Annotated in this window: 57 protein-coding genes (2 of these 57 cut by a window edge); 41 read left to right on the top strand and 16 right to left on the bottom strand. The window is 68.4% G+C overall.

Going from position 1 to position 56,359, the window contains the following annotated elements:
* The 3 genes in view from ncot_RS09515 to ncot_RS19815 are tightly spaced (each overlapping or abutting the next) and all read left to right on the top strand, a layout consistent with a single transcriptional unit that may run on beyond the window.
* Positions 1–140 carry the 3' portion of a Rieske 2Fe-2S domain-containing protein gene (locus tag ncot_RS09515; protein WP_168617393.1) on the top strand. The gene continues 1,027 nt to the left of window position 1, outside the view, so 140 of the gene's 1,167 nt are visible here — the last part of the coding sequence; the start codon falls outside the window, past its left edge; its stop codon occupies positions 138–140.
* Positions 140–439, top strand: coding sequence for a hypothetical protein (locus tag ncot_RS09510; protein WP_168617392.1), 300 nt, complete (start codon positions 140–142; stop codon positions 437–439). The genes ncot_RS09515 and ncot_RS09510 overlap by 1 nt, the downstream gene beginning before the upstream one ends.
* Positions 429–1,520, top strand: a complete 1,092-nt coding sequence (locus tag ncot_RS19815) for a ferredoxin--NADP reductase (RefSeq protein ID WP_168617391.1) — start codon at positions 429–431, stop codon at positions 1,518–1,520. Before ncot_RS09510 ends, ncot_RS19815 begins: the two co-directional genes overlap by 11 nt.
* 39 nt (positions 1,521–1,559) lie before the next feature.
* Here the strand turns inward: ncot_RS19815 and ncot_RS09500 are convergent, their stop codons facing one another.
* Positions 1,560–2,234 carry an MBL fold metallo-hydrolase gene (locus ncot_RS09500; protein ID WP_346766639.1) on the bottom strand — a complete coding sequence of 225 codons (675 nt, stop codon included), beginning with the start codon at positions 2,232–2,234 and terminating at the stop codon, positions 1,560–1,562.
* Entirely contained in the window at positions 2,225–2,905 is a 681-nt protein-coding gene (locus ncot_RS09495) for a maleylpyruvate isomerase family mycothiol-dependent enzyme (protein WP_168617390.1), read from the bottom strand. The genes ncot_RS09500 and ncot_RS09495 overlap by 10 nt, the downstream gene beginning before the upstream one ends.
* Before the next feature lie 71 nt (positions 2,906–2,976).
* Here ncot_RS09495 and uvrA point away from each other — a divergent pair, with 71 nt between their 5' ends.
* The 14 genes from uvrA (at position 2,977) to ncot_RS09420 (ending at position 18,439) form a co-directional block, all read left to right on the top strand.
* Complete coding sequence (uvrA, locus tag ncot_RS09490) at positions 2,977–5,997, top strand: excinuclease ABC subunit UvrA (RefSeq protein ID WP_168617389.1); 3,021 nt, start codon at positions 2,977–2,979, stop codon at positions 5,995–5,997.
* An 84-nt stretch (positions 5,998–6,081) separates the two neighbouring features.
* Complete coding sequence (locus ncot_RS09485; protein WP_168617388.1) at positions 6,082–6,552, top strand: Rieske (2Fe-2S) protein; 471 nt, start codon at positions 6,082–6,084, stop codon at positions 6,550–6,552.
* The gene (locus ncot_RS19810; protein WP_168617387.1) at positions 6,549–6,962 is read left to right on the top strand and encodes a Rieske (2Fe-2S) protein; all 414 of its coding nucleotides are present in this window, start codon (positions 6,549–6,551) and stop codon (positions 6,960–6,962) included. Before ncot_RS09485 ends, ncot_RS19810 begins: the two co-directional genes overlap by 4 nt.
* A 60-nt stretch (positions 6,963–7,022) precedes the next feature.
* Positions 7,023–9,002: an excinuclease ABC subunit UvrC gene (gene uvrC, locus ncot_RS09475; RefSeq protein ID WP_168617386.1), complete on the top strand. Its 1,980-nt coding sequence runs from the start codon at positions 7,023–7,025 to the stop codon at positions 9,000–9,002.
* A 2-nt stretch (positions 9,003–9,004) separates the two neighbouring features.
* Entirely contained in the window at positions 9,005–9,889 is an 885-nt protein-coding gene (rapZ, locus tag ncot_RS09470; RefSeq protein ID WP_240938153.1) for an RNase adapter RapZ, read from the top strand.
* On the top strand, positions 9,886–10,857 hold the full coding sequence (gene yvcK, locus ncot_RS09465) for a uridine diphosphate-N-acetylglucosamine-binding protein YvcK (RefSeq protein WP_206065264.1): 972 nt from the start codon (positions 9,886–9,888) through the stop codon (positions 10,855–10,857). The genes rapZ and yvcK overlap by 4 nt, the downstream gene beginning before the upstream one ends.
* A 10-nt stretch (positions 10,858–10,867) precedes the next feature.
* Entirely contained in the window at positions 10,868–11,854 is a 987-nt protein-coding gene (gene whiA / locus ncot_RS09460) for a DNA-binding protein WhiA (protein ID WP_168617385.1), read from the top strand.
* A 93-nt stretch (positions 11,855–11,947) separates the two neighbouring features.
* On the top strand, positions 11,948–12,955 hold the full coding sequence (gap, locus tag ncot_RS09455) for a type I glyceraldehyde-3-phosphate dehydrogenase (protein ID WP_168617384.1): 1,008 nt from the start codon (positions 11,948–11,950) through the stop codon (positions 12,953–12,955).
* A gap of 68 nt (positions 12,956–13,023) precedes the next feature.
* The gene (locus ncot_RS09450) at positions 13,024–14,235 is read left to right on the top strand and encodes a phosphoglycerate kinase (protein ID WP_168617383.1); all 1,212 of its coding nucleotides are present in this window, start codon (positions 13,024–13,026) and stop codon (positions 14,233–14,235) included.
* Positions 14,236–14,276: 41 nt separating this feature from the next.
* Entirely contained in the window at positions 14,277–15,080 is an 804-nt protein-coding gene (gene tpiA, locus ncot_RS09445) for a triose-phosphate isomerase (RefSeq protein ID WP_168617382.1), read from the top strand.
* A gap of 30 nt (positions 15,081–15,110) precedes the next feature.
* The gene (secG, locus tag ncot_RS09440; RefSeq protein WP_168617381.1) at positions 15,111–15,350 is read left to right on the top strand and encodes a preprotein translocase subunit SecG; all 240 of its coding nucleotides are present in this window, start codon (positions 15,111–15,113) and stop codon (positions 15,348–15,350) included.
* Positions 15,351–15,369: 19 nt separating this feature from the next.
* On the top strand, positions 15,370–15,732 hold the full coding sequence (locus ncot_RS09435; RefSeq protein WP_168617380.1) for an RNA polymerase-binding protein RbpA: 363 nt from the start codon (positions 15,370–15,372) through the stop codon (positions 15,730–15,732).
* 537 nt (positions 15,733–16,269) lie between these two features.
* Complete coding sequence (locus ncot_RS09425; RefSeq protein ID WP_206065262.1) at positions 16,270–16,776, top strand: DinB family protein; 507 nt, start codon at positions 16,270–16,272, stop codon at positions 16,774–16,776.
* A gap of 211 nt (positions 16,777–16,987) precedes the next feature.
* Positions 16,988–18,439, top strand: a complete 1,452-nt coding sequence (locus ncot_RS09420) for an HNH endonuclease signature motif containing protein (protein WP_168617379.1) — start codon at positions 16,988–16,990, stop codon at positions 18,437–18,439.
* Positions 18,440–18,650: 211 nt separating this feature from the next.
* Here ncot_RS09420 and ncot_RS09415 read toward each other — a convergent pair whose 3' ends face one another.
* The 5 genes from ncot_RS09415 to tkt are packed head-to-tail and all read right to left on the bottom strand — an operon-like array spanning position 18,651 to position 24,984.
* Positions 18,651–19,421 carry a tyrosine-protein phosphatase gene (locus tag ncot_RS09415; RefSeq protein WP_206065260.1) on the bottom strand — a complete coding sequence of 257 codons (771 nt, stop codon included), beginning with the start codon at positions 19,419–19,421 and terminating at the stop codon, positions 18,651–18,653.
* Entirely contained in the window at positions 19,418–20,146 is a 729-nt protein-coding gene (pgl, locus tag ncot_RS09410; RefSeq protein WP_168617378.1) for a 6-phosphogluconolactonase, read from the bottom strand. The genes ncot_RS09415 and pgl overlap by 4 nt, the downstream gene beginning before the upstream one ends.
* Complete coding sequence (locus tag ncot_RS09405) at positions 20,143–21,783, bottom strand: glucose-6-phosphate isomerase (protein WP_168617377.1); 1,641 nt, start codon at positions 21,781–21,783, stop codon at positions 20,143–20,145. The genes pgl and ncot_RS09405 overlap by 4 nt, the downstream gene beginning before the upstream one ends.
* On the bottom strand, positions 21,780–22,880 hold the full coding sequence (gene tal / locus ncot_RS09400) for a transaldolase (protein WP_168617376.1): 1,101 nt from the start codon (positions 22,878–22,880) through the stop codon (positions 21,780–21,782). The genes ncot_RS09405 and tal overlap by 4 nt, the downstream gene beginning before the upstream one ends.
* 58 nt (positions 22,881–22,938) lie before the next feature.
* Complete coding sequence (gene tkt, locus ncot_RS09395; protein WP_240938180.1) at positions 22,939–24,984, bottom strand: transketolase; 2,046 nt, start codon at positions 24,982–24,984, stop codon at positions 22,939–22,941.
* Between the two features lie 185 nt (positions 24,985–25,169).
* Here tkt and ncot_RS09390 point away from each other — a divergent pair, with 185 nt between their 5' ends.
* Positions 25,170–26,141: a heme o synthase gene (locus ncot_RS09390; protein WP_240938152.1), complete on the top strand. Its 972-nt coding sequence runs from the start codon at positions 25,170–25,172 to the stop codon at positions 26,139–26,141.
* A 273-nt stretch (positions 26,142–26,414) separates the two neighbouring features.
* Here ncot_RS09390 and ncot_RS09385 read toward each other — a convergent pair whose 3' ends face one another.
* The 3 genes from ncot_RS09385 to ncot_RS09375 are packed head-to-tail and all read right to left on the bottom strand — an operon-like array spanning position 26,415 to position 29,064.
* Positions 26,415–27,341, bottom strand: coding sequence for a COX15/CtaA family protein (locus ncot_RS09385; RefSeq protein ID WP_168617374.1), 927 nt, complete (start codon positions 27,339–27,341; stop codon positions 26,415–26,417).
* Positions 27,332–28,111 (bottom strand): ABC transporter permease, encoded by a 780-nt coding sequence (locus ncot_RS09380; protein ID WP_168617373.1) that lies wholly within the window; start codon positions 28,109–28,111, stop codon positions 27,332–27,334. Before ncot_RS09380 ends, ncot_RS09385 begins: the two co-directional genes overlap by 10 nt.
* A complete protein-coding gene (locus tag ncot_RS09375) occupies positions 28,108–29,064 on the bottom strand; it encodes an ABC transporter ATP-binding protein (protein WP_240938151.1) in 957 nt (318 codons plus the stop codon). Before ncot_RS09375 ends, ncot_RS09380 begins: the two co-directional genes overlap by 4 nt.
* A gap of 144 nt (positions 29,065–29,208) precedes the next feature.
* Here ncot_RS09375 and ncot_RS09370 point away from each other — a divergent pair, with 144 nt between their 5' ends.
* The 14 genes from ncot_RS09370 to ncot_RS09305 all read left to right on the top strand — a co-directional run bounded on the left by ncot_RS09370 (position 29,209) and on the right by ncot_RS09305 (position 41,251).
* Positions 29,209–30,189: an ATP-binding cassette domain-containing protein gene (locus tag ncot_RS09370; RefSeq protein ID WP_168617372.1), complete on the top strand. Its 981-nt coding sequence runs from the start codon at positions 29,209–29,211 to the stop codon at positions 30,187–30,189.
* Complete coding sequence (locus ncot_RS09365) at positions 30,186–31,022, top strand: ABC transporter permease (RefSeq protein ID WP_168617371.1); 837 nt, start codon at positions 30,186–30,188, stop codon at positions 31,020–31,022. The genes ncot_RS09370 and ncot_RS09365 overlap by 4 nt, the downstream gene beginning before the upstream one ends.
* 6 nt (positions 31,023–31,028) lie before the next feature.
* On the top strand, positions 31,029–31,892 hold the full coding sequence (locus tag ncot_RS09360) for a DUF1707 domain-containing protein (protein WP_277345801.1): 864 nt from the start codon (positions 31,029–31,031) through the stop codon (positions 31,890–31,892).
* Positions 31,892–32,776 (top strand): DUF1707 domain-containing protein, encoded by an 885-nt coding sequence (locus tag ncot_RS09355; protein ID WP_240938150.1) that lies wholly within the window; start codon positions 31,892–31,894, stop codon positions 32,774–32,776. Before ncot_RS09360 ends, ncot_RS09355 begins: the two co-directional genes overlap by 1 nt.
* 86 nt (positions 32,777–32,862) lie before the next feature.
* Positions 32,863–33,564 carry a helix-turn-helix domain-containing protein gene (locus ncot_RS09350; protein ID WP_168617368.1) on the top strand — a complete coding sequence of 234 codons (702 nt, stop codon included), beginning with the start codon at positions 32,863–32,865 and terminating at the stop codon, positions 33,562–33,564.
* Complete coding sequence (sufB, locus tag ncot_RS09345) at positions 33,561–34,988, top strand: Fe-S cluster assembly protein SufB (RefSeq protein ID WP_168617367.1); 1,428 nt, start codon at positions 33,561–33,563, stop codon at positions 34,986–34,988. The genes ncot_RS09350 and sufB overlap by 4 nt, the downstream gene beginning before the upstream one ends.
* A 70-nt stretch (positions 34,989–35,058) precedes the next feature.
* Positions 35,059–36,258 (top strand): Fe-S cluster assembly protein SufD, encoded by a 1,200-nt coding sequence (gene sufD / locus ncot_RS09340; RefSeq protein WP_240938149.1) that lies wholly within the window; start codon positions 35,059–35,061, stop codon positions 36,256–36,258.
* Positions 36,258–36,593, top strand: a complete 336-nt coding sequence (locus tag ncot_RS09335; RefSeq protein WP_168617366.1) for a non-heme iron oxygenase ferredoxin subunit — start codon at positions 36,258–36,260, stop codon at positions 36,591–36,593. The genes sufD and ncot_RS09335 overlap by 1 nt, the downstream gene beginning before the upstream one ends.
* A gap of 35 nt (positions 36,594–36,628) precedes the next feature.
* Positions 36,629–37,387 (top strand): Fe-S cluster assembly ATPase SufC, encoded by a 759-nt coding sequence (sufC, locus tag ncot_RS09330; RefSeq protein ID WP_168617365.1) that lies wholly within the window; start codon positions 36,629–36,631, stop codon positions 37,385–37,387.
* A gap of 5 nt (positions 37,388–37,392) precedes the next feature.
* Positions 37,393–38,658 (top strand): cysteine desulfurase, encoded by a 1,266-nt coding sequence (locus ncot_RS09325; protein WP_168617364.1) that lies wholly within the window; start codon positions 37,393–37,395, stop codon positions 38,656–38,658.
* Positions 38,659–38,663: 5 nt separating this feature from the next.
* A complete protein-coding gene (gene sufU / locus ncot_RS09320) occupies positions 38,664–39,146 on the top strand; it encodes a Fe-S cluster assembly sulfur transfer protein SufU (RefSeq protein ID WP_168617363.1) in 483 nt (160 codons plus the stop codon).
* Positions 39,139–39,492 (top strand): metal-sulfur cluster assembly factor, encoded by a 354-nt coding sequence (locus ncot_RS09315; RefSeq protein WP_057323757.1) that lies wholly within the window; start codon positions 39,139–39,141, stop codon positions 39,490–39,492. The genes sufU and ncot_RS09315 overlap by 8 nt, the downstream gene beginning before the upstream one ends.
* 140 nt (positions 39,493–39,632) lie before the next feature.
* On the top strand, positions 39,633–40,340 hold the full coding sequence (locus ncot_RS09310) for an acVLRF1 family peptidyl-tRNA hydrolase (RefSeq protein ID WP_168617361.1): 708 nt from the start codon (positions 39,633–39,635) through the stop codon (positions 40,338–40,340).
* Positions 40,341–40,360: 20 nt separating this feature from the next.
* On the top strand, positions 40,361–41,251 hold the full coding sequence (locus ncot_RS09305) for a phosphotransferase (protein WP_168617360.1): 891 nt from the start codon (positions 40,361–40,363) through the stop codon (positions 41,249–41,251).
* Positions 41,252–41,261: 10 nt separating this feature from the next.
* Here ncot_RS09305 and ncot_RS09300 read toward each other — a convergent pair whose 3' ends face one another.
* Positions 41,262–42,242, bottom strand: coding sequence for a neutral zinc metallopeptidase (locus tag ncot_RS09300; protein ID WP_168617359.1), 981 nt, complete (start codon positions 42,240–42,242; stop codon positions 41,262–41,264).
* A gap of 70 nt (positions 42,243–42,312) precedes the next feature.
* Between ncot_RS09300 and ncot_RS09295 the strand changes: the two genes are divergently transcribed.
* The 3 genes from ncot_RS09295 to ncot_RS09285 are packed head-to-tail and all read left to right on the top strand — an operon-like array spanning position 42,313 to position 46,602.
* Entirely contained in the window at positions 42,313–43,911 is a 1,599-nt protein-coding gene (locus ncot_RS09295) for an ABC-F family ATP-binding cassette domain-containing protein (protein ID WP_168617358.1), read from the top strand.
* A 19-nt stretch (positions 43,912–43,930) separates the two neighbouring features.
* Positions 43,931–45,799 carry an ABC transporter ATP-binding protein gene (locus ncot_RS09290; RefSeq protein ID WP_240938179.1) on the top strand — a complete coding sequence of 623 codons (1,869 nt, stop codon included), beginning with the start codon at positions 43,931–43,933 and terminating at the stop codon, positions 45,797–45,799.
* Positions 45,800–45,846: 47 nt separating this feature from the next.
* Positions 45,847–46,602 (top strand): SDR family oxidoreductase, encoded by a 756-nt coding sequence (locus tag ncot_RS09285; RefSeq protein ID WP_168617357.1) that lies wholly within the window; start codon positions 45,847–45,849, stop codon positions 46,600–46,602.
* Here the strand turns inward: ncot_RS09285 and ncot_RS09280 are convergent.
* Positions 46,534–47,328 (bottom strand): SURF1 family protein, encoded by a 795-nt coding sequence (locus ncot_RS09280; RefSeq protein ID WP_168617356.1) that lies wholly within the window; start codon positions 47,326–47,328, stop codon positions 46,534–46,536. The two genes, ncot_RS09285 and ncot_RS09280, sit on opposite strands and share 69 nt — an antisense overlap.
* 64 nt (positions 47,329–47,392) lie before the next feature.
* Between ncot_RS09280 and moaA the strand changes: the two genes are divergently transcribed.
* A complete protein-coding gene (moaA, locus tag ncot_RS09275) occupies positions 47,393–48,385 on the top strand; it encodes a GTP 3',8-cyclase MoaA (protein ID WP_168617355.1) in 993 nt (330 codons plus the stop codon).
* A gap of 28 nt (positions 48,386–48,413) precedes the next feature.
* Here moaA and ncot_RS09270 read toward each other — a convergent pair whose 3' ends face one another.
* Together ncot_RS09270 and ncot_RS09265 are read right to left on the bottom strand one after the other, a co-directional pair.
* On the bottom strand, positions 48,414–48,596 hold the full coding sequence (locus ncot_RS09270; protein WP_168619266.1) for a hypothetical protein: 183 nt from the start codon (positions 48,594–48,596) through the stop codon (positions 48,414–48,416).
* 22 nt (positions 48,597–48,618) lie between these two features.
* Positions 48,619–48,918 carry a DUF3099 domain-containing protein gene (locus ncot_RS09265; RefSeq protein ID WP_168617354.1) on the bottom strand — a complete coding sequence of 100 codons (300 nt, stop codon included), beginning with the start codon at positions 48,916–48,918 and terminating at the stop codon, positions 48,619–48,621.
* 75 nt (positions 48,919–48,993) lie between these two features.
* On the opposite strand from ncot_RS09265, the gene ncot_RS09260 reads away from it, so the two are divergent.
* From ncot_RS09260 to ncot_RS09240, 5 genes are all read left to right on the top strand, one after another.
* On the top strand, positions 48,994–49,206 hold the full coding sequence (locus ncot_RS09260) for a dodecin (RefSeq protein WP_168619265.1): 213 nt from the start codon (positions 48,994–48,996) through the stop codon (positions 49,204–49,206).
* Positions 49,207–49,269: 63 nt separating this feature from the next.
* A complete protein-coding gene (locus tag ncot_RS09255) occupies positions 49,270–49,974 on the top strand; it encodes a beta-ketoacyl-ACP reductase (protein WP_168617353.1) in 705 nt (234 codons plus the stop codon).
* Between the two features lie 34 nt (positions 49,975–50,008).
* Positions 50,009–50,779 carry an enoyl-ACP reductase FabI gene (gene fabI / locus ncot_RS09250; RefSeq protein ID WP_168617352.1) on the top strand — a complete coding sequence of 257 codons (771 nt, stop codon included), beginning with the start codon at positions 50,009–50,011 and terminating at the stop codon, positions 50,777–50,779.
* A 76-nt stretch (positions 50,780–50,855) separates the two neighbouring features.
* On the top strand, positions 50,856–52,538 hold the full coding sequence (locus ncot_RS09245; protein WP_240938148.1) for a Mur ligase family protein: 1,683 nt from the start codon (positions 50,856–50,858) through the stop codon (positions 52,536–52,538).
* A 311-nt stretch (positions 52,539–52,849) separates the two neighbouring features.
* Positions 52,850–53,812, top strand: coding sequence for a hypothetical protein (locus ncot_RS09240; protein WP_168617350.1), 963 nt, complete (start codon positions 52,850–52,852; stop codon positions 53,810–53,812).
* Between the two features lie 670 nt (positions 53,813–54,482).
* Here ncot_RS09240 and ncot_RS09235 read toward each other — a convergent pair.
* Positions 54,483–54,803 carry a cupin domain-containing protein gene (locus ncot_RS09235; RefSeq protein ID WP_168617349.1) on the bottom strand — a complete coding sequence of 107 codons (321 nt, stop codon included), beginning with the start codon at positions 54,801–54,803 and terminating at the stop codon, positions 54,483–54,485.
* 40 nt (positions 54,804–54,843) lie between these two features.
* On the bottom strand, positions 54,844–56,359 hold the 3' portion of the coding sequence (cphA, locus tag ncot_RS09230) for a cyanophycin synthetase (protein ID WP_168617348.1). It continues 1,268 nt past the right edge of the window; the window shows 1,516 of its 2,784 coding nt (coding positions 1,269–2,784); its start codon lies beyond the right edge, outside the window; its stop codon occupies positions 54,844–54,846.

Genomic DNA, 56,359 nt, shown 5'->3' with positions numbered 1-56,359 from the left:
ACCGGTTCGAGTTCGAGGTCGACACCACCAAGGCCAACGAGTTCTGGCGCCAGGAGGTGCAGGAGAACCTTGCCCGCAAGGCCGCCGAGGACGACACCGCTGCAGCCGAGCAGGCTCAAGAGCCCGCCGAGACCAGCTGATGGCCTCCTTCGTCCCCAGCAGCGCGGAGACGCTGGAGGACCAGCGGCGCTACACCCAGGCGCGGTTGGTCGAGGTCGCCTGCCTGGACTGCCTGGCACGTGTGCGCGTGAAGAAGAACAGCGAGCACCACACCTCCATTCAGTGGGACGACTCCCACGGCCAGTGCCAGGAGTTCGCAAGAATGGGCTCGGCGCCCGGTGGGCGCCAGATCCACGTGTCATGTCCCCGCCTGACCGCCAGCATCGAAGCTGCGGTCCGCGACGGGGCCGTCCCCATCGGAGCAGAAGATGGATACTGAATCGTTTCTCCTGGAGGTCCTCGGCGTCGTCGAGGAGACCCCTGATGCCTGCTCGGTTCAGTTCGTGGTCCCGACCGAGGCCGAGGACCACTTCACCTACCGCCCGGGGCAGTTCCTCACCCTCGCGGTGCCGAGCGACACGACGGGGCTCGCAGCCAGGTGCTACTCCCTGAGCAGCTCGCCGGTCGACGGCGGACCCCTGACCGTCACCGTGAAGCGCACGGTCGACGGTTATGCCTCCAACTGGATCTGCGACAACCTCAAGGCGGGCGACTCCATCCGGGTGCTGCCACCCAGCGGCATCTTCTCACCGGCCGACCTCGACGAGGACCTGCTGCTCTTCGCCGGCGGCAGCGGTGTCACCCCCATCATCTCCATCGCACGCACCGCCCTGGCCCGAGGCACGGGAAAGATCGTCGTCTTCTACGCCAACCGGGACGAGACCTCCGTGATCTTCGCGAAGGAGTGGGCCAGGCTCTCGGCCGAGCACCCCGACCGGCTCGTGGTCGTGCACTGGCTGGAGTCCGTCCAGGGCCTGCCCACCCAGGAGCAGCTGAAGTCGTTCGCGTCCCACTTCGCGACGTACGACGCGTTCTGCTGTGGGCCGGCGCCGTTCATGAAGAGCGTCTCCCTTGCACTGCGAGAGCTCGAGTTCCCTCGTGCCCGCCGTCACCAGGAGAAGTTCGTCTCGCTCGGAGGCAACCCGTTCGGCGACGTCGAAGAGCTCCGCAAGGCCGAGGAGACGCTGGCCGACGCGGACGACCACGAGGACGGCGACGGGGCGGAGAACCCACTGACCGGACCGGTCCGCATCGAGGTCGAGCTGGACGGCGAGAACTACGAGTTCGACGACTATGCGGGCGACAAGCCGATCCTCGACTTCCTGGAGTCCAAGGGCGTCGACGCTCCGTTCTCCTGCCGCGAGGGCAACTGCAGTGCCTGTGCCTGCATGGTGCTCGAGGGCGAGGTCAAGATGTTGCACAACGAGGTGCTCGACGAGACCGATCTCGCCGACGGCATCCGACTGACCTGTCAGGCGCTGCCACTCAGCGAGAAGCTGCGGATCACCTACAACGGCTGAACGACGGTTCCGGCCGGCCCGGGAAGAGCGACACGTCGACTACCAGCCGCGCTCGCGCCACTCTGCGAGGTGCGGTCGCTCGTTACCGAGCTGCCCGTCCTTGCCGTGACCGGGGTAGAACCAGGTCTCGTCGGGCAGGGTGCCGAAGACCTTCGTCTCCACCTCGTCGATCAGGGTGGCGAAGGCCTGGGCGTCGCCGAAGGTGTTTCCCACTCCGCCCGGGAAGAGGCTGTCACCCGTGAAGAGATGGGGGTGGCCCTCGGGGTCGTCGTACCTCAGGGCAACCGACCCGGGGGTGTGGCCTGCGAGGGCGATCACGCGAAGGGAGCAACGGCCCACCGGCACCACGTCACCGTGCTGCAGCCGGGTGCCGACCTCGACACCGGTCTGCTCGGTGATGGCGTCCGCGTCGGGCGCGCCTGCCAGGACTGCGGCGCCCGTCGCCTCGACGACAGCTGCCAACGCACGGTGATGGTCCCAGTGCTGGTGCGTGGTCACCACCGCGGTCAGCTGCGACTCGCACAACCGCAGCAGGCTGTCACTGTCGTCGGCTGCGTCGACGAGGACCTGCTCCCCGGTCTCGCGGCAGCGCAGCAGGTAGCAGTTGTTCGACATCTTCTCGTCGACAGCAAGCTTGGTGATGGTCAGGTGGGGGAGCTCACGGACGTCGGCGGGGTCTCCCGCGGCCACGTCACCGGTGTAGGTCATCGCCATGGTCCCAGCGTAGGCAGGTCGCCGGTCAAACGGTCGCCGGACCCCCGGCCCATCAACCACCACGCCAGGTCAGCGCGGCTTCCGCGGACCTCCGGTCCGCCCGAGCCGACCTGGATCGAGCCCTCGGGGGAGTGGAGTGTCAGGTCGACCTCGCGTGACCGGAACTCGACCAGCGAGGGAAGCACCTCGTCGACGAACTCCGGCGACCAGCTCGCCGGCGTCCATGCCAGGCCGAGGTCCGCGTGGTGGATCTCCACCTCGCGCCACCGGGCGACGAGGCCCTCGGCGACGGAGAGCTGCGGCCCGCCCGGCACGCGCTCGAGTCGCGCCGTCAGGTGGTCTTCGTCGACGTCGTCGGCCACGTCGCGCCACGCCCCACAGGTCTCGAACAACAGCTCGCGGAGGTCTCCGACGGGCAGTCCCGCGGCGCCCCTGATGTCCGCGTCCCGGGCTTCCGTGGACTCATAGACGGCGACCAGCTCGCCCCGGAGCGCCGCGCCGATGGCCCGGCCGAAGCATCGTGCGTTCATCGCCACGTGGGCGACGACGTGCGCTCGGGACCAGCCCGGCAGGACACTGTCTCCTGCGAATTCCGCGGGCGTCATCCGATCGACCGTGCCCAGCAGGGCGTCGGTGGCCGCGTACACACGAGGCAGGTGCAGGTGGGTCATGCCCTTGAGACTAGTGCCACAAATGGCGAGTGTGATGGCGAACACTTGTTCGAACACCGTAAGGTGTTCGAGTGGCCGACCAACTGATCATTCGTGGCGCGCGCGAGCACAACCTCAAGGATGTCTCGCTCGACCTCCCTCGCGACTCCCTCATCGTGTTCACGGGCCTCTCCGGCTCCGGCAAGTCGAGCCTGGCGTTCGACACGATCTTCGCCGAGGGCCAACGCCGCTACGTCGAGTCGCTGTCGGCGTACGCCCGCCAGTTCCTCGGTCAGATGGACAAGCCCGACGTCGACTTCATCGAAGGCCTGAGCCCGGCCGTCTCGATCGACCAGAAGTCCACCTCGAAGAACCCTCGCTCCACCGTCGGCACCATCACCGAGGTCTACGACTACCTGCGCCTGCTCTATGCCCGCGCCGGCCGCCCGCACTGCCCGGTCTGCGGGTCGCCGATCGAACGCCAGACGCCGCAGCAGATCGTCGACCGCCTGATGACGAACGACGAGGGCACCCGGTTCCAGGTGCTGGCCCCGGTGATCAGGGGCCGCAAGGGTGAGTACGTCGAGCTGTTCCGCTCGCTGCAGAGCCAGGGCTACAGCCGGGCGCGTGTCGACGGTGAGACGAAGACGCTCGACGCGTTGCTCGACGGGCCGGTGATGAACAAGCAGAAGAAGCACACCATCGAGGTGGTCGTCGACCGTCTCGCGGTCAAGGAGTCGGCCAAGCGCCGCCTCACCGACTCGGTCGAGACCGCGCTCGGGCTGGCCGGCGGACTGGTCCTGATCGACTTCGTCGACCGCGACGCCAAGGATCCCGACCGTGAGCTGCGGTTCTCCGAGAAGATGGCCTGCCCGAACGAGCACAGCCTCGACACCGACGACCTGGAGCCACGGTCGTTCTCCTTCAACTCGCCGTTCGGCGCGTGTCCACAGTGTTCCGGCCTGGGGACCCGCATGGAGGTCGACCCGGAGCTGGTGGTCGCCGACCCGTCGGCCACCCTGGGCGAGGGTGTCATCCAGCCGTGGAGCGGCGCCCACGTCGCCGACTACTTCCTGCGCTTGTTGGGAGCCCTCGGCGACGAGCTCGGCTTCGACCTGAACACCCCGTGGGAGAAGCTCTCCCCCGAGCTGCGCACGATCATCCTCGACGGACACCCCACCAAGGTCCACGTGCGCAGCAAGAACCGCTACGGGCGCGAGCGGTCCTACTACGCCGCCTACGAGGGCGTGCGTCCCTACATCGAGCGGCGGCACCGTGAGGCCGAGACCGACACCAGTCGGGACCGCTTCGAGGGCTTCATGCGCGAGGTGCCCTGCCCGACCTGCGAGGGGAGCCGACTCAAGCCGGTCTCCATGGCCGTGACGCTGGGAGACCGTGCGAAGGGCGGGCTCAACATCACTGAGCTCTGCTCATTGCCGATCAACGAGACCGCCGAGCACCTCCGGCACCTCGAGCTGTCGCACCGCGAGCGTCAGATCGGCGAACGGGTGCTGAAGGAGATCCAGGAACGACTCAACTTCCTGCTCGACGTCGGGCTCGACTACCTGAGCCTCGACCGCCCCTCGGGCTCGCTCTCCGGCGGCGAGGCCCAGCGGATCCGTCTGGCCACCCAGATCGGCGCCGGCCTGGTCGGCGTCCTCTACGTGCTCGACGAGCCGTCCATCGGCCTGCACCAGAAGGACAACCACCGACTCATCGAGACCCTCGTCCGGTTGCGGGACCTCGGCAACACGCTGATCGTCGTCGAGCACGACGAGGACACCATCCGGGCCGCCGACTGGGTCGTCGACATCGGCCCGGGCGCCGGTGAGCACGGTGGCCAGGTCGTGGTGTCCGGCACGGTGGACGACCTGCTCAACCACGCCGACTCGCCGACGGGCGCCTACCTGTCAGGCCGTCGTGAGATCCCCGTCCCCGAAGTACGCCGTCCGCTCACCAAGGGGCGTGCCCTCACGGTGCACGGGGCGACCGAGCACAACCTGCAGGACGTCACGGTGGACTTCCCGCTGGGAGTCTTCTGCGCGGTCACGGGCGTCTCGGGCTCCGGCAAGTCGACCCTGGTCAACGACATCCTCTACACCTCGTTGGCCAAGCAGATCTACAACGCACGCACGGTTCCCGGCCGGCACCGCAAGATCACGGGTCTCGAGCACGTCGACAAGGTGATCCACGTCGACCAGTCACCGATCGGGCGGACGCCGCGCAGCAACCCGGCGACGTACACCGGTGTCTTCGACCACGTCCGCAAGCTCTTCGCGTCAACACCTGAGGCGAAGATGCGGGGGTACCTCCAGGGCCGCTTCTCGTTCAACGTCAAGGGCGGGCGCTGTGAAGCCTGCTCCGGCGACGGCACCCTGAAGATCGAGATGAACTTCCTCCCCGACGTCTATGTGCCGTGCGAGGTCTGCCACGGGGCGCGCTACAACCGCGAGACCCTCGAGGTGCACTACAAGGGCAAGACGATCGCCGAGGTGCTCGACATGCCGATCGAGGAGGCAGCGGAGTTCTTCGCCGCCGTCCCGGCGATCGCCCGTCACATGAAGACGCTCTGCGAAGTCGGCCTCGGCTACGTGCGACTCGGCCAACCGGCGACCACCCTCTCGGGCGGCGAGGCACAGCGGGTGAAGCTGTCCAGCGAGCTGCAGAAGCGCTCGACGGGTCGCACCGTCTACGTGCTCGACGAGCCGACGACCGGGCTCCACTTCGAAGACATCCGCAAGCTGCTCCTCGTCCTCGGCCGGCTGGTCGACCAGGGCAACACCGTGCTGGTGATCGAGCACAACCTCGACGTCATCAAGACCGCCGACCACCTGGTCGACATGGGTCCTGAGGGCGGTTCCCGGGGCGGAACCGTGGTCGCGACGGGCACTCCGGAGGAGGTCGCTGCCAACCCCGGGAGCCACACCGGTGCGTTCCTGGCGCCGATCCTCGGGGTGACCCCGGGCGCGCCGCCGGCGCCCAGGAAGCGCGCTGCCAAGAAGGCGGCACCCCGGAAGACGGGGGCGAAGACGGCGGCATCCCGGAAGGCGGGGGCGAAGACGGGGACTCCCGCACGGCCCGGCGGGCGGAAGACGGCGGCGAAGTCCTCCTGACGGCTCACAGCCATCCTTCAGGTGGTTGCGCTTTCATTGACCTCATTCGTCCGTCACTGTGTTCCACACGAGGGAGACCAGCCCATGGATTCACCAAGCCACGTCACGCGGCGCGGGGTGCTGAGCGGTGCCGCAGCCGGGTTGTCGCTGCCGCTGCTGGCTGCTTGCAGCAGCTCGGGCGACAGCGAGACCACGTCCACCGACCCGGCGTCGGCGTCGTCGACCTCCAACGGGTCCACCGGCCCGGGTTCGGGTGACGCAGGCACGAGCACGCAGACGGAGTCCTTGGTCAGCGCGGCAGACGTGCCCGAGGGCGGCGGGGTGATCCTGGACGACCTGGTGGTGACCCAGCCGACCACGGGGGAGTTCAGGGCCTTCTCGTCCACGTGCACCCACATGCAGTGCAAGGTGTCCAGCATTGACAGCTCGATCCACTGCGCCTGCCACGGCAGCCAGTTCTCGATCGTCGACGGCGCCGTGGAGGCGGGACCGGCCACCGCGGCGCTGCCCGAGCAGCCCGTCCGACGTGCCGGCCGGGACATCATCAGGTCATGAAGGAGAACCCTGTGGAGCAGCCCTGCCTGCGTCGTCGTCACCTGCTGGCCGCTGCCGGCGTCGTCGGTGTCGGCGTACCCCTCGTCGCTGCCTGTGGCCCCGACGAGCAGAAGCACGCACCCCCGAAGGCAGGCACTGAGCTGACCACCACCGATGAGGTTCCGGTCGGTGGTGGGGTCATCGTCGGGAACGTGGTGGTCACCCAGCCCACCAGCGGGGAGTTCAAGGCCTTCTCCGCTGTCTGCACGCACGCACACTGCCTGGTCACCAAGGTGGACCACGCGATCGAGTGCCCCTGCCACGGCAGCAAGTTCGCCCTGGTCGACGGGTCCGTGGAGCAGGGGCCCGCCGGTGACCCGCTCCCGCAGGTCGACATCGTGGTCGACGCGAAGACCATCAGCACCGCGTGAGCCGCGCTCCTCGACTGGCACCCGGGCCGGACCGTCCGCCTGCCCACGTAGGGTTGCCGCGTGGCTGATCCGTCGTCGTACCGTCCCCGGACCGGGTCGATCCCGACCCAGCCCGGCGTCTACAAGTTCCGCGACGCCCGTGGCCGTGTGGTCTATGTCGGCAAGGCGAAGAACCTGCGATCCCGGCTCTCCTCCTACTTCCAGGACATCGCCAACCTGCACCCGCGTACGGCGACCATGGTGACCACCGCGGCGAGTGTCGAGTGGACCGTGGTCAACACCGAGGTCGAGGCGCTCCAGCTCGAGTACTCCTGGATCAAGGAGTTCGACCCGCGGTTCAACGTGAAGTACCGCGACGACAAGTCCTACCCGTGGCTGGCAGTCACCCTGGGCGAGGAGTTCCCTCGGGTCATGGTGGGGCGGGGTGCCAAGAAGAAGGGAACCCGCTACTTCGGCCCCTACGGCCATGCGTGGGCGATCCGCGAGACGGTCGACCTGCTGCTGCGTGTCTTCCCGATGCGCTCCTGCAGCAACGGCGTGTTCAAGCGCTCGGCACAGATCGGCCGACCCTGCCTGCTCGGCTACATTGACAAGTGCGCGGCTCCCTGCGTCGGTAATGTCAGCGCAGAGGAACACCGGGAGATCGTCGACGACTTCTGCGACTTCATGGCCGGGCAGACCAGCGGCTTCGTGAAGCGCATCGAGCGGGAGATGTACGCCGCCTCCGAGGCGCTCGACTTCGAGAAGGCGGCACGTCTGCGTGATGACCTCGGCGCCCTCAACAAGGCCCTGGAGAAGCAGGCGGTCGTGCTCGGGGACGGAACCGACGCCGACGTGATCGCCCTGGCCGAGGACCCCCTCGAGGTGGCCGTCCAGATCTTCCACGTACGTGGTGGACGCATCCGTGGGCAACGCGGCTGGGTGGCGGACCGCGTGGACGAGGGCGACACGGGCGACCTGGTCGAGACCTTCCTCCTCCAGCTCTACGGGGACGAGTCCGGTGACGCGATCCCGCGCGAGGTGCTGGTGCCCGCGCTGCCGCCGGACCTGGAGACGCTCGAGGTGATGCTGAGCGAGCTGCGGGGCAGCCGGGTGGCGATCCGAGTGCCGCAGCGCGGCGACAAGAAGACGCTCCAGGAGACGGTCGCGCGCAACGCGCTCCAGGCCCTCGGCCTGCACAAGACCAAGCGGGCCAGCGATCTCACCACCCGCAACAAGGCCCTCGAGGAGATCCAGGAGGCGCTCGAGCTCGACGAGGTGCCCCTCCGGATGGAGTGCTACGACATCTCCAACCTCCAGGGCACCGAGGTCGTCGCCAGCATGGTGGTCTTCGAGGACGGCCTCGCGCGCAAGAGTGAGTACCGCCGATTCGTGATCCGCGGCGTCGACGGGCAGAACGATGTCGCCTCGATGCACGAGGTGATCACCCGGCGGTTCCGACGACTGCTGGACGAGCAGGCGATGTCCGTCGAAGCCCCGGGTGGAGCAGGGGACCCGGCCCACGACGGCCCGATGCTCGTCGACCCGGAGACCGGCCGCCCACGCAAGTTCGCCTACGCGCCGGGGCTCGTGGTGGTCGACGGTGGCCCGCCGCAGGTGGCGGCTGCCGTGGCAGCCCTGACCGAGCTCGGCATCAACGACATCCCCGTCTGTGGCCTCGCGAAGCGGCTGGAGGAGGTGTGGGTCCCGGGGGAGGAGGACCCCGTCATCCTGCCCCGTTCGAGTGAAGGCCTCTACCTGCTCCAACGGCTGCGTGACGAGGCCCACCGGTTCGCGATCACGCACCACCGCGGCCGCCGGTCCAAGACCATGGTGGAGAGCCTGCTCGACGATGTCCCGGGCCTCGGGGAGGTACGGCGCAAGACCCTGATCAAGCACTTCGGCTCCCTGCGCAAGCTGCGCGCGGCCACCGTCGATGAGATCGCCCAGGTGCCCGGCATCGGGCCCGCCACGGCTTCCGCCATCAAGGGTGCAGTGGGGGCGGGAACCGGCAACAATGTGTCCGTCAACACCGCCACTGGCGAGATCACCGAGGAGTGACGATGAGCATGCCCGATCCACGGCCCGACCACAGGGGCGAGCTGGTGGTGGTCACCGGGATGACCGGAGCCGGCCGGAGCACGGCGGCCAAGGAGCTCGAGGACCTCGGCTTCTTCGTCGTCGACAACCTTCCTCCGGCACTGGTGCCCGACGTGGTCCGGCTCGTCGACCAGAGTGCCGGCACGACGCAACCGATCGCGGTGGTGGTCGACGTACGTTCCGGCTCGTTCTTCGAGAGCCTGCGCGCCAACATCGCCCAGCAGGCGACCGGTCGTCGGACCACCCTGCTCTTCCTCGAGGCAGACGACAACGTCCTCGTCCGCCGCCAGGAGGCCGCGCGGCGACCTCACCCGCTGCAAGCGGGTGGGCGGCTGCTCGACGGCCTGCGTCGCGAGCGTGAGGTGCTGGGTGTCCTGCGAGGCAACGCCGACGTCCTGATCGACACCACCGAGCTCAACGTGCACCAGCTCACCGACAAGGTGGCCGAGGCGTTCGGCGCACCTGAGGCGATGACCCTCAAGATCACCGTGGTCAGCTTCGGCTTCAAGTACGGCATCCCGGTCGACGCCGACTTCGTCGCCGACATGCGATTCCTGCCGAACCCCTACTGGGTCCCTGAGCTGCGCGCGATGAACGGCAGGAGCGCCGAGGTCGCCGACTACGTGAAGAGTCGCCCCGACGCCCAGGAGTTCCTCGAGGCCTACCTTCCCGTGATCCAGACCGCCTCCGCCGGCTACCTGCGTGAAGGCAAGCGGTTCCTCACCGTGGCCATCGGCTGCACCGGTGGCAAGCACCGCAGCGTCGCGATGAGCGAGGAGATCGCCCTCCGACTCAGCGAGCAGGGCTATGACACCCGCGTCCAGCACCGCGACCTGGGCAACGAGTGAGCCCCGCGGAGGAACGGGGGCCCCGCCTCCCCACGTCGGTGGTCGCGCTCGGTGGCGGCCACGGCCTGCATGCCTCCCTGTCAGCGTTGCGCCGGGTCACCGACGACCTGACCGCCGTCGTGACCGTCGCGGACAACGGCGGTTCGTCAGGTCGGCTGCGAGGCGAGTTCGGCGTCCTTCCCCCGGGCGACCTGCGCATGGCACTGGCCGCGTTGTGCGGTGACGACGAGTGGGGCCAGACCTGGGCCAAGGTCCTCCAGCACCGTTTCGCCAGTGACGGTGAGATGGGGGGCCACGTCGTGGGCAACCTGTTGATCGTCGGCCTGTGGGAGCTCCTCGGTGGCCACGTCAACGGGCTCGAGTGGGTGGCCCGCCTCCTCGACGCCCGCGGTCGGGTGCTGCCGATGGCGACCACGCCGATGGACATCACGGCCGAGGTGCGCGGCATCGATCCGTCCCGCCCCGATGACATCGATCTGGTCCAGGGCCAGGTCGAGATCGCCACCTCCGAGGGCCGGGTCAGCGCGATCAACCTCGACCCACCCGCCCCCGAGGCATGTCCCGAGGCCGTCGACGCGCTGCAGGCAGCCGACTGGATCGTGCTCGGACCGGGCAGCTGGTACACCTCCGTGATCCCGCACCTGATGGTCCCGGGGCTGCGCCGTGCGATCGAGGAGAGCCACGGCCGGGTGATCGTGGTGCTCAACCTGGCCGAGCAGGCGGGGGAGACGGCCGGCTATCTGCCCGAGGACCTGCTGGAGGCGTTGCTCGACCACGCTCCGGCGCTCAAGGTGCACACCGTCCTGGCGGACCTGAACGCCGTCCCCGACCCCGACCTCCTCGACCGGGTGGTGACCGATGGCGGGGCTCGTCTGGAGCTGGCTGACGTCGCGATGGACGACGGCAGCCCGCGCCATGACCCGGAAAAGCTGGCAGCCGCCTATGTGCGCATCATGACTGGTGTGTAAGGATCACGGCATGGCAATGACGGCACAGGTGAAGTCTGAGCTGGCCAGCACCCAGACCACCAAGACGTGCTGCCGCAAGGCTGAAGTGTCCACCACGCTCCGCTTCGCAGGTGGAATCCACATTGTGAGCGGCAAGATCGTGGTTGAGGCGGAGCTCGACACGGGAGCCGCCGCCCGGCGACTGCGCACGGACATCTCCGACGTCTACGGGCACACTGCCGAGATCGCGATGGTCCAGGGCAACGGCATCCGCAAGGGAAGTCGCTACGTCCTCCGGGTGGTGAAGGAGGGCGAGGCCCTCGCCCGACAGACCGGTCTGCTCGACCAGCGCGGACGCCCGGTCCGTGGCCTTCCTCCGCAGGTGGTCAGCGGCGGTGGCTGCGACGCGGTCGCAGCGTGGCGCGGCGCCTTCCTCGCCCACGGCTCCCTCACCGAGCCGGGCCGTTCGTCGGCGCTCGAGGTCACGTGTCCCGGTCCCGAGGCAGCGCTGGCTCTCGTCGGTGTCGCCCGGCGCCTCGGCATCCAGGCCAAGGCCAGGGAGGTCCGTGGCGTCGACCGCGTCGTGATCCGTGATGGCGACGCGATCGGAGCCATGCTCACCCGCCTCGGCGCCCACGAGACCCTGATGGCCTGGGAGGAGCGGCGGATGCGCCGCGAGGTCCGTGCCACCGCCAACCGGCTCGCCAACTTCGACGACGCCAACCTGCGCCGTTCTGCGCGCGCGGCCGTGGCCGCCGGCGCCCGCGTCGAGCGGGCCCTGGAGATCCTGGCCGACGAGGTCCCGGACCACCTCAAGCTGGCCGGTCACCTGCGCCTCGAGCACAAGCAGGCTTCCCTGGAAGAGCTCGGACAGCTCCACGACCCTGTCCTCACCAAGGACGCCATCGCCGGGCGAATCCGTCGCCTGCTGGCGATGGCCGACAAGCGGGCCGAGGAGCTCGGCATCCCCGACACCGAGTCGTCGTTGACGCCGGAGATGTTGGCCGAGGAGTCCTGACCTCTCCGCCGTGCGGTGAGGTCTGCGTCACACCGGGCGCTAGGGTTCTGGTGACCAGAGCTTGTCGACGTCTTCGTGAGGAAGTGGCTCAGCATGACTGTTCGGGTAGGGATCAACGGTTTCGGCCGGATCGGGCGCAACTTCTATCGTGCGGTCCGAGCGTCGGGCGCTGACGTGGAAGTGGTCGCCGTCAACGACCTCACCGACAACGCCTCGCTCGCGCACCTGCTGAAGTTCGACACGATCCTGGGTCGGCTCGATGCCGACGTCAGCTCGACGGACGAGTCGATCACGGTCGGTGACCAGAGCTTCGTCGCCTTCGCCGAGCGCGAGCCGGCCAACCTCGCGTGGGGTGAGGCCGGGGTCGACGTCGTGGTCGAGTCGACCGGGTTCTTCACGGATGCCACGAAGGCCCGGGCCCACGTCGACAGCGGTGGCGCAAAGAAGGTGATCATCTCCGCGCCGGCCAAGAACGAGGACGTCACGGTCGTGATGGGGGTCAACCACGAGGACTACGACGCCGGCAAGCACACCGTGATCTCCAACGCGTCCTGCACCACCAACTGCCTGGCCCCGATGGCCAAGATCCTGCACGACGGGATCGGCATCGAGCGCGGGTTGATGACGACCATCCACGCCTACACCGCTGACCAGAACCTGCAGGACAACATCCACCGCGACCTCCGGCGGGCACGGGCCGCCGCACTCAACGTGGTGCCCACCTCCACCGGCGCCGCCAAGGCGTTGGGCCTGGTCCTCCCGGAGCTGAAGGGCAAGCTGGACGGCTACGCGTTGCGTGTCCCCGTCCCGACCGGGTCGGTCACGGACCTGACCGTCAACGCTTCTCGCGAGACCACGGTCGACGAGATCAACGCCCTCTTCAAGGCGGCCAGCGAGGGTGCCTTCTCTCGCTTCGTGACGTACTCGACCGACGAGATCGTCTCGTCCGATATCGTCACGGATCCGTCGTCGTGCACCTTCGACTCTCCGCTGACCAAGGTCATCGGTGACCAGGTCAAGGTGGTCGGCTGGTACGACAACGAGTGGGGCTACTCCAACCGACTGGTCGATCTGATCGAGCACGTCGGCGCCACGCTCTGACCCGTCCACCGGTCGACCGGCACCACCGCCGGTCCAGAGAACAGCTCGTCAGGAACAGGAAGGCACGCATGTCAGGCTTGGACACTCTCGCGTCAGCACTCGGCGGGAGCCTCACCGGGAAGCGCATCCTGGTGCGCTCCGACCTCAATGTTCCCCTCGACGGTGAGACGATCACCGACGACGGCCGCATTCGAGCCAGCGTGCCGACGATCAAGGAGCTGTCCGAGGCAGGTGCCCGCGTGGTCGTCACCGCCCACCTCGGACGACCCAAGGGTGAGCCGGACCCGGCGTACTCCCTGGCGCCGGTGGCCGACCGCCTGGGGGAGCTGCTCGGTGCGCCGGTGGCCTTCGCCACCGACACCGTGGGGGAGTCCGCGAGGTCGACGGTCGACGGCTTGGCGGACGGCGACGTCGCGGTCCTGGAGAACGTTCGCTTCAACCCCGGCGAGACCAGCAAGGACGACGCCGAGCGCGGGGCCTTCGCCGACCAGCTCGCGGAGCTGGGTGACGGCTTCGTCAGCGACGGGTTCGGGGTCGTGCACCGCAAGCAGGCCTCGGTCTACGACATCGCCGAGCGACTCCCGCACGCCATGGGCAACCTGGTGGCCACGGAGATCGACGTCCTGCGTCGCCTCACCGTCGACCCCGAGCGACCGTACGTCGTCGTCCTGGGTGGCTCGAAGGTGTCCGACAAGCTGGGTGTGATCGACAACCTGTTGGAGAAGGCAGACAAGCTGCTGATCGGTGGGGGGATGGTCTTCACCTTCCTGAAGGCCCAGGGCCTGGAGGTCGGCAAGAGTCTCCTCGAGGAGGACCAGCTCGACGTCTGCCGCGACTATGCCGCACGCGCTGAGTCCGGTGGTGTCGAGATCGTGCTCCCCACCGACATCGTGGTCGACAGCACCTTCCCGTCCGGCGACCAGGAGCCCCAGCCGCAGGTGGTGGCGGCTGACGCCATCCCTGCTGACTCACTCGGTCTCGACATCGGCCCCGAGTCCGGTGCGGCCTTCGCAGCCGCCCTTGCGGACGCACGGACCGTCTTCTGGAACGGCCCGATGGGAGTCTTCGAGGTGGATGCCTTCGCGGGGGGCACGCGTGCCGTCGCCCAGGCGCTCACCGAGGTGGAGGGGCTTTCCGTGGTCGGGGGCGGTGACTCCGCTGCTGCGGTCCGCCAGCTCGGCTTCGACGAGGCGGCGTTCGGCCACATTTCCACCGGTGGTGGCGCCAGCCTGGAATACCTCGAGGGCAAGGAACTGCCCGGCATCACCGTGCTCGACTGACGTGCCCGGCACCCACGACCGACCTGACGACAAGGACTGACATGGCGACCAAGAAGGCTGGCCGTATCCCGCTGATGGCGGGCAACTGGAAGATGAACCTGAACCACCAGGAGGCAGTCGTCCTGGTCCAGAAGCTGGCCTGGACGCTGTCCGACAAGCGGCACGACCACGGCAAGGTCGAGGTGGTGGTGGTCCCGCCGTTCACGGACCTGCGTTCGGTGCAGACCCTCGTCGACGGAGACCGCCTCGCCGTGAAGTACGGCGCCCAGGACGTCTCCGCCCACGATTCCGGCGCCTACACGGGTGAGATCTCGGCGGGCATGCTGGCCAAGCTGGGTTGTTCCTATGTGGTCGTCGGCCACTCCGAGCGCCGGTCAATGCACGCCGAGTCCGATGAGGTCGTCAACGCCAAGGCCAAGAAGGCACTCGCAGCGGGGATGACACCGATCGTGTGCGTGGGCGAGGGGCTCGAGGTTCGACGGGCCGGTGAGCACGTCGACTTCACCGTGGCCCAGGTGGACGGCTCACTGAAGGGTCTCAGTGCCGAGCAGGTCGCCGGTCTGGTGATCGCCTACGAGCCGGTCTGGGCGATCGGCACCGGCGAGGTGGCCACTCCCGATGACGCCCAAGAGGTCTGCGGTGCCATTCGTGGACGCATCTCCGAGGTGCACGGCGAGGCGACCGCCGAGTCGGTCCGGGTGTTGTACGGCGGCTCGGTGAAGGCAGCGAACATTGCCGGCATCATGGAGAAATCCGACGTCGACGGTGCCCTGGTGGGTGGCGCCAGCCTGCAGGCCGACGAGTTCGGCGGTGTCTGCAGGTTCTATGACATGCCAGTGCTGTGATCTCGGAAATCGTGGGTTAGTGTTGCTGCTGTGATTACGATCTTCACCGTCCTCCTCATGATCACCAGCCTGCTGCTGATCGCCATGGTCCTCCTGCACAAGGGGCGTGGCGGCGGACTCTCCGACATGTTCGGTGGCGGCGTCTCCAGCAGCCTGGGTGGCTCCTCCGTCGCCGAGCGCAACCTTGACCGACTCACCGTCGGGCTTGGTGTCATCTGGGGCGCCTGCATCCTCGCCCTGGCCCTCCTGATGGCCTACAGCGGCGTCTGACCCGAGAGGACCTGAACTCATGGCTGGTGGTGGAGCGAACGCAATCCGGGGGAGCCGGGTCGGAGCCGGCCCGATGGGGGAGGCGGAGCGAGGTGAGGCCGCCGCACGTCAGGCGGTCACCTACTACTGCTCCAACGACCACCGTTGCGTGGTGACCTTCGCCGTCGAGGCGACCCCACCCGAGGCGTGGGACTGCCCGCGCTGTGGCCTCCCGGCCAGCCAGGACGCGGACAATCCTCCGCCGGCACCCAAGATCGAGCCCTACAAGACACATCTTGCCTACGTGAAGGAACGGCGCTCCGACCAGGAAGCGGCCGACATCCTCGACGAGGCAGTCAAGCTCCTGCGCTCGCGTCGCAAGTCCGGCGACATCATCTTCTGAGCGACCGGGCCTCAACCATCGCTGGTTGAGGAGCGAGGTACGAGCGTCTCGAAACCACCCTGTGCCGAGCCGGCAGCGAGCCCCGAAAAGTGGTGAACCCGTCCCTCGCGACCACCTCCACGGCGTCGCGCCACGCCCGCGCTCGCGTCGCAAGTCCGGCGACATCATCTTCTGAGCGACCGGGCCTCAACCATCGCTGGTTGAGGAGCGAGGTACGAGCGTCTCGAAACCACCCTGTGCCGATCCGGCAGTGAGCCCCGAAAGTGGTGAACCGGTCCCTCGCGACCACCTTCGCGCCACGCCTGCGCTCGCTCGTTGAGCCAGGTCTTGAACGCCTGCTTGGAACGGCCCTCGACCATGTCGAGCAGCCCCGCGGGTCCGGTCCCGTCACGCACCGGGGTGAGGTCGCTGATCACCGGTGAAACCTCGACCCCTACCCGGCCACCGACGCGCCAACCGGACTACACCCTCGACTGTGACTACGAAGAGCCCAAATAGCCCCGGTGCGAGGGTCGGCCCGCGTGCTACGTTCGGGCCATGACTGGACCGAGTGAGATCCTCGGCAGCGTGGTCGCCGCCACCGAGCGCGAGCAGCTCGAGACGTTCCTGGATTATCTGCGCGACAGCGTCGTGCGCAAAGCCCGCGGGGTGTCGGAGGAGGACGCCCGGCGCAGCCCGGTGCCGACCGGCACCAACCTCGGCGGCCTGATCAAACACCTGCGGTGGGTGGAACTGGGCGGGTTCGCCGAGCAGATCGGGCAGATCCCCGCCGCGGAGCTGCCCACGCCGCCGTGGACCGACGCAGACCCGGAGGCCGACCTGCGGCTGGAACCGAACGAGAAGCTCGACGACGTCATCGGCGCCTACCAGGCGGAGTGCGACCGCTCCCGCGAGATCGCCGCCCAGCACAGCCTCGACTACGCACCGCCGGGCAGGGAGCTGACATTGCGGTGGGTGTACCTGCACGTGATCCTGGAGACTGGCCGGCACGCGGGCCACGCGGACATCCTGCGCGAGATGATCGACGGCAGCGTCGGCGACTGACGGCTCACGGCGCGTCGTCGGTCCGTGTTCCGGTTGTCAGAGGCGGCGTTGCACCGGTATCGGCGGAAGCTGACCTCCAACATCGTGGGCCGACCGGACTACACCCTCAACTGCGAAGAGCCCGAAAAGTTTCTGAAAATACTTGGTCTCAAACCTGTGGACAAGCCCTTCTTGGGTGTCGACTGTCGGTGGTCCCTGATTGACTCAATGCATGTTCGAAGTCGATGCAGCACTCCATCCGTTCGAGGTCAGTGACCTCGGCGGTGCAGCGCTGTTCGACGTCATCGCTGACTCCCGTGACAGTGAGACCCGCGCAGGCCGCCGCAAGGTCCGTCTTGCCTATCAGCTCTGTGTCACCAACCCCGCCGGTCCCGGGATCGAGCCCGCCACCTGGGGCGATGGACTACCGGGGATGGCGGGTGACTACGACGCCACATTGGGTGGTGAGGGCACACCGCTGGTGGCCCGGTTTGTGGTGGAGGACTGGGGCGCTGCGAACCGCACTTCACGTGGGGCAGCGAAGCAGTTCCTGGCCAACACCCTCGACCTGCACCACCGCCTCCCGAGAGCCCATGCACGCGTCGAGGCGTTGGAACTCGACGCCTGGAAGGCCCTGGCTCTCGCCGAGGAGACCCACGACCTGTCGTCGGAGGCAGCCCGGTGGATCGACAACCTCCTCCACGAACGCGGCGGCACCTACTCGTTCAACGCCATTGCGAAGGCGGTGAAGCTCGGGGTGGCGAAGTTTCACCCCGAAAAACTCGAGGACGACAACGGGTTGCCGGGTCGTGATGACTGGGACGTCAGCGTTGACCATGCCCAGGGTGCGGAGGGCACCAGCACCCTCGAAGCCATCGGCTCCAGCCTGGATCTGGCGAAGTTCGGTGACCTCGTCTCCGATGAGGCAGCCACGATGGGGCGGCTCGGTGACACCGACACCCTCGGCCAGAGGAAAGCCAAGGCCCTCGGGGTCATCGCGGACCGCCAAGCCAGCCTCGATCTGCTGGGGGTCCTCGACCAGGACCCGCCGGTGAACCCGGAGACCGGGGAGCCGGTGACGCCGCGGAAGTCGTACTTGAGGGCGCGCCTGTTCGTGCACTTGTCGTTGGCCGATCTGGCCACGATGTGTGCGGGCTCCGCCACGATCCCGGCCGACGGCACCGAATCGCCCCGTGGCCCGCTCGGGTCAGGTGACGCTGTTCGCCCGGGGTCGGAGAACCCGGTCGGGGTGGTGGAGTCGAACCTGTTCGGGCCTGCCGCCACGCACCTGATCGCCGGTTATCTGAAGCAGCTCGGTGCTGATGCCCGGGTGACGCCGGTGATCGACACCACCAAGGTGTGGGCGGTGGATGTCCATGATCCGCCGCAGGCGATGCGGGATCAGGTCACCGAACGTGATCGGCACTGTGTGCATCCGTACTGTGGCCGGTCGTCGAAGACGTGCGATCTCGACCACATCGTGCCGTTTGATGACACCGGTCCGTCGGGGCAGACGAACCCGGAGAATTTGGCGCCGTTGTGTCGACGACACCACGTGTTGAAGACCCACGGCGGCTGGCGTTATCAACGCAACCGCGACGGGACGTATACCTGGGCCAACCAGCACGGCCGGAGCTGGTTGGTCACCGACAGCGGAACAGTCGAGCTCACCCAAGAACCATGAATCGGCGTTGGTTGAGGAGGCCGCCCAGCGACCGTCCCGAAACCACAACCCAGCCAGGCGAGACGATACAAGAAGCACCGGCCGAACCGCATCACTGACAGCAGGCCCACACCAGGCGCAATCCACACCAGAAGCCAGGTGACTGGGCCTACTGCCACGCCTGCGCCACGGTGTGCGTCCACGGCGAGGTGTCTCGACAGAAGGCTCGGCCTCAGCCGAGGAGTTTCAGCCTGAGCTGTTCCGAGTCCTGATCGGTCCACCCGTGCGCCGCCAGCCACCCCAGGGCACCACCGTGCTCCTGGTTGAGTGTGCCGAACAGTTGCTCCATGGTCTCAGCCTTGGGCATCTGGTCCTGCACGCGTGCCCGGACCAGATCGGCGTACGACGGTCGGACCTTCAGGCGGTCGAGGATCCGCTCGATGCGCTCGGCCGAGGCGACATAGTCGGCCACCACGAGCTCGTCGGCCACGCCCACCAGCGACAGGGCCATGCCCACCACGGTCCCGGTGCGGTCCTTGCCGGCGGCGCAGTGCACCACGGCTGCGCCGCGAGCAGACGCGATCGCTCGCAGGGACGCGACCACGGACTCCGGGCGGTCCGCAAGATAGCCGAGGTAGTGCCGGCTCCAGTAGTCGGCGTCGGCCGGTGTCGCTCCTGTGCCGGCCAGCACGAGCGTGTCCTTCGTGGTGGCCGCCCGCCGCTGGTCGCGGACCAGCGAGTGGTGGTGGACCGTGACCTCGCGCCGGTCCATCAGTGGGCCCGGACCTTCGGCATTCACCTCGGTGGTGCTCCGCAGGTCCACCACATCGGTGACGTCGAGGTCCTCCAGGAGGACCTGGACGTCACTCGCGGAGAGGTCCTGCAGGTTGTCCGAGCGGAGCAGCCGGCGCGGACGGATGCGGTCGCCTGACCGGGTCGGCACCCCACCCAGGTCGCGCATGTTGGCGACTCCCTCGAGGTCGAGCCAACCGATCTCGCTCACGTGGCGCTGTGACCGGCTGCAGCGCGGTCGAGCCACCAGACGGTCTCCTCCGCGCCGGCAACGCCCACGGCGGGGGAGGCGTGCACGTCGGTGTCCACCATGGACCGGGCGACGGCCTCCGCCTTCTCGGCGCCGGCAACGATGAACCAGACCGCGTTCGAGCGGGCCATGGCCTCGAAGGTGAGACTGATCCGCTCGGGCGGCGGCTTCGGTGAGCGCGCCACCGCGACCGTGATGGCGTCCCGCGCGTCGATCTGGGCGGATCCCGGGAACAGGGAAGCAATGTGACCGTCGGGCCCCAGCCCCAGCATCAGCACGTCGAACCCGCCGCTGCCCTGCTCGCGCATCTCTGCGGCGTACGCCTCGGCGGCCTCCTGGAGGCTCAACCCGGAGTCGGCGGCCGGCATCTCGTGCACCCGCGACGGGTCGACGTCGACGTGGTCGAGCAGGTCCCGACGAGCCTGCCTGGCGTTGCGGTCGTCGCTCGAGGAGTCCACGTAGCGCTCGTCACCCCACCAGAAGTCGACCTCGTCCCAGTCGACGTCGAAGCTGTTCAGCGAGGACGCGACCTTGCGGTGGACCTCGCGTGCGATCGTGCCCCCGGTCAGACCGACCGTCGGCACCCGGCCCTCGGCCTGGATCTCCGCCAGTCGGGCAATCAGTGCTTCGGCGACCGCCTCGGCCAAGGCGTCGGAGTCGGCTTCGACACGCGTCGTCGGGCTCATGCCAGCAGCCCCCGCAGCTGGTTCAAGCCGGCCCGGAGATCATCGAGGTGCAGGCGGAGGACAGGTCGACCCTTGTCGCCGAGAACCTGACCATCGCCCACGGCCTGGGCGATCAGGAAGTCGCCGAAGCTGAAGTCGCGCCCGGGAACGGCAAGGTCCTCCTCGGGCGTGCCGGTGATCTGCAGGTAGACACCGGTCGACGGCCCACCCTTGTGGTACTGACCGGTCGAGTGCAGGAACCGGGGTCCCCAGCCGAAGGTCACCGGACGCCCAGTCCGCTCGGCCAGGGCGGGACGGCATCGCTCGAGGTCGACATCGCGGTGCCGATCGAGGTAGGCCTGCACCGCGAGGTAGCCGTGCTCCCCGTCGAGTACGCCGAGCAGCGCGGCCACCGCGTCAGCCGCGGAGTCGGTGGCGTCGTCGAGCCAGTCATCGGCGAAGACCGAGATCGCTCCGTCGGAGAATCGCGGTGACGCGGACTCGCCGGCACCGTCGAGCATCTCGCGGGCGGCGGCCTTGGCACTCTCGACGTCTGGTTGGTCGAAGGGGTTGATCCCGATCACGCGACCGGCAACGGCCGTGGCGAATTCCCACAACATCATCTGAGCGCCCAAGGGTGCGTCGACGGAGGCACCGACCGATGACGCTGGTCGCACCGAGTCGAACGGGAAGTCAGGTCCAAAGGAGACCAGGACCGAGTCAGCCGTGCTGGGTGAGAAGTTGGGGGAGTCGAGGCCTTCGACGACGACAGGCAGGATGCCCTTGCCGTCCTTGCCCGTGGACTCCGCGAGCAGCTGCTCGGCCCAGTCACCGAAACCGGAGAACGATGCGCCGGCGTTGGCGAGCACCACCTTGTCGATGCCCTGGGTGGAGGCCCATCCGAGGAGTCCGCCCAGACGCAGCACCGGATTGTCGACCGAGTCCTCCACCACGTGAGGTCGGATCCGTGCCGCTTCATCGAGGAGCACGGCGATGTCAGCGCCTGCCAGACCGGAGGGGACCAGCCCGAAGGCGGTGAGCGCCGAGTAGCGTCCGCCCACGTCAGGATCGGCACGGAACACCGTGTAGCCGGCGGCCGTCGCCTCCTCGTCGAGGGGCGACCCCGGGTCGGTCACCACGACGATGCGCTCACCGGGCTCGATCCCGGCATCGCGGAAGGCCTGCTCGAAGGCGCGCTTCTGGCTGTCGGTCTCGACGGTGCCGCCAGACTTGCTGGAGACGATCACGACGGTCTCGGACAGTCGTTCGGCCACAGCGGCCCGGACCACGTCGGGGTTGGAGGAGTCGAGCACCTCGAGGTCGACCCCGGCTGACGTACAGATCACCTCAGGAGCCAACGACGATCCGCCCATCCCGCAGAGCACGAACCGGGTCAGACCCTTGTCGAGGAACTCCTTGCGGAGGGTGGCGATGTCGGCGACCAACGGCCGGGAGGCTTCCGCGAGATCGACCCAGCTCAGGCGCTTGCCTGCCTCGGACTCTGCAGCAGTGCCCCAGAGCGTCGCGTCCCGTCGGGCGATGCCACTGGCCACCTTGTCGGCCACCAACGTCTCGACGACGCCCGCGAAGACCTCTTCGTCGGGGTAGCCGAAGTGGAGCTCGAAGTCGTCATCTTTGACGACATTCCACTCCGTCATGACTGGCTGCTCTCGAGCTGTCCCTTCACCGTCTCCACGAGTTCAGCCCATGACTTGTCGAACTTCTCCACGCCCTCACGTTCGAGGACCAGCAGCACGTCGTCGAAGTCGATGCCTGCCTTCTCGAGGCCGGCGAAGACCTCGTCGGCCTCCCCGGACCGACCGGTGACGGTGTCGCCGGTGACCTCGCCGTGGTCGGCGAACGCGTTCATCGTCTTCTCGGGCATGGTGTTCACACACCCGTCGACGACCAGCTCACTCACGTAGAGGGTGTCGGGGTACGCAGGGTCCTTGACCCCGGTCGACGCCCACAACGGGCGCTGCACGTTGGCGCCGCCCAGCTTCGCGAACCGCTCGGACCCGAAGACCTCCTGGTACGCCGCGTAGGCACGCCAGGCGTTCGCGAGGGCGGCCTTCCCCTTGAGCGCGATCGCCTCGTCGGTCCCGATCGCGTCCAGGCGCTTGTCGACCTCGGAGTCGACCCGGGAGACGAAGAACGAGGCCACCGAGTGGATGGTGGAGAGATCGATCCCGTTCGCCTGGGCCTGTTCCAAGCCCGTCAGGTAGGCATCCATGACGCCTCGGTAGCGGTCGATGCCGAAGATCAGCGTGACGTTGACGCTGATCCCCTCGGCGGTGGCCGCGGTGATCGCGGGGAGGCCCGGTTCCGTGGCCGGGATCTTGATCAGGGCATTCGGCCGGTCCACGGTCGTCCAGAGGTCGTGGGCCTGGGCGATGGTTCCCTCGGTGTCCATCGCCAGCCCGGGCTCGACCTCGATCGAGACCCGTCCGTCGAAGTGGTCACCGGCGTAGACGTCGGCCAGCACGTCACAGGCGTCACGCACGTCCTCGGTCGTCAACGCACGGATCACGGTGTCGACGGAGGCACCCTCGGCGCCGAGCTCGGCGACCTGGTCGTTGTAGCGCTCACCGTCGCCGATCGCGCCCGCGAAGATGGTGGGGTTCGTGGTCACGCCCACGACCGACTTCTCCTTGACCAGGTCGGCCAGGTTGCCGGTCTCGATGCGCTCCCGGGAGAGGTCGTCGAGCCACACCGAGACACCGGCGGCGGCAAGGGACTTGAGTCGTTCGGACATTCTTCCTCCTGAACTTCGGGTCTTGATGTTGCCTGCGCGGTGCTCGGTGCGGCTGAAGTCAGCTCCCCGCTGCCGTGATGCTGTCGCGTGCGGCCGAGGCCACGGCCTCCGCCGTCACGCCGTACTCCTCGAAGATGCGCTGGTAGTCCGCCGAGGCGCCGTACTGCTCGATGGAGATGATGCGCCCGGCGTCGCCGACGATCTCACGCCACCCCTGGGCGATGCCGGCCTCGACCGAGACCCGCGCCTTGACCGTCGGCGGGATGACCGAGTCGCGGTAGGACTGGTCCTGCTCGTTGAACCACTCCACGCACGGCATCGAGACGACGCGCGCCTTGATGCCGTCAGCGGCCAGCTGCTCACGGGCGGCGACGGCCAGCTGGACCTCGGAGCCCGTGCCGATGAGGACCACGTCGGGTGCCCCACCCTCGGCGTCGACCAGCACGTAGCCACCCTTGGCGACGCCGGAGGTGGACGCCCAGACGTCACCGGTCTCGGCGTCGGTCCCACGCGGGAAGGTGGGCACGCCCTGGCGGGTCAGGCAGAGTCCGGCCGGTCGGTCGGTGCGCTCGAGCACGGCCAGCCAGGCGGCCGCCGTCTCGTTGGCGTCGGCGGGGCGCACGACGTCGAGGCCGGGGATGGCGCGGAGGCCGGCCAGGTGCTCGATCGGCTGGTGCGTCGGGCCGTCCTCACCCAGGCCGATGGAGTCGTGGGTCCAGACGTAGGTGACGGGAGCACCCATCAGCGCCGCGAGGCGCACCGCGGGCCGCATGTAGTCGGCGAACTGCAGGAACGTGCCGCCGAAGACCCGGGTGAGGCCTCCCAGCGTGATGCCGTTCATGATCGAGCCCATCGCGTGCTCACGGATGCCGAAGTGGAGCACCCGCCCCCGCAGCGGGTCGCCCGACCACTGGTCGGTGCTGCGGCTCGACGGCACGAACGAGGGCGCGTCCTTGATGGTGGTGTTGTTGGAGCCGGCCAGGTCGGCCGAGCCTCCCCACAGCTCGGGCATCAACGGAGCGATCGCGTTGATCACCTTGCCGCTCGCGGCACGAGTGGCGACACCCTTGGCGTCGGCCTCGAAGACGGGCAGGGCATCGGCCAGGCCGTCGGGGAGGGCGCGGGTGCTGAGGCGCTCGAGGAGCTGGGCCTCTTCGGCGTGGGAGCTGGCCCAGGCCGCCACCTGCTCGTCCCACTCCTTGCGCAGGGCCGAGCCACGCTCGGCCAACGACCGCGTGTGGTCGAGCACGTCGGAAGGAACCTCGAAGGTCTGCTCCGGGTCCCACCCGAGGATCTTCTTGGTGGCCGCGACCTCTTCGTCGCCGAGGGCGCTGCCGTGGGCGGCCTCGGTGCCCTGGGCGTTGGGTGCCGGCCAGGCGATGATCGTGTCGAGCACGATGAAGCTCGGCTGGTCGGTGACCGCGCGCGCCTCCTGGATCGCGTCGTGCAGGGCGGCGACGTCCTCGACGTACTCCTTGCCGCCGTTGGTCCAGTCGACGGTCTGCACGTGCCAGCCGTAGGACTCGTAGCGCTTGGCGACGTCCTCGCCGAGGGCCACGTCGGTGTCGCCCTCGATCGAGATGCGGTTGCGGTCGTAGATCACCGTCAGGTTGCCGAGCTCCTGGACACCCGCGATGGAGGAGGCCTCACCCGAGACGCCTTCCTCGATGTCTCCGTCGGAGCAGATCGCGTAGACGTGGCGGTCGAACGGGGATGCACCGGCTGCGGTGTCGGGGTCGAGCATGCCGCGCTCGCGCCGCGCCGCCATGGCCATGCCGACCGCGTTGGCCACGCCCTGCCCCAACGGACCGGTGGTGGTCTCGACGCCGGCGGTGTGGTGGTACTCAGGGTGCCCGGGGGTCTTGGAGCCCCAGGTGCGCAGCGCCTTGAGGTCGTCGAGCTCCAGTCCGAAGCCGCCGAGGTAGAGCTGCGTGTAGAGCGTGATGCTCGAGTGGCCGCACGAGAGGACGAATCGGTCGCGTCCCTGCCAGTAGCAGTCCGAGGGGTCGTGGCGCATGACCTTCTGGAAGAGGAGGTACGCCGCCGGAGCCAGGCTCATCGCCGTGCCGGGGTGGCCGTTGCCGACCTGCTGCACCGAGTCCATGGCCAGGACCCGGGCGGTGTCGACGGCCTTGCGGTCCAGCTCGGTCCACTCGAAGGTGGTGGAATCGGTGCTCAAGTGAGGATCCTCTCGTTGCAACTATGGCGGCAACGTCGAGCCTACTCATGCGGAGCGATAGACTCGACCCCGGCTCCATCGGATTCCAGTCTTTCGTACTCGAGGTTTTTGTGACGCACGTCGGCCAATCGGCTTCAGCCCCCTCACGGGCAGGCGATGATTCCTCCGACGACTCCGCCGAGCGGGGTCGGGCGTCGCTGAAGGACGTCGTCGCGGCGTACGTCGGCCTGACCAAGCCGCGTGTCATCGAGCTGCTGCTGCTCACCACGGTCCCCGTGATGTTCTTCGCGGCACGTGGAGTCCCCGAGGTCTGGCTCGTGGTCGCCACCGTCGTCGGCGGCACCCTCTCCGCCGGGTCCGCGTCGGCGTTCAACTGCGTCTACGACCGCGACATCGACGAGCAGATGCGCCGGACCCGTCGTCGGGCACTCCCGCGACACATGGTGTCGGCGGGGTCCGCACTGGTCTTCGCGAGCGTGCTGGCCGTGGTCTCCACGGTGGTCCTCGCGCTGTGGGTCAACTGGCTCTCCGCGGCGCTGTCGCTGGGTGCCAATGCGTTCTACGTCTTGATCTACACGATGGTCCTCAAGCGGAGGACCACCCAGAACATCGTCTGGGGCGGCCTCGCGGGCTGCTTCCCGGCGATGATCGGATGGACCGCGGTGACGGGCGAGCTGGCCTGGACGCCCGTGGTGCTCTTCATGGTCGTCTTCTTCTGGACCCCGCCCCACACCTGGGCACTGGCGCTGCGCTACCGCGAGGACTACGCGAACGTCGACGTTCCCATGCTCCCCGTGGTCAAGCCGGCGCGTGAGGTCGGCCGGCAGATCGTCCTCTACTCGTGGGTGATGGTCGCGACCTCGCTGCTGCTGTGGCCGGTGGCTGGGACCGGGTGGTTCTATCCCACCTGTGCGGCGGTCCTGGGTGCGGTCTTCCTGGTCGAGGCGCACAAGATGTGGGGCCGGGCCAAGGACACGGAGTCCCTGTCGTTGATCAAGCCGATGCGGCTCTTCCACAGCTCCAACCTCTACCTGAGCCTGCTGTTCGTCTCGGTGGCCCTGGACCCGCTGATCAGTCGCTGACCCGGCCGACTCTCTCCCGGCCCCTCTGCAACGCCTCCCGGGGGTGCTTCCGGGGCGGCGCGAAACTGGTCGAAAGTTTTTCGGTGCAGGAAGCAACCAAACTCGAGGCTGTGACGTCTGTACCTCTGACGGCGGCGTGCCCGGTCTCGGGGGTCCGGGCACCCCGCCATCGATCTTCTCGGTGAGGAATGAGCCGTTCCCAGAGCGCGGGCGGCTGGCCAGGGCTGCGGCATCCGGAGCCGGGCGGGCAGGTCAGGTCTGCGCCCGGGGGGCTCAGGACTGAGCTGTGCCGGAGGCCCAGGCCAGGAGCGGTCCGGCCTCGGCATGCTGCGCCTCGTGCGGGCGCACGGCGAGCCAGGTGCGGGCCAGTCCTGCGGTGAGCAGTCCGGCGCCCAGCATGTGCAACGCCACGAGCAGCACCGGCAGGTCGGTGGCGTACTGCACGACACCGACCAGTCCCTGCAGGAGCTCGACGCCGAGCAACGCGCCGGTGACCACGGTCAGCCAGCGGTCGCCCGCTCGCCGGGCCAGGACCAGGAGGACCACGGTCAGGACGATGAGCAGCGCCACCGATCCGGCGTGCACGAAGGAGGTCACCCTGGGGTCCAGTCCGTTGCGACGCGCGTCGGCGTCGCCGGCGTGGGGCCCCGCACCGGTCACCACGGTTCCGAGGTACAGCACCACCCAGCCGGTGACCATCAGGGCGAGGGCCGTCACGCGGTGCGGCGCCGGTGCACGTCGGCGGGTGGGGCTGCGCAGGTGGTCCATCAGCGCCAGGCAGAACATGATGATCACCATCGACGACAAGAAGTGGAGCGCGACCACCCACGGGTTCAGGTCGGTGAGCACCGTGATGCCGCCGATCACGGCCTGCGCCGGGATGTAGAGGCCGATCACGAAGGAGAGTCGGGTGGCCACCCGGTCCTTGGCGGCGATCGCGGCGAGGAAGCAGAGGATCGCAACGATCGCCAGCACGAAGGTGAGCAGCCGGTTCCCGAACTCGATGACCCCGTGCAGGCCGAGCTCCGCATGGGGCCGCAGGGACTGCTCCGTGCAGCGCGGCCAGGTCGGGCAGCCCAGACCCGAGCCGGTCAGGCGCACTGCCGCGCCCGTGACGACGATGCCGATGTTGCACAGGATGTTGGCCACCGCGAGGGGCCACAGCCAGCTGGCGAGACGGGACGGAATCTTCACTCCCACTTGAAACTCCTGCTTGCGATGACGCCAGCCGCCACGGCCCACGCGCCGAGGACCACGAAGGCGCCCGGGTTGAGGGCGCCGTCCATGAATCCGTCGCGCATGGCATCCCCGAGTGCGGCCGAGGGAAGGAACTGGATGACTGCTGATCCCACGGCGCCGTAGGTGTCGCGCGGGAGCACCACCCCGCCACCCATCATCAGCAGCAGGTAGACGAGGTTGGCGACAGCCAAGGTCGCCTCGGCGCGAAGCGCACCGGCGAGGGCCAGGCCCAGTCCACCGAAGGCCGCCGTGCCCAGGAGCGCGGCACCCACACCGATCCCCACGCCGGCGAGACCACCCACCGGTGCCCATCCGAAGGCGGTCGCCACCGCGACGATGACCACACCCTGCAGGACCTGGACACCGAGGAGCGCGATCACCTTGCCGGCGAGCAGGCCGAACCGGGGCAGTGGCGAGGCGCCCAGACGCTTGAGCAACCCGTAGCGCCTCTCGAACCCGGTGGCTATCGCGAGCGACGTGAAGGACGTCGACATCACCGCCAGGGCGAGGACACCGGGCGTCAGCACGTCGACGGGCTTCTCCTGCCAGTCCAGGCCGAGCCGCTTGGCGGCCAGCACGCCACCGACCAGCGCCAGCACCGGGATCACGACGGCCAGCAGGAGCTGCTCCCCGTTGCGCAGGAGCAGCTTGGTCTCCATGATCGCCTGCGCACGGACCTGCCGGACCAGGGGAGCGGCGCCCGGCGCAGGCGTGAAGTCCTGACGGCTCATGGGGCGAACTCCCGTCCGGTCACCTGCAGGAAGACGTCCTCGAGCGTGCGTTGTCCCAACGTGAGGCTCTCCGGGAGCACGCCGTGCGCCTCGCACCACGCGGAGACCTTGGCCAGCGTGGAGCCATCGGCGGGACCGGTGATCAGCAGGCTCTGCTCGTTGATCTCGGTCACCTCGGTGGCGCTGCCGAGGGCGACCCGCAACGCCTCGGGCGCCCCTGGCGGGAAGGGCTCGGTGACGACAAGACGGATGGTGGACCGTTCCCGTGAGCGGGTCAGCTCGAACGGGGTGCCGCTGGCGACCAGGTGTCCGCGGTCGATCACGTGGACCAGGTCGGAGAGGCGCTCGGCCTCGTCCATGTGGTGCGTGGTCAGGACGATGGTCACGCCGTCGGCCTTGAGCTCCTCGAGCAGCTCCCACGTCGTACGCCGTACCGCTGGGTCCATGCCGGCGGTGGGCTCGTCGACGAAGACGAGCTCGGGGCGTCCGACGATCGCCATCGCCAGGCCGAGCCGTTGCTGCTGGCCGCCCGAGAGGCGCCGGTAGGGAGTGCGGCCGCACTCGTCGAGGCCGAGTCGATCCACGAGGACGTCGATCGGCAGCGGATGGGCGTGCAACGCAGCGATGTGGCGCAGCATCTCGACCGCCCGGACTCCGGACCACGCGCCGCCCGACTGCAGCATCACGCCGATGCGCGGGAGCAGCTCAGCGCGCTGCCGGGTGGGATCGAGCCCCAGGACGCGCACGCTCCCGGCCTGGGGGCGTCGAAAGCCCTCGCAGACCTCGAGCGTCGTGGTCTTGCCCGCACCGTTGGGGCCGAGCACCGAGGTGATCGTCCCGCGCTCCACCGAGAGCGTCAGCCCGTCGACGGCGACCTTCTCCCCGTAGCGCATGACGAGGCCGTCGATCTCGACGGCGGGGCCGCCGTGAGCGACGTCGGGGGAGTGGGGCACCGGGACAGTCTAGGAACCCACCCCGCCGGCGGATAAAACAGGTGACTCCCGGTGGCCATGTCCGTAGGTTGGGACCGATGAATTCGGGGGCCGGGGCCGGTCGAACTGTCACATGCGTCGTCCAACTGAGTGGAGAGGTCCTTCATGGGTGCACAACCGGCGATCGAGGCCGACAACCTGGTCAAGCACTTCGGTGACACCGTCGCCGTCGACGGAGTGAGCTTCTCCGTGCCGCAGGGCACGGTGCTCGGGATGCTGGGACCCAACGGGGCCGGCAAGACCACCACCGTCCGGATGATGACCACCCTCACCACGCCCTCTGCCGGGACCGCCCGCGTGGCCGGTCACGACGTGCTGCGCGAGCCGGGCGCCGTACGCCGCAGCATGGGCCTGACCGGGCAGGCGGCGACCGTCGACGAGCTGCTCACCGGCCGGGAGAACCTGCGCCTGATCGGCGGGCTCTACGGGCTGTCCCGCACCTACATCAAGCAGGCCAGCGACGACCTGCTGGAGCGGTTCTCACTCACCGACGCCGGGAACCGGATCGTGAAGACCTACTCCGGAGGGATGCGGCGTCGCCTCGACCTGGCGGTCAGCCTCATCGCCACCCCACCCGTCCTCTTCCTCGACGAGCCGACCACGGGGCTCGATCCGCGCAGCCGGGTGGAGCTGTGGGACGTGCTCCGCGAGCTGGTGAGGGACGGGACCACCTTGCTGCTGACGACCCAGTACCTCGAGGAGGCCGACCAGCTGGCCGACCAGATCGTGGTCATCGACAGGGGGACCGTGATCGCCGAGGGCACCCCCCTGCAGCTGAAGGACCAGTCAGGCAAGGCTGCCGTCGTGGTGACCGTCTCCCACGTGACCGACCTGCCGGCAGCCGAGAAGCTGCTCAGCACGCAGGTCGACGAGGTCCACGTGGACGAGTCGTCGCGGCAGCTGACCGCAGCGGCGAACGGGCTGGCCGACATGACCCGGATCGCCGGAGTCTTCGCCGACAGCGCCATCGAGCTCGACGACCTCGGGCTCAAGAGGCCCAGTCTCGATGACGTGTTCCTGCACCTGACCGGCCATCGCGCCGAGGACCCGGCCGTCCCTGCGGCCGACGAGGAGATGGCCCGATGAGCACGTCGTCCAGCACCCTCGCCCGCCCCGAGATCCGCGACATCGGCCTGCTCCGGCAGTCGCTGGTGATCGTGCGACGCAACCTGATCCACATCAAGCGCATGCCCGAGATGCTGATGGACGTCACCATCCAGCCGGTGATGTTCGTGATGTTGTTCGCCTACGTCTTCGGCGGCTCGATCGCCGCCAACGCCCCCGCCGGCTACCGCGAGTGGCTGCTCGGGGGCATCATGGGGCAGACCATTGCGTTCGCGTCCTTCATCGTGGCCGTCGGGCTGACTGCCGACATCGACAAGGGAATCGTCGACCGGATGCGGTCACTGCCGATCAACCCGGCCGCGGTCCTCGTGGGACGCAGCATCTCGAGCCTGCTCCACTCCAGCATCGGCATCGTGGTGATGTCGATCACCGGACTGTTCATCGGGTGGCGCATCCGGGGGAGCTTCCTCGACGCCGTGCTCGCCTACGTGCTCCTGCTCATGTGGGGCTTCGCGATGATCTGGGTGGGCATCTGGGTCGGCTCGAAGATGCGCTCGGTGGAAGCCGTCAACGGTGTCATGTTCACCACGATGTTCCCGATCACGTTCCTCGCCAACACCTTCGCTCCGACGGAGAACATGCCCGGCTGGCTGCGCACGATCGCCGAGTGGAACCCGATCTCGTCGCTGGTGCAAGCGGTCCGGGAGCTCTGGGGCAACACGCCCGGCGTGCCGGCCGACGCGGCGCTGCCCCTGCAGCACCCTGTGCTGACCACGTTCGTCTGGACGATCGGCATCACCTTGGTGGTGGCGCCGCTGGCGATCCGCACGTTCCGCCACCGCACCCAGGACTGAGGGTGGGTGGGAGGTGTCGGATCGGTTACCCTCCCCGCATGCCGGATCGGGTCCCACAGCGTCGCCCACGCACGGGCACGGCAACGGGACCGCGACGACGTCATGGATGCGCTCAGCGCGGCCTACGCCGACGGACAGATCAGTGGCCAGGAGCATGAGCGGCGGGTGCACGAAGCCATCCGCGCGGACCAGGTCTCCGAGCTCGTCGCCCTGGTCGATGACCTGCAGCTGGCAGAGGGACCTGTCAGGAACCTGATGGTCTCCGCGGCCCGGGTCCGGGAGCCGACCCCTGCGTGGAAGGTCATCGCGAGGGCCTTCGGGGTGGTGGCCGTGACTGCCGCCGTGATCACCGCGACTGCCGTGTGGTCGTCCGACGACCCGACCGAACGGCTGGACATGCGGACCGAGCAGAACCTGGACCGGATGGTGGAGGTGGTGGACGAGGAGTTCGGCTCGACCGAGGTGGTCTCGGCCGAGATCGGCGAGTCCAACACAGCCGTCCGGGTTCCCGTCGGGGAAGGGCGGTCCGAGGTGTGGTACTTCAGCCGCCAGGGTCTTGAGAAGTACGACGCCGGCAATGGCCGGCTCCCGGAGGACCTCGGACTGGTCGACCTCGCCGGCCTCGACCGGGCCCGACTTCTCGACAACCTGGAGTGGGCGAGCAAGAACCTCGGTCTCGACGAGGTGGAGTCCGTCAGCATCGAGATCGCACCGGGCCCGGTCCCCGACAGTTGGCGCGATGGCGGCGTGCCCGCGACCGACGGCCACGTGTGGATCCGGGTGTGGAGCCCCTACGACGAGGTGGGCCTCATGTTCACCGACCTCGCGGGCAACATCCTGGTCCGCCAGCCCCATGTGGCGCCGTCCTGATGGCAGGGTTCGCGACTCGGTGGAGTCGGCACGTGGTGCTCGGCCGCCGTGGCCGTCCCAGTCGCCGGCAACGCAGTCAGGCGCTTGACGCCCTGTCGGCGGCCCATGCCGACGGACAGCTGGACAGGGCCGAGCACGAGGGCCTGATGACCGAGGTCATGGTCGCGGAGGACGTGGACGACCTGCGAGCCGCGCTGGCGGACCTCCAGCTGCCCTCCGACCACCCAGCGCAGCGACTCCTGGCGCCTGGGGCCCGCACCCGCCGGGCCCTCGACCGGGTGCTGATGGGCGCCGGCACGATCCTCCTGCTCCTGATCGGCGCTGCCCTCTTCGTCACCGTCGTCGAGGACGGTCCGGACCCCTGGCCAGAGCCGGTCGCGATGATGGAGGAGCCAGCCGTGGACAGGGCGTTCTCGGAGATCCGCGAGGAGCTGGGGACGACGGAGGTCATCGCCGCCGACATCCGTGAGTCACGGGTCGACTTCCAGCTGCCGGACGACACCGGGGCCGGGCGCTACACGAGCTGGCACTGGGACGGCCACGAGCTCCGGGAGTCCGGCCCGGGCGCCATGGACGTCGCGCGGCCGAAGGTGGCCGATCTCGAGGACGTGGACCTGACCCGCTTGTTCGCCAACCTCGGCAGGGCTGTCCGCATGCTCAAGGGTCAAGGAGAAGTCTCCACCGACATCACGATCAACGGCGGAAGCTGGCCGTCGGTCCTCAACATCGAGGACCACCCCGACACCCCGGGATCGCCGCCCCACGTGGAGATCGTGGTGAGGACCGCGAACAGCGGCGACAGCGCCACGCTGGTCACGGACCTGAGCGGGCGCGAGGTGCTCCTGCGATCACCGAGCCTCCACGACCCGGACCTCGACGAGTGACGCACGCCACCTGCGCTGCGCCACCGTCCGGCGAGTTAGGGAACCCTTGCTTGAACATGCCGGGGCATTAACGTCACACTTGTGTTGTGGAATTCACCAGGACACCCGTCGTCGTCCCCGAAGGGGATGCCTCGACCCGTGCCCGAGTGGTGCGTTCCATCCTGGAGCAGGGCCCGTCCACGGCCGCCGACCTGGCCCAGCTGCTCGACCTGACCCCGGCCGCCGTACGCCGCCACCTCGACCAGCTGGTCGAGCTCGGCAGCGTCGAGGCCAGGGACCGCCGGGTCTACGGCGCCCGGGGCCGCGGGCGGCCGGCGAAGGTCTTCGCACTCACCGAGAGTGGTCGTGACGGCCTGGAGCACCAGTACGACGACCTGGCCGTCGACGCCCTGCGCTACCTCGCCGAGAGCGCCGGCGAGGAGGCGGTGCTGGAGTTCGCCCGGCGTCGTGTCTCCTTCATCGAGCGCGACTTCGCGTCCCTGATGGAGGAGGAGCCCGAGCTCCTCCCAGCCGAAGCGCTGGCTCGGGTGCTCTCTGCCGGCGGCTACGCGGCCGGCGTACGCACCCTGCCGATGGGTGACCAGCTGTGCCAGCAGCACTGCCCGGTCTCCCACGTCGCCGCGGAGTTCCCACAGCTGTGCGAGGCCGAGACCGAAGCCATCGGCAAGGTCCTCGGTCGTCACGTCCAGCGACTGGCCACCATCGCCCACGGCGACGGCGTGTGCACCACCAGCATTCCGAACACCCCCCAGACCCCCATCCACGACAACCGCGAGGAGTCTTCATGACCGCCACCCCGAGCATCGACGAGCTCAACCCGGAACTCGAAGGCATCGGCCGCTACGAGTTCGGTTGGTCCGACAAGAACGAGGCGAGCGAGAACGCCCGTCGCGGGCTCAACGAGGACGTCGTGCGCGACATCTCGTCGAAGAAGAACGAGCCGCAGTGGATGCTCGATCTGCGCCTGAAGGGACTCAAGCTCTTCCACCGCAAGCCGATGCCGCACTGGGGCGCCGAGCTCAACGACATCGACTTCGACAACATCAAGTACTTCGTGCGCTCCACGGAGAAGCAGGCCACCTCGTGGGAGGACCTGCCCGAGGACATCAAGAACACCTACGACAAGCTCGGCATCCCCGAGGCCGAGAAGCAGCGCCTCGTGGCCGGCGTCGCCGCGCAGTACGAGTCCGAGGTCGTCTACCACCAGATCCGGGAGGACCTGGAGGAGCAGGGCGTCATCTTCGTCGACACCGACACCGCGCTGAAGGAGCACGAGGAGCTCTTCAAGGAGTACTTCGGCACCGTGATCCCGGTCGGTGACAACAAGTTCGCCGCCCTGAACACCTCGGTCTGGTCCGGTGGCTCGTTCATCTACGTGCCCAAGGGCGTCCACGTCGACATCCCGCTGCAGGCCTACTTCCGGATCAACACCGAGAACATGGGGCAGTTCGAGCGGACCCTGATCATCGTCGACGAGGACGCCTACGTGCACTACGTCGAGGGCTGCACGGCGCCGATCTACTCCTCCGACTCGTTGCACTCCGCAGTCGTGGAGATCATCGTGAAGAAGGGTGGTCGCTGCCGCTACACGACCATCCAGAACTGGTCCAACAACGTCTACAACCTGGTCACCAAGCGCACCACCTGCGAAGAGGGCGCGACCATGGAGTGGGTCGACGGCAACATCGGCTCCAAGGTCACCATGAAGTACCCCGCGGTCTACCTGATGGGTGAGCACGCCAAGGGCGAGACCCTCTCGATCGCCTTCGCCGGTGAGGGCCAGCACCAGGATGCGGGCGCCAAGATGGTGCACGCCGCTCCGAACACGTCGTCCTCGATCCTGTCGAAGTCCGTGGCCCGCGGCGGTGGCCGCACGTCCTACCGCGGCCTGATCCAGGTCAACGAGGGCGCCCACGGCTCCAAGTCCAACGTGCTCTGCGACGCGCTCCTTGTCGACCAGATCAGCCGGTCCGACACCTACCCGTACGTCGACATCCGTGAGGACGACGTCTCGATGGGCCACGAGGCCTCGGTCTCCAAGGTCTCCGACGACCAGCTGTTCTACCTGATGTCACGCGGGATGGCCGAGGACGAGGCGATGGCGATGATCGTGCGTGGCTTCGTCGAGCCGATCGCCAAGGAGCTGCCGATGGAGTACGCCCTCGAGCTCAACCGCCTCATCGAACTGCAGATGGAAGGCGCGGTCGGCTGACCCAGCCCACCCGTCCGTTTCCCCACCGGCGGCCCCGACGGGCTGCCGATACCGACGAGAAAGCCAAGAAGTGACTGCAACTGCTGAGAACCTGAGCTCGGCCCTCGAGATGGAGAAGGTGGCCAGCCACCTGCACCCCGAGGGGTCCTACGACGTGTCTGCGCACACCGCGCCGACCGGTCGTGAGGAGATCTGGCGGTTCACCCCGCTGAAGCGTCTGCGGGGGCTGGCCTCGGACGCCACCTTCGCGCCGAGCGCGACCGCGACCACGTGGAACGCGCCCGGCGGCGTACGCGTCGAGTCGGTGACCGGCGACGAGGCCAAGGCGCTGCGCGGCATCAGTGGCCTCGTGCCGAACACGCTCTTCGGCGCCCGGGTGCTGGCCGAGGTGCCCGACACGCTGCTGGTCGACATGCCCGCCGAGACCGAGCTGGACGCGCCCGTGATCATCGACCTCGACGGCAAGGACGCCCAGGTCGTCGAGGCCGGCCACGTGGCCCTGCGCTTCGGCGCCCACTCCCGCGCCACGGTCGTGCTGAACCACACCGGCAGCGCGACCATGGCCCAGGTCGTCGAGGTCAAGGTCGGCGACGGCGCCCAGGTGTCCGTGGTCTCGCTCCAGGACTGGGCCGACGACGCCGCCCACCTGACCCACCACCAGGCCGTGGTCGGTCGTGACGCCTCCTACAAGCACGTCGCGATCAGCTTCGGTGGCGACGTGGTCCGGATGGACTGCAACGTCACCTACGACGGACCCGGTGGCGAGGTCGAGCTCCTCGGCCTCTACTTCGCGGACGAGGGCCAGCACATCGAGCACCGTCTCTTCGCCGACCACAACGCTCCCCGCACCAAGAGCCACGTGACCTACAAGGGCGCGCTGCAGGGCAAGGGCGCCCACACCGTGTGGGTCGGCAACGTGCTGATCCGCAAGGTCGCCGAGGGCATCGAGACCTACGAGGAGAACCGCAACCTGGTCCTCACCGACGGCTGCACGGCCGACTCGGTGCCCAACCTCGAGATCGAGACGGGTGAGATCGAGGGAGCAGGCCACGCCTCCACGGTGGGTCGCTTCGACGACGAGCAGCTGTTCTACCTCCGCTCGCGCGGCATCGCGGAGGACGAGGCACACCGCCTGGTCGTGCACGGCTTCTTCAACGACCTGATCCGCAAGTTCAACGTGCCCGAGCTCGAGGAGAAGCTGCTCGCCACGGTCGAGGGTGAGCTGGCCAAGAACGTCCTGGGTGCCAACGCGTCGAACGAGGGCGTCTGATGGCCTTCGAGCGCGCCTGCGCGATCTCCGAGGTGCCCACCGACGAGGCGCTCGGCGTCACGATCGGTGACCTCGAGGTCGCGGTGGCCCGTGACGGTGACGAGTTCTTCGCCGTCCAGGACCTGTGCTCGCACGCGGCCGTCGCTCTGTCCGAGGGTGAAGTGGCGGACTGCACGATCGAGTGCTGGTTGCACGGCTCGACCTTCGACCTGCGCACCGGCAAGCCGACCATCCTGCCCGCCACCGAACCCATCTCGACCTTTGCCGTGGAGGTGCGCGGCGACGACGTCTACGTCGACACCGAGACGCCGCTCAACGGCGTTGCCCCCTCCTGACACCACAGACATTCAGCACTGAAGAAAGTAGAGACATGAGCACTCTGGAGATCAAGGACCTGCACGTCTCGGTTGCCACCGAGGACGGCGACAAGGAGATCCTCAAGGGCGTCACGCTGACCATCAAGGATGGCGAGACCCACGCGATCATGGGCCCCAACGGCTCGGGCAAGAGCACCTTGGCCTACTCGATCGCCGGCCACCCGAAATACACCGTCACCAGCGGCTCCGTGCTCCTCGACGGCGAGGACGTCCTCGAGATGTCGGTCGACGAGCGTGCCCGCGCCGGCCTCTTCCTCGCCATGCAGTACCCCGTCGAGGTCCCCGGCGTCTCGGTGTCGAACTTCCTGCGCACCGCCAAGACCGCCATCGACGGCGAGGCCCCGAAGCTGCGCCACTGGGTCAAGGACGTCAACTCCACCCTGGAGAAGCTCGACCTGGACGCCTCCTTCGCCACTCGCTCGGTCAACGAGGGCTTCTCCGGTGGTGAGAAGAAGCGCCACGAGATCGCCCAGCTCGAGCTGCTCGACCCGAAGGTCGCCGTGCTCGACGAGACCGACTCCGGCCTCGACATCGACGCCTTGAAGATCGTCTCCGAGGGCGTGAACCGCTTCGCCGAGAAGAAGGACAAGGGCGTCCTGCTGATCACGCACTACACGCGGATCCTGCGCTACATCAAGCCGGACTTCGTGCACGTGTTCGTGGCCGGAAAGGTCGCCGAGTCCGGCGGCGCGGAGCTCGCCGAGGCCCTCGAGGCCAACGGTTACGAGAAGTACCTCACCGCGGCGGTCTGATCGCCATGGACGGACTCCTCCCCGAGCTGGAAGTCATCCGCAAGGACTTCCCGATCCTCGAGCGCGAACTGGCCGGTGGCCTGCCGCTGGTCTACCTCGACAGCGCCAACACCTCGCAGAAGCCGCAGGTCGTCATCGACACGATGGTCGACCACCTCGAGCGGCACAACGCCAACGTGGCGCGCGCCATGCACCAGCTCGGGGCGGAGTCGTCCGCAGCGTTCGAGGACGCGCGCGACAAGGTCGCCGCGTTCGTCAACGCTCCCTCACGCGACGAGATCATCTTCACCAAGAACGCCTCCGAGGCGCTCAACCTGGTCGCGAACACACTCGCGTGGGCGCAGGGTGACCTCGCCATCGGCGCCGGGGACGAGGTGCTCATCACCGAGATGGAGCACCACTCCAACATCGTGCCGTGGCAGCTGCTGACCGAGCGCAAGGGCGCCACCCTGCGCTGGTTCGGGCTCAACGACGACGGCACGCTCGACCTGTCGAACATCGACGCGCTGATCAACGAGAAGACCAAGGTCGTCTCCCTGACCTGGGTGTCGAACATGCTCGGCACGATCAACCCGGTTGCCGAGATCGCCCGCAAGGCCAAGGCGGTCGGGGCGATCGTGGTGGTCGATGCCTCGCAGGCCGTGCCGCAGATGCCGGTCGACCTCGTCGAGCTCGCCGCCGCGGGCGTCGACCTCCTCGCGTTCACCGGCCACAAGGTCGTCGGTCCCACCGGCATCGGTGTGCTCTGGGGACGGGCCGAGGTGCTCGGTCAGCTTCCACCGTTCCTCGGTGGCGGTGAGATGATCGAGACCGTGGCGATGGAGCGGTCGACGTACGCCGGCATCCCGCACAAGTTCGAGGCCGGCACCCCGCCGATCGTCGAGGCCGTGGGCCTCGGCGCGGCGGTGGACTACCTCGGACATGTCGGCATGGAGGCGATCCGCGACCACGAGCACGCCATCACCGCCTACGCGCTCGACGGCATGGCCACCGTGCCCGGCCTGACCGTGCTGGGCCCGTTGGACGCAACGCTGCGCGGCGGAGCTATCTCCTTCGAGCTCGACGGCGTCCACCCGCACGACGTGGCACAGGTGCTCGACTCCCGCGGCGTCGCGGTCCGTGCGGGGCACCACTGCGCGAAGCCGGCGCACAAGCGTTTCGGGGTCCAGGCATCGACGCGCGCGTCGTCCTACCTCTACACGACACCGGCTGAGGTCGATGCCCTCGTCGAGGCGTTGGAATACACCCGCTCCTACTTCAAGTTGAGTTAGGAACCATGACTGCACAGGATCTGGATGCCCTCTACCAGGAGATCATCCTCGACCACTACAAGAACCCGCTGAACAAGGGGCTGCGCGACCCCTTCGAGGCCGAGGTCCACCACGTCAACCCCACGTGCGGTGACGAGGTGACGTTGCGGGTGCACATCACCGACGGCAAGGTCAGCGACGTGTCCTACGACTCCGTGGGCTGCTCGATCTCGCAGGCGTCGACCTCGGTGATGACCGACCTCGTCATCGGCAAGAGCGTCGAGGAGGCGATGTCGATCCAGGCATCCTTCCAGGAGCTGATGCAGGGCCGCGGCAACGTGGAGCCCGATGAGGACGTCCTCGAGGACGGCATCGCCTTTGCCGGGGTGGCGAAGTTCCCGGCGCGGGTGAAGTGCGCCCTGCTCTCGTGGATGGCGTGGAAGGATGCGACGGCCCAAGCCCTCGCTGAAGCAGATGCAGGTTCCGACAAGGAGACGACCAATGGCTGACCACTCTGACATCCCCGAGGCGCCCGTGGGCACCTCGACCGTGACCGTCGAAGACGTCAACGAGGCAATGAAGGACGTCGTCGACCCCGAGCTCGGCATCAACGTCGTCGACCTCGGCCTGGTCTACGACCTCCACCTCGACGAGAAGGCGAACCTCGTCATCGACATGACCCTCACGTCGGCGGCCTGCCCGTTGACCGACGTGATCCAGGACCAGACGAACTCGGTCCTCGAGGGCTTGGTCAACGACGTGGCGATCAACTGGGTCTGGATGCCGCCGTGGGGTCCCGACAAGATCACCGATGACGGCCGTGAGCAGCTGCGCGCCCTCGGGTTCAACGTCTGATCCGAGGAGTGAGTCGGAGGTAGGCCGAGGAACGAGGCCTGCCGGAGCCGAGCCCCGCAGTGGTCAGGCACAACAGGAAACGTCTGACCCGAGTCACGCAGCAGTCGTGGCGGCGTGAGGCGGCCCGCTAGCCTGCTCAGGTGACCTCACTCCTCGTGCCACCGAAGCGCTTGGTGCGGTGGGTGGAGAACTTCACCTCTCGTCACGACGGGTGCGACCTGGCAGCCGCCGGGGGTGCCCTGCACGGGCAGGGTGGTGACGGGTCGACCTTCGCCGCGGAACTCCCGTTCGGCAGGAAGTTCGACGGGCAGCTCGACGGGCAGTTGGTCAGGCAGCTCGACGCGCCGCTGGGCAGGCCGACCTCCTGCCCCGAGGCCTTGGCAGACTTCCTCGAGCAGTGCCGGGAGCCCCACGACTGGGGCGTCCTCCTGGTCCGCAAGGGCGGGTTCGCGGTCGCCCGCCTCACGAACGACGCGATCGTGGAGTCGAAGGTCGGCCAGCGGCACGTGCAGGGTCGCTCCAAGGCCGGCGGCCAGAGCCAACAACGCTTCGCGCGTCGCCGGGACAACCAGGCACGCCAGGCCTACGAGGCCGCCGCCGGCCACGCCGCGCGCATCGTGGCGCCCTTCGAGGAGCGCCTCAGGTCCTCCGCCGGTGCTCCCGGCGTGGTGCTGGTGACCGGGGGAGACCACGACGCCGTGGCGGCGGTGCTCGCCGACTCCCGCCTGCGCAGGATCGCCGATCAGGTGGTGGAGCCGTTCCTCACCGTCCCCGACCCACGCCGATCCGTGCTGGAAAGCGCCGTTGCGGACGCCGGTTCTGTCAGGATGACGGTCGTCAACACCTGACCGACCCCGCAGGAGTCCGGATGTGGCAGCCCGAGCCAGGCTGGCAGACCGTGCCCGGAGGCATGGGCAGCTCCACGCTCGGCGTGTGGCGCGCGGAGGACCAGGTCGTCAAGCGCCTCCAGGCGCCACTGCCCGAGGATCCCGTCGAGCTCTCCGACCGGGCTCACTTCGCCTACTGGCGACGGCCCGCGGAGGTCGCGCTGACCGGGGTCGTCGACCTGACCTCCGGTCTGCGCAGCGTGCCGGCAACGAGGGTCGACGAGGACGAGGACGGGGTCACGCTGTGGCACCCCTGGGTCGAGCAGGAACAGCTGCCGGGCCCCTTCGTGGCCCAGGCCCTGGGCCGGTTCGCCGGCACTGACCTCACGGCGTACGACTGGCTGGCCCGCGACCAGCTGGCCGATCGTCTGGCGCGCGTCGACCGCCGGGGCGGCTGGCGCACCTTGGCGCGTACGACGGTCGCGGACGTGGCTGACCACCTCTGGCAACGCCGCGGCACCTGGTTGCAACGCTTCGCAGAGCTCCCCTCGGTGGTGCAGCACGGTGACCCGGTCCCCGGGAACCTGCTCGCCCGCGACGGTGACGACGTGATCACGGTGGACTGGTCGTCCCTCGGCCGCGGTCCGGTCGGGGCGGACCTGGGCTACCTGGCGCTCACCGCGCGGGAGGACTTCGAGGTCCTGGCCGATTCCTACGCCTCCGGGCTGCCCGCGGGTCTTGCCGACCGCGAGCAGGTGCTCCTGGGGGCCCGGATCAATGCGGTCTACACCGCGTTGTCCCGGGCGGAGTGGGCCCTGGCCCGGGTGGCGGACGGCCCGGGCGCGTTGGCCGGGAAGTACCGCCACCCGAGCGTGGCACCCTACCTGCGGTCGCTGCAGCGGCTCTTCCCGCAGATCGAGGCGCTGCTCTGAGCGACGCGCGTCACCAGACGTCGCAGGCCGAGTAGTCGCCGCTCTCGTAGCCCTTCTTGAACATCTCGATGCGTTGCGCGGACGAGCCGTGGGTCCACTGGCCCGGGTCGACCCGGCCCTGGGAGACCTTCTGGATGTGGTCGTCACCGACCGCCTCGGCCGCCGCAATGGCCTGGCGCAGGTCCTCCTCGTTCGGGCCCTCGGAGAACAGGGGTTCACCGGACTCGTCCTCGGTGTTGACGGCGGCATTGGTCCACAGGCCCGCGTAGCAGTCGGCCTGCAGCTCCAGCTTCACGGCGTCGCTGTTCTCACCCTGCTGGGTCTTGACGTTGCGCATCTGGTTGGTGATGTCCTGGATGTGGTGGCCGTACTCGTGACCGAGGACGTACCACTCGACGAAGCCCCCGTCCGGGCCACCGAGCTGCCCCTCCAGGACGTCGTCGAAGAAGTTCGTGTCGAGATAGACCTTCTGGTCACCCGGAGCCGGGCAGTAGAACGGTCCGACCGCGGCGGAGGCCTGACCGCACCCGGTGCTGATCGATCCGGAGAAGGTGACCGTCTGGGCGTCGGTGTACTCGACACCCGCCGCCTCGGGGAGGGTCTCGGCCCAGTAGGCCTGGATCGAGTTGACCACGGCGACGCGACCGCAGTCGTGGCTCGCTGCCGCGTCCTCACCCGTCCTGCAGCTCGCGTAGCGATCGGTCTCGGCGCTCTGCCCACCCGCGGCCTGCAGCTGGGAGGGGTCGAGACCGAGCCCACCGCCTCCGCCGCCTCCACCGCCGCCCTGGTTGATGCCCGGGACGTTGCCGGTGCACATCGCCACCACGAAGAAGATCACCGCGATCGCCAGGCCGAGCTTCCCGCCCCCGGCACCCGTCGGGATGGGCAGGCGCATGCCACCGCCGCCACCGAGGCCACCGCCACGCCCGCCCCCACCGCCAGCGTCGGAGACCTGCCCCTTGTCCAGACGTGCCTTGGGGTTGAAGCGCATGGGTGCTTCCTTCCTGGTGTCCGTCCGGATGACGGGGGAGAGCCTTGTGCCCCGTAGACTAACCAGCCTCATGATCACCGCACAGCAACTCGAGGTCCGTGCCGGTGCGCGTCTCCTCATGGAGAACGTCAACTTCCGCGTGGCAGCCGGCGACAAGGTCGGCCTGGTCGGCCGCAACGGAGCCGGCAAGACGACCCTCACCAAGATCCTGGCCGGCGAGGCCCCTCCCGCATCGGGCAAGGTGCTGACCAACGGTGAGGTCGGCTATCTGCCGCAGGATCCGCGCACCGGTGATCCCGACGTGATGGCCCGCGACCGGATCCTCTCGGCACGCGGCCTCGATGACGTCGTACGCCGTCTGCGCGCGGCCGAGCGTGACATGGGCTCCGACGACCCGGAGGTCGCCGAGAAGGCGATGAAGCAGTACGCCCGCGCCGACAACGAGTTGCACGCCGGCGGGGGATACGCCGCGGAGTCCGAGGCGTCCACCATCGCGGCCTCCCTCGGCATCGAGGACCGCATCCTCACCCAGCCGCTGAGAACCCTCTCCGGTGGCCAGCGACGCCGCGTCGAGCTGGCCCGCATCCTCTTCTCCGACGCCGAGACCATGCTCCTCGACGAACCCACCAACCACCTCGACGTCGACTCGATCGTGTGGCTGCGCGAGTTCCTCAAGAACTACAAGGGCGGGCTGATCGTGATCAGCCACGACAACGAGCTCCTCGAGGCCACGGTCAACAAGGTGATGCACCTCGACGCCAACCGCGCCGAGATCGACGTCTACAACATGGGCTGGAAGCACTACCTGACGCAGCGCGAGACCGACGAGCGGCGCCGCAAGCGCGAGCGGGCCAATGCGGAGTCGAAGGCGAAGACGCTCACCGACCAGGCCAACAGGATGCGGGCCAAGGCCAGCAAGGCCACCGCTGCCCAGTCGATGCTCAAGCGCGCCGAGAAGATGATGGCCGGTCTCGAGGGCGAGCGCCAGGCCGACAAGGTCGCCAAGATCAAGTTCCCCGCGCCGGCCGCCTGTGGCAAGACCCCGCTCACCGCCAAGGAGCTCTCCAAGTCCTACGGCTCGCTCGAGGTCTTCATGGACGTCGACCTGGCCATCGACAAGGGCAGTCGCGTCGTGATCCTCGGCTTCAACGGCGCCGGCAAGACCACGATGCTGCGGATCCTGGCCGGGGTCGACCAGCCGGACACCGGGGAGGTCATCCCTGGCCACGGGCTCAAGGTCGGCTACTACGCCCAGGAGCACGAGACGCTCGACACCAGCCGCACCGTGCTGGAGAACATGCAGTCGGCGGCGCCCCAGCTGACCGACACCGAGGCTCGCAGCGTGCTCGGGTCGTTCCTCTTCTCCGGCGACGACGCGCACAAGTCGGCCGCGGTCCTCTCCGGCGGCGAGAAGACCCGGCTCGCCCTGGCCAGCCTGGTCGTCTCCAGTGCCAACGTGCTGCTCCTCGACGAGCCCACCAACAACCTCGACCCTGCTTCGCGCGAGGAGGTGCTGGCCGCGATCCGCACCTATGAGGGCGCGATCATCCTGGTCACCCACGACGAAGGCGCGGTGAGAGCTCTCGAGCCCGACCGGGTCCTGCTGCTGCCCGACGGTGACGAGGACCTCTGGAACGAGGGCTACGCCGACCTCGTCTCCCTGGCCTGAGGAGCCGGACGTGTCGGGGATGATGGGTGCCGGGCCGGCCTTCCGCAACCTGCGTGCCGACCGCAGTGTCGTCGAGAACCGCCTTGAGCGCGGCACCGTGCGCCGTGTGCTGAGCTTCGCCGGCCCGCACCGGGGGCTGATCGCGTTGTTCCTGGCCCTGACCGTCGTTGACGCCTGCCTGGTCGTGGTCACGCCGCTCTTGGTGCAGCGCATCGTCGATGACGGCATCCTGCGGGGCGATGTCTCGCTGGTCACCTGGCTGGCCGTCGCGATGGCTGTCACGGCCGTGTTCAGCGGGTTGCTCAACGTCCTGACGGGCTGGTTCTCCTCGCGGATCGGCGAGGGCCTGATCTATGACCTGCGGACCCGGGTCTTCGCGCACGTGCAACGCCAGTCGCTGGCGTTCTTCACCCGCACCCAGACCGGTGCGCTGGTGTCGCGCCTCAACAACGACGTGATCGGTGCCCAGCGTGCGTTCACGTCAGCCCTGTCGAGCACGGTGTCGAACCTGATCTCGGTGGTCGTCGTCGGTGCGACCATGTTCGCGCTCAGCTGGCGGGTGACGCTGGCCTGCCTGGCCCTCTTCCCGATCCTGATGCTGACCTCACGGTGGGTCAGCCACCGGCTGGCCGGTCTCACTCGCGATCAGATGGACGGCAACGCCGATCTCGGCAACGCGATGACCGAGCGCTTCAACGTCGGCGGGGCGATGCTGCTCAAGCTCTTCGGGCGCCGGGACGAGGAGGACGCGAAGTTCGCCGTCAAGGCCGCCGTGGTGCGTGACCTCGGCGTCCGCATCTCGCTGATCACGCGCATCTTCGTGGCGGCGATGATGACCGTCCCGGCGCTGGCCACGGCCCTGGTCTACGGCGTCGGCGGCTATCTCGCGATCCACGAGCAGCTCAGCGTCGGCACGCTGCTGGCCCTGGCCACCTTGCTCCTGCGGCTGCTCGGTCCCCTGCAGGGGCTCTCCAACGTACGCATCGACGTGATGACTGCCCTGGTCAGCTTCGAGCGCGTCTTCGAGCTTCTCGACCTGCCGTCACTGGTCCAGGAGCGAGAGGACCCGGTGGTCCTGCCGCGCGACGCTGCCCGTCTGGAGTTCCGCAAGGTCGCGTTCACCTACCCCCGTGCCGACGAGGTCTCCCTCGCCTCGCTGGAGGTGGTGGCCCGCAAGGAGAGCCGCGACACCGAGCAGGTGCTCGCCGACATCAGCTTCGTGGCCGAGCCGGGCGAGATGGTCGCGCTGGTCGGGCCGTCGGGTGCCGGCAAGACGACCGTCACCCACCTGGTCGCCCGGCTGTACGACGTCTCCGGCGGTGCCGTGGAGATCGACGGGCACGACGTGCGCGACGTCGAGCTGCAGTCACTGGAGGACGTGGTCGGCTACGTCACCCAGGACGCCCACATGTTCCACGACACCATCCGCGCCAACCTGCTCTACGCCAAGCGGGATGCGAGCGACGACGACATCCGGCAGGCGCTGGACGCTGCCCAGATCGGCCGGCTGGTCGCTGCCCTGCCCGACGGTCTCGACACCGTCGTCGGAGACCGTGGCTACCGGTTGTCCGGCGGAGAGCGCCAGCGCCTGGCCATCGCCCGACTGCTCCTCAAGGCACCGGCCATCGTCGTCCTCGACGAGGCGACGGCACACCTCGACTCCGAGTCGGAGGCCGCCGTGCAGCGTGCCCTCGACGCCGCGTTGGCCGGGCGTACGTCCTTGGTGATCGCCCACCGGCTCTCCACCATCCGCGGTGCCGACCAGATCCTGGTCGTCGACGAAGGACGCGTGGTGCAACGCGGGACCCACACCGAGCTGCTGGCTCAGGGTGGGCTCTACGGCCAGCTGCACCGCACCCAGTTCATCGACGACGTGACATCGGGCTGAGCCCGGCTCGCGCGACCCACCTTGCCCCGAGTGGCAGGATGCTGGCCATGGACCTCAATCTTCAGGACCGTGTCTACGTCGTCACCGGGGGAGCGCGGGGTCTCGGTCGCGCGACCGCCGACCAGCTGGTGGCGGACGGGGCCCGGGTGGTGCTCTCCGGGCGTGACCAGGACTCCCTCGACGCCGCAGTCTCCGAGCTCGGCGAGAATGCTCGTGGGGTCGCGGCCGACAACGCCGATGCGCAGTCACCGGGGCGGCTCATCGAGGCAGCACAGCACGCGTTCGGCCGTCTCGACGGTGTGCTGATCTCGGTTGGCGGCCCGCCCAAGGGCAGCGTCGCCGAGACCGCGGACGAGGACTGGGTGACATCGTTCGAGTCCGTCTTCCTCGGCACCGTCCGTGTGGCTCGCGAGGTCGCCGCTGCCCTCGGTGACGGAGGATCGATCACGTTCGTGCTGTCCACGTCGGCGAAGGAGCCGTTGCCCGACATGGCCATCTCGAACGGGCTGCGGCCCGGGTTGGCGATGGTGGCCAAGCAGCTCGCGGACGAGCTCGGGCCGCGCGGGATCCGGGTCAACGGGCTGATGCCCGGTCGCATCGACACCGCAAGGGTCCAGCAGCTCGATGAACTGACCGGCGACGCAGCGCAGGCCAAGGCGGCAGCCGTGGCCGCCATTCCCCTCGGGCGCTACGGCACACCCGAGGAGTTCGGCCGCACGGCGGCGTTCCTCATGTCACCGGCGGCGAGCTTCCTCACGGGGCTGCTGCTTCCGGTTGACGGGGGCCTTGCGCGCACGCTTTGAGCCCTTGCCGCTCCACTCGTCGTAGGCCATCCAGAAGAAACCGATGACGGCCAGCAGGCCGAAGAACCACCACTGCAGTCCGTAGAAGAAGTGCGGGCCGTTGTCGAGCTCGGGCTTGCTGGCCAGCTCCAGTCCCTCGGCGGGTGCCGGATCCTCGCTGACCAGGTCCACGAACCCGCGGTAGGCCTCCAGGTCGAGGGCCGCGCTGATCTCCGTGCTCGAGATCGCCCGGGTGGAGTGGTCGTCGACCCGGGTGGAGTCCCCTGTGGCGTCCTTGCGCACCCAGCCCTCGACCGTCACTTCGCCGGGTGGCGGCGCAGGAATGTCGTCGGGAGTGTCTCCGCTGTTCTGGGTGGCCATCCAACCGCGGTCGACCAGCAGCGCGGTCCCGGACCTGGTCACCAGCGGGACCACCACGTCGACACCGGGACTGCCGTCACGGGTCCGGTAGCGCACGATCACCGTGTCGTCCACGTCGTACTCGCCGGTCGCCACCACCCGGCGCCACTCGTGCTCGGTGTCCACGCCGGTGCCGGTGGACATGACTTGCTCGACCGGTGCCGGTTCCTCGTGCTCGTTGCGCTCCACGATGGAGTTCGAGTCCTTGCGGTCGTCGAGGCGGTGGAACTGCCACACACCCAGGCGCCAGGCTAGCAGGGACAGCAGCACCACGGTCAGGAAGAAGAGGATCCAGCGTCGAGTCAACAGGAACGACAGGGATCTCACGGCACCAAGGCTAACTGGGCCGATCAGGTCGTGGTCGGCTGGCCCGGGGGCCTAGACTCGGGGAATGCAGCAGCTGAGTGATCTCCATGGCCGGGTGGCCACAGATCTGCGGGTCTCCCTGACGGATCGGTGCAACCTCCGATGCTCCTATTGCATGCCTGCCGAAGGCCTCGACTGGCTCCCCGGGGAGGAGGTCCTCACCGATGACGAGGTCCTCCGACTGATCCACATCGCCACGTCGAGGCTCGGTGTGGACGAGGTGCGCTTCACCGGGGGCGAGCCGTTGGTCAGGCGTGGCCTGGTCGACATCGTCGCCGGCACTGCGGCCATGGTGCCGCGGCCGGAGATCTCGATGACGACCAACGCCCTCGGCCTGAGCCGCACCGCCCGGGCACTCGCCGACGCCGGGCTCGACCGGGTCAACGTCAGCCTCGACACGATCCGGCCGCAGACGTTCGCCGACATCACGCGGCGTGACCGGCTGCATGACGTGGTCGCCGGTCTCGAAGCCGCGCAGGAGGCGGGCCTGGGGCCGGTGAAGATCAACGCGGTGTTGTTGCGCGGGCACAACGACGACCAGGCCCCCGAGCTGCTGCGATGGGCGATCGAGCGCTCCTACGAGCTGCGGTTCATCGAGCAGATGCCCCTGGACGCCCAGCACGGCTGGCGCCGTGACGAGATGATCACCGCCGACGAGATCTTTGCCTCCCTGGACCGGGAGTTCGTGCTCGAGCCGGCTTCCGAACCGCGAGGGAGCGCTCCCGCCGAGCTGTTCACCGTCAACGGCGGGCCCGCCACCGTCGGTGTGATCGCGTCGATCACCCGTCCGTTCTGCGGCGACTGTGACCGGGTCCGGCTGACTGCCGACGGCCAGGTGCGCAACTGTCTCTTCGCCCGCGAGGAGTCCGACCTGCGCACTCCACTTCGTGATGGTGCCAGTGACGACGAGATCGCCGAGCGCTGGATCGCCGCCGTACGCCCGAAGCTGCCCGGTCACGGCATCAACGACCCCAGCTTCCTGCAGCCGTCGCGTCCGATGTCGGCGATCGGCGGCTGACTCGCCCAGCCCGGGTCGCCAGCCTGGTCTAGGCGGAGACCGGCTCCACGTCCCTGAGGAAGCCCCGGGCTCCCAAGAAGTCGCTCAATGACTGCTTGTGCTCGTCACAGGCCAACCAGGTCTTGCGACGATCGGGTGTGTGCAGCTTCGGGTTGTTCCACAGCAGGGCCCACTCCGCGTCGGCCTGGCACCCCTTGGCGGAGCAGCGCATCTCTTCAGTCACGTCGCAGAGCCTAGCGATGGGTGGAGTCCTTCGTGGGCAGCTCGCGTCCGAACCAGTCCGTGGGACGTAGGTTCTCCTCCCGCCGCTCGGGTGGCTCGTTGGCGAACACGACTGCCACATACGGCAGCAGCACCGCGCCGGCGACCAGCACCCACCGCAACCAGCCCGGCCCCACGGCAACGGCACCGATGAAGCAGACCGTGCGGATGCCCATCGACATCAGGTAGCGACGCTGGCGTCCGGCGATGTCCTGGGAGCGCGTCTGCGGTGCGGTGGTGATCCGCACCGGCTCAGGCTCCTTGCGTGGCATGTCTCCATGGTACGTCGGTAGGCTCAGCCTGTGGCCCGAGCCCGGGTCGCGATCGTCGATCCCCTGGAGGCCCCCATGTCCGACCGCACCTACCGCGTCACCGAGATCGTCGGCACCTCGCCCGAGGGCATCGACCAGGCCATCCGCAACGGCATCGAGCGGGCCACCAAGACACTGCGCCACGTCGACTGGTTCGAGATGACCCAGGTGCGCGGTCAGGTCAAGGACGGCCAAGTCGAGCACTTCCAGGTCGGCCTCAAGCTCGGGTTCCGCCTCGAGGACGACTGATTCCCGGCGACTCCCTCCGAGTCGTTTAGGGATACGCATGAGTAATCTCTAGCGTCGAGTGGCGTGAGCAGATCAGTCCTCGTCACCGGCGGCAACCGCGGCATCGGCCGCGCCATCGCCCAGGCCTTCCTCGAGCAGGGCGACAAGGTCGCCGTCACCACGCGCAACGGTGGGGCACCTGAAGGCGCCCTCGACATTCGCTGCGACATCACCGACACCGAGGCGGTGGAGGCAGCGTTCAAGCAGGTCGAGGCCGCCCACGGGCCCGTCGAGGTGCTCGTGGCGAATGCCGGGATCACCAAGGACACGCTGGTCCTGAGGATGAGCGACGACGACTGGTCCTCGGTGATCGACACGAACCTGACCGGGTCGTTCCGGGTGGCCAAGCGCGCCGCCAAGGGGATGCTGCGGCTGCGACGTGGTCGGATCATCTTCATCTCCTCGGTCGTCGGCCTGCTCGGCTCGCCCGGCCAGGTCAACTACGCCGCCTCCAAGGCCGGGCTCGTCGGCATGGCCCGCTCGCTGGCCCGTGAGCTCGGCTCCCGCTCGATCACCGCCAATGTCGTCGCGCCCGGCTTCGTGCAGACCGACATGACCGACGTGCTGCCCGACGAGCAGAAGGCTGCCTACCAGGCCCAGATCCCGCTCGGCCGCTTCGCCGCGGTCGAGGACATCGCCGGAGCCGTCACCTGGCTCGCCGGTGACGGCGGTGCCTATGTCACCGGTGCGGTCATCCCGGTCGACGGCGGCCTCGGCATGGGCCACTGATCCTCACTCACCTCTCGAACAAGGAGCACGACGCATGGGCATTCTCGAAGGCAAGCGGATCCTCGTTGCCGGAGTGACGATGGACAGCTCCATCGGCTTCGCGGTGGCCAAGGTCGCCCAGGAACAGGGCGCCACGGTGCTCATCTCCAACTTCGGGCGTGCCTTGGGCATCACCAAGCGCATCGCCAAGCGCCTCCCGGTGGAGCCGCCGGTGCTCGAGCTCGACGTCACCGACCAGGAACACCTCGACCGGCTCCCCGAGCTGCTGCGTGAGCACGTCGACGGACTCGACGGCGTGGTCCACTCGATCGCCTACGGCAACCCGGAGACCCTGCTGGGCGGCAAGTTCCTCGACGGTCCCTGGGACGACGTCGCCCAGGCCGTCCAGGTCTCTGCCTACTCCTTGAAGTCCTTGGCGATGGCCGCCAAGCCGTTGATGGGTTCGGGCGGTTCCGTCGTGGGCATGACCTTCGACGCGACCGTCGCCTGGCCGGCATACGACTGGATGGGCGTGGCCAAGGCTTCGCTGGAGTCCACCTCGCGCTACCTCGCCCGTGACCTCGGCCCGGACGGCATCCGCTGCAACTTGGTCTCCGCAGGGCCGCTGCGCACCCTGGCCGCCAAGGCCATTCCCGGGTTCGGCGACCTCGAGGACATGTGGGGCACCCGCGCTCCGCTGGGCTGGGACAACACCGACCAGGACCCGACCGCGCGTGCCGTCTGTGCCCTGCTCTCCGACTTCTTCCCGGCCACCACCGGCGAGATCGTGCACGTCGACGGTGGCTTCCACGCCATGGGGGCCTGAGCCGCACCCCATTGTCCGGCGCCCTCAGGGCGCCGGGGGATCGGCGGATCCGCGCCGAGTCTGTAACGTCCTCTTGGTGACTTCACTCATCGAGCTGCGTGTCCTTGAAGGCCCCAACCTCTACTTCCCACGGGCCGCCATCAAGCTGACCCTGGACATCACTCCTCTCGCCGAGGCCCCGGACGAGCGGGCCCAGCGACTCGCTCGTCGGATCGGGTTGAAGAGCACCAACCCCGGTGCCGCAAACTCGGGTTTTCGCCAGCGCTTCGTGGCCCGCGCCGTGGCCCGACTGGTGCGTGCTGTCGCCGCCGAGTCGGGCACCGCGCGCCTCGCCGTACGCGTTCGACCGACCAGCGACCCGCACCGTCTCGTCGTCGCGTTCCCGTGGCGGCACCGCACGCGGGCCCAGGCCCTCGGCAGGGCCGTCGCGGAAGTCCTCGATCGCCTGCCGGGCGCCGACATCGAGGCGTTGGTCAGTGAGGTCGCCGAGAAGCTCGACGAGGTTGAGCCGGGGCCAGCCCCGACCACCATCCGGCCCAAGATCCCGGTGGTGGCCGTCACCGGCACCAACGGGAAGACCACGACCTCCCGCATGATCGCCCACATCGCCCGCACCAACGGCCTGCTGGTGGGTTGGTCGAACACCGATGGCATCTACATCGACGGTGAGCTCGTCGAACCCGGTGACTACTCCGGCCCCTCGGGCGCCGGCAGGGTGCTGGCCCACAAGGAAGTCGAGTTCGCGGTCACCGAGACCGCTCGCGGCGGCATCCTGCTGAAGGGAATCGGGCTGACCCGCAACGACGTCTCCGTGGTGACCAACGTGACCGCTGACCACCTCGGGCTGCACGGCATCGACACGGTCGACCAGCTGGCCGAGGTGAAGTCGGTGGTCGCCCAGATCACCCGTCCGGACGGCTGGTCGGTCCTCAACGGCGACGACCCCAGAGTGATGGCCATGCGCCAGGTGATCAAGGCCAAGCCCTGGGTGTTCTCCCGCGACCCTGAGTCGCCGGCCATCCGTGAGGCGCTCAACGCCGGTGGTCGCGCGACGACCGTGATCGACGACTGGGTTGCTGTGCTGCAGCCCGACAAGGATGCCGATGCGCTGATCCAGCTCGTCGACGTTCCGATGACCCTCGCCGGTCTGTCCCGGTTCAACGTCGAGAACACCTTGGCCGCGGCATCTGCCTCGTTGGCCATCGGGTTGCCGCGAGACATGGTGATCGAGGGACTGCGTTCGTTCCGCCCCGACGCCGAGCACAACCCCGGCCGGATGAACTTCTTCTCCATCGATGACGTGTCCGTCGTGATGGACCTGGCCCACAACGAAGCCGGGCTCGAGGCGATGTTCGAGATCATGAACGGCGTACGCCGCCCCGGCTCGCGGTTGCTGCTCGGCATGGGCGTGGTCGGTGACCGCCAGGACGACCTGATCGAGAAGCTGGGGGAGATCGCCGGACGAGACGCCGACGTGCTGGCCATCTGCCACAAGGAGAAGTACTTCCGCGGTCGCACCATGGAGGAGCTCGACCAGTTGATGCGCAACGGGGCCGAACGCGTCGGGGCCACCCACATCGTGTCGTGGCCCACCGAGGTCTCCGGACTGGAAGCCTTGGTCGCCCAGGCCCAGCCCGGCGACGTGGTCGGCATCATGTGCCACGCCGAGCGCCAGGAGTGCTACGACTGGATTGCTTCGAAGGGCGGCATTCCGGACTCGCCCGAGGCCCTCTCCGCCAAGGTACGCGCCGCCCGCTGATCGTTGGTCGAGTGCCGGTGAGGAACGAGCGTCTCGAAACCGTCCTCCGCGCCGTACGCCGTCCCCGACGGTGGTTGAGGAGCGAGGAACGAGCGTCTCGAAACCGTTCTCCGCGCCGTACGCCGTCCCCGGCGGTGGTTGAGGAGCGAGGAACGAGCGTCTCGAAACCGCCCGTACGTCGCCCCCGCCGGGCCGAGTTCACACCACCCGCAGTCCACCGGGAAAGATTCTGAAAATACTTTCTCCGAACCCTGTGCAGAACCCCCCTTTTTCGGGGGTTCGGTGTCAGTGCTCGGTGATGCAATGGGGGCATGTTCGAAGTCGACGCAGCACTGCACCCCTACGAGGTCTGTGACCTCGGCGGCGCCGTCCTGTTCGACCTCATCTCTGACACCCGCGACACCGAGTTCCGCACCGACCGCCGCAAGGTCAGGTTGGCCTACCAGCTCTGTGTCACCAACCCCGCCGGCCCGGACGTCGACCCCGCGACCTGGGGCGACGGACTGCCCGGCATGGCCGGAGACTTCGACGCCGTGTTGGGTGGCGAGGGCACCCCACTGGTGGCCGCGTTCGTGACCGAGGACCTCGCCGCAGCCACCAGGAAGTCCCGGGAATCTGCGAAGCAGTTCCTCGCCAACACCCTCGACCTGCACCACCGGCTGCCACGAACCCATGCCCGCTTCGAGGACCTCGAGCTGGAGCTGTGGAAAGCCTTCCGCCTCGCCGAGGACACCCACGACCTCTCCCTGGAGGCAGCCCGGTGGATCGACAACCACCTCCACGAGGGTGGTTCGTACTCGCTGACCGCGATGGCCCGGGCCGTCAAGCACGGCACCGCGAAGTTCCACCCCGACAAGCTCGACGCCGACACCGGCCTGCCCGGGCGTGACGACTGGGACGTCGAAGTCGACCACCAAGCAGGGGCTGAGGGCACCAGCACCCTGCACGCCACCGGCGGGTCGTTGGACCTGGCAAAGTTCGAAGGCCTCGTCTCCGATGAGGCGACCACGATGGGACGCCTCGGCGACACCGACACCCTGGGCCAACGCAAGGCCAAGGCCCTCGGGGTCATCGCCGACCGGCAAGCATCGTTGGATCTGCTCGGTATCCTCGACCAGGACCCACCGATCAACCCCGCCACCGGCACCCAGGTCACCCGCCGCAAGTCCTACCTCAAGGCCCGGCTGTTCGTGCACCTGTCCCTCACGGACCTGGCCACCATGTGCGCCGCCTCCGCCACCGTGGAGTCAGGTGGGCGGGGTGGTGGACACTAACATGTTCGGCCCCGCCACCACCACCCTGATCGCCGGCTACCTGAAGCAACTCGGTGCTGATGCCCGGTTGACGCCGGTCATCGACACCACCAAGGTGTGGGCGGTGGATGTCCATGATCCGCCACAGTCGATGCGGGACCAGGTCACCGAACGCGACCCCCACTGCGTGCACCCCTACTGCGGCAGGTCATCGAAGACCTGCGACCTCGACCACATCGTGCCCTATGACGACACCGGACCACCGGGGCAGACGAACCCGGAGAACCTGGCCCCCCCTGTGCCGCCGACACCACCTGCTCAAAACCCACGGTGGATGGCGATACCAACGCGACCGCGACGGCACCTATACCTGGACCAACCAGCACGGCCGGACCTGGTTGGTCACCCACACCGGAACAGTCGAGCTCACCCAAGAACCCTGAATCGACGTTGGTTGAGGAGGTCACTCAGCGACCGTCTCGAAACCAACTCCCAGTCAGGGCACCGACACATCAAGCACCGGCCGAGCATGTAGCACCACGACAGCAGGCCCACGCCAAGGACAAGAACCCGGTGACTGGGCCTACTGCCACGCCCGGTACCGGTCTCGATACAACCGCTCGTCCCTCGCGGCCACTCGACCACCGAACGTCAGACCACCGCCACGCCCGGTACCGGTCTCGAGAAGCAGCTAGGGCGCGTCCACCGCGCCCGGGCGAGTGTCCAGATCCAGGTCGCCCTCCACGACGAAGCCCAGCAGTCCGTGCTCCGTCGTGGTGGTGTGGGGCTCGCCCGGTTCCCAGACCGCCGCTTCCCCTGGCCCGAGCGCACGCGGTGCGTCGTCAGCACCCGTGACTGTGGCGTCACCGTCGACCACCAGGAGGATCTGCCGCCCGACCGCAGGGTGCTGACCGATCACGCCTCCTGGCGCGAGCCGCACCACGACCAGGTGCGCCTCGGCCGTGATGCCCAACGCGCCGACCGCGAAGCCAGTGCTGGAGTTCGCCTCCACAGGGCGATGTGGAATCTGGTCGAGACGGAAGACGCGCACCTCAGGCCTGCGGGGACGGGGTGTAGTCGGGGTCAGCTCCGGGGGACTCGTCGCTCGCACCAGAACCCGCCTGGGCCTGGTTGGACCAGTTCTCCAGCTCACCCATCACCTGCGGGTGCTTGTCGACGCACAGCACCACGAGGTCCCCGCGGTTGGCACGACTCATGGCATGCCGGATCGCGTCGACCTCCTCGATGATCACCTCGACCTGCTTGCAGCGTGCGCCCTCTTCCATGGCGTTGCGCACACCCTCGGCCACGAAGCCCGCGGTCTCGCCGCGTTCGCGTCCACGGAGAGCCTCGTCCTCACGGACGACGACCACGTCGAAGTGTTGTGCCGCGATGTGCCCCAGTTCACGCATGTCCTCGTCGCGACGGTCGCCTGCCGTGGCGATGACACCGATGCGTGAGGGACGGGCCAGCTCGTGGTCGAGCGAGTCACCGACCCGGTCGACGAAGTCGCCGAGCATGCGCATGCCCGGCGCGTTGTGGCAGTAGTCGATGATGACGTTGACCCCGTTGACCTCGACCTCGTTGAGTCGACCGGGGGACTGGTAGTAGTTCGTCGAGAACGTGCGCATGCCCTGGCGGATGTCGTGCAGCGGGGCACCGGCCGCGAACGCCGCAGCCGCGGCAGCCATGGCATTCTGCACGTTCATCCGTGCCCGGCCACCGAAGGTCGACGGGAGCAGGTGGGTCCAGGCCAGCTGCATCTCACGGCGGCCGTGCTTGACCACGATCATCTCGCCACGGTCGGACGGCGCCAGGATCAACGCCTTGCCCCCACGACGGCAGTGCGCGTCGATCATGTCGCGAGCCTCGGTGCCGGGCTCCTCCATCGAGAACCAGACCACCTGGCCCGAGCAGCGACGGCGCATCTCCCGCACCAGTGGGTCGTCCGCGTTGAGCACGGCGTGGCCGTCGCGCGGCACCGCCTCCACCACGACTGCCTTGACGTCGGCGAGCTGCTCGACCGTGTCGATGCCGCGCAGGCCCAGGTGGTCGGGCTGCACGTTGAGGACCACCGCAACGTCGTTGCGCTCGTAGCCGAGACCCTCACGAAGGATCCCTCCACGGGCAACCTCGAAGACCGCGAAGTCGACGCGCGGGTTCTGCAGCACCATGCGCGCGGACCGCGGACCTGATGCGTCCGCGCGGATCAGCAGCCGCTCGTCGATCACGACACCGTCGGTGGAGGTCATCCCGACCTTGCGGCCCATGCCCTTGAAGATGTGGGAGATCATCCGCGACGTGGTCGTCTTGCCGTTGGTGCCGGTGACCGCGACGATCGGGATCCGCGAAGGCGCACCGGGCGGGAACAGCATGTCGACGACGGGCTTGGCGATGAACTGCGGCTCACCGATGGTCGGGTGGGTGTGCATCCGGAAACCGGGGGCCGCGTTCACCTCGCAGATCGCGCCACCTGTCTCACGGACCGGCTCGGTGATGTCGGGACAGATGAAGTCGATGCCGGCGATGTCGAGCCCGATGATCCGGGCCGCCTCCTCGGCGATCTCC

The sequence above is a fragment of the Nocardioides sp. JQ2195 genome, from assembly GCF_012272695.1.
In the GTDB taxonomy this organism is placed as follows: domain Bacteria; phylum Actinomycetota; class Actinomycetes; order Propionibacteriales; family Nocardioidaceae; genus Nocardioides.
The sequence above is the reverse complement of the archived record's forward strand: the minus strand, read 5'-3'. Positions and strand labels throughout refer to the sequence as shown.

What these genes read in the sequence shown, in the direction of transcription:
- ncot_RS09510 (WP_168617392.1), top strand. Translation starts at nt 140, where the DNA reads ATGGCCTCCTTCGTCCCCAGCAGCGCGGAGACGCTGGAGGACCAGCGG.
- ncot_RS19815 (WP_168617391.1), top strand. Translation starts at nt 429, where the DNA reads ATGGATACTGAATCGTTTCTCCTGGAGGTCCTCGGCGTCGTCGAGGAG.
- ncot_RS09500 (WP_346766639.1), bottom strand. Translation starts at nt 2,234, where the DNA reads ATGGCGATGACCTACACCGGTGACGTGGCCGCGGGAGACCCCGCCGAC.
- ncot_RS09495 (WP_168617390.1), bottom strand. Translation starts at nt 2,905, where the DNA reads ATGACCCACCTGCACCTGCCTCGTGTGTACGCGGCCACCGACGCCCTG.
- ncot_RS09485 (WP_168617388.1), top strand. Translation starts at nt 6,082, where the DNA reads ATGGATTCACCAAGCCACGTCACGCGGCGCGGGGTGCTGAGCGGTGCC.
- ncot_RS19810 (WP_168617387.1), top strand. Translation starts at nt 6,549, where the DNA reads ATGAAGGAGAACCCTGTGGAGCAGCCCTGCCTGCGTCGTCGTCACCTG.
- rapZ (WP_240938153.1), top strand. Translation starts at nt 9,005, where the DNA reads ATGAGCATGCCCGATCCACGGCCCGACCACAGGGGCGAGCTGGTGGTG.
- whiA (WP_168617385.1), top strand. Translation starts at nt 10,868, where the DNA reads ATGGCAATGACGGCACAGGTGAAGTCTGAGCTGGCCAGCACCCAGACC.
- gap (WP_168617384.1), top strand. Translation starts at nt 11,948, where the DNA reads ATGACTGTTCGGGTAGGGATCAACGGTTTCGGCCGGATCGGGCGCAAC.
- ncot_RS09450 (WP_168617383.1), top strand. Translation starts at nt 13,024, where the DNA reads ATGTCAGGCTTGGACACTCTCGCGTCAGCACTCGGCGGGAGCCTCACC.
- tpiA (WP_168617382.1), top strand. Translation starts at nt 14,277, where the DNA reads ATGGCGACCAAGAAGGCTGGCCGTATCCCGCTGATGGCGGGCAACTGG.
- ncot_RS09435 (WP_168617380.1), top strand. Translation starts at nt 15,370, where the DNA reads ATGGCTGGTGGTGGAGCGAACGCAATCCGGGGGAGCCGGGTCGGAGCC.
- ncot_RS09425 (WP_206065262.1), top strand. Translation starts at nt 16,270, where the DNA reads ATGACTGGACCGAGTGAGATCCTCGGCAGCGTGGTCGCCGCCACCGAG.
- ncot_RS09420 (WP_168617379.1), top strand. Translation starts at nt 16,988, where the DNA reads ATGTTCGAAGTCGATGCAGCACTCCATCCGTTCGAGGTCAGTGACCTC.
- pgl (WP_168617378.1), bottom strand. Translation starts at nt 20,146, where the DNA reads ATGAGCCCGACGACGCGTGTCGAAGCCGACTCCGACGCCTTGGCCGAG.
- ncot_RS09405 (WP_168617377.1), bottom strand. Translation starts at nt 21,783, where the DNA reads ATGACGGAGTGGAATGTCGTCAAAGATGACGACTTCGAGCTCCACTTC.
- tal (WP_168617376.1), bottom strand. Translation starts at nt 22,880, where the DNA reads ATGTCCGAACGACTCAAGTCCCTTGCCGCCGCCGGTGTCTCGGTGTGG.
- tkt (WP_240938180.1), bottom strand. Translation starts at nt 24,984, where the DNA reads ATGGACTCGGTGCAGCAGGTCGGCAACGGCCACCCCGGCACGGCGATG.
- ncot_RS09380 (WP_168617373.1), bottom strand. Translation starts at nt 28,111, where the DNA reads ATGAGCCGTCAGGACTTCACGCCTGCGCCGGGCGCCGCTCCCCTGGTC.
- ncot_RS09370 (WP_168617372.1), top strand. Translation starts at nt 29,209, where the DNA reads ATGGGTGCACAACCGGCGATCGAGGCCGACAACCTGGTCAAGCACTTC.
- ncot_RS09365 (WP_168617371.1), top strand. Translation starts at nt 30,186, where the DNA reads ATGAGCACGTCGTCCAGCACCCTCGCCCGCCCCGAGATCCGCGACATC.
- ncot_RS09355 (WP_240938150.1), top strand. Translation starts at nt 31,892, where the DNA reads ATGGCAGGGTTCGCGACTCGGTGGAGTCGGCACGTGGTGCTCGGCCGC.
- sufB (WP_168617367.1), top strand. Translation starts at nt 33,561, where the DNA reads ATGACCGCCACCCCGAGCATCGACGAGCTCAACCCGGAACTCGAAGGC.
- ncot_RS09335 (WP_168617366.1), top strand. Translation starts at nt 36,258, where the DNA reads ATGGCCTTCGAGCGCGCCTGCGCGATCTCCGAGGTGCCCACCGACGAG.
- sufC (WP_168617365.1), top strand. Translation starts at nt 36,629, where the DNA reads ATGAGCACTCTGGAGATCAAGGACCTGCACGTCTCGGTTGCCACCGAG.
- ncot_RS09325 (WP_168617364.1), top strand. Translation starts at nt 37,393, where the DNA reads ATGGACGGACTCCTCCCCGAGCTGGAAGTCATCCGCAAGGACTTCCCG.
- sufU (WP_168617363.1), top strand. Translation starts at nt 38,664, where the DNA reads ATGACTGCACAGGATCTGGATGCCCTCTACCAGGAGATCATCCTCGAC.
- ncot_RS09315 (WP_057323757.1), top strand. Translation starts at nt 39,139, where the DNA reads ATGGCTGACCACTCTGACATCCCCGAGGCGCCCGTGGGCACCTCGACC.
- ncot_RS09305 (WP_168617360.1), top strand. Translation starts at nt 40,361, where the DNA reads ATGTGGCAGCCCGAGCCAGGCTGGCAGACCGTGCCCGGAGGCATGGGC.
- ncot_RS09300 (WP_168617359.1), bottom strand. Translation starts at nt 42,242, where the DNA reads ATGCGCTTCAACCCCAAGGCACGTCTGGACAAGGGGCAGGTCTCCGAC.
- ncot_RS09295 (WP_168617358.1), top strand. Translation starts at nt 42,313, where the DNA reads ATGATCACCGCACAGCAACTCGAGGTCCGTGCCGGTGCGCGTCTCCTC.
- ncot_RS09290 (WP_240938179.1), top strand. Translation starts at nt 43,931, where the DNA reads ATGATGGGTGCCGGGCCGGCCTTCCGCAACCTGCGTGCCGACCGCAGT.
- ncot_RS09285 (WP_168617357.1), top strand. Translation starts at nt 45,847, where the DNA reads ATGGACCTCAATCTTCAGGACCGTGTCTACGTCGTCACCGGGGGAGCG.
- moaA (WP_168617355.1), top strand. Translation starts at nt 47,393, where the DNA reads ATGCAGCAGCTGAGTGATCTCCATGGCCGGGTGGCCACAGATCTGCGG.
- ncot_RS09270 (WP_168619266.1), bottom strand. Translation starts at nt 48,596, where the DNA reads ATGCGCTGCTCCGCCAAGGGGTGCCAGGCCGACGCGGAGTGGGCCCTG.
- ncot_RS09265 (WP_168617354.1), bottom strand. Translation starts at nt 48,918, where the DNA reads ATGCCACGCAAGGAGCCTGAGCCGGTGCGGATCACCACCGCACCGCAG.
- ncot_RS09260 (WP_168619265.1), top strand. Translation starts at nt 48,994, where the DNA reads ATGTCCGACCGCACCTACCGCGTCACCGAGATCGTCGGCACCTCGCCC.
- fabI (WP_168617352.1), top strand. Translation starts at nt 50,009, where the DNA reads ATGGGCATTCTCGAAGGCAAGCGGATCCTCGTTGCCGGAGTGACGATG.
- ncot_RS09240 (WP_168617350.1), top strand. Translation starts at nt 52,850, where the DNA reads ATGTTCGAAGTCGACGCAGCACTGCACCCCTACGAGGTCTGTGACCTC.